Source organism: Sphingobium sp. CFD-1, from assembly GCF_024611115.1.
Classification (GTDB): domain Bacteria; phylum Pseudomonadota; class Alphaproteobacteria; order Sphingomonadales; family Sphingomonadaceae; genus Sphingobium; species Sphingobium baderi_A.
The window spans coordinates 113,846-171,516 of record NZ_CP084398.1 but is presented as its reverse complement, the minus strand read 5'-3'; the positions used below and the strand labels follow the sequence as shown (position 1 = coordinate 171,516).

Genomic DNA, 57,671 nt, shown 5'->3' with positions numbered 1-57,671 from the left:
TCCGGCTTATTCCGATGCTCGCCCACCGCGAAGCCGCCGCCGCGCCACCAGCGGTCACTTGCAACATCCACCATTGGCGGACGCGTCGCTATGATCCCTTCGACGGCGCGCAGCACCTCGACAGAAGGGCGAAGTATATCCACTCGGTTCGGTTCTGGACATACCCCTCCCCCATTGTCGCGCCTATCGGCCCGGCTTTATCTCCGGGGCACCGGTTTAAGCGGGTTGACTTCCGAACCACCTACCATGGGTCAGGTTGCTCATCTCCGGCGCGGACGGGCCGTGGGAACGGACGGTCGAGCGAGGATCATCCATGCGTGCCGGGAGCAGAACTCCAGCAAGGGATGCAAATTTCTCCGCCCTGCAATCATCAGCCCGGCAATGTCTTGATCCTGTTCTGGCCATCGACCGGCATCCGATGAACCGCCGAAAGATAGGTGGGGCGCCCGATGTGCCGGATTAAGCTGAACGCGCGAATATCAAAAAGACGGCGGATCATGGGAGATGGCATGGGCCTCGCTGAACAAGGTTGCGATCATGAGCGAAGCCGATGCCGCATCGTCAATTCATGGGGCGAGAGCGAGAGCCGGGCGGCTCTGTTCAACGGCGTGACCCGCAAGATACGCACAAGTGCTGAAACCGGCAGCTTTTAGGAGGAGAATGACGATGGGCCTGAAACAGGAAAATTATATCCGCGAATTCCACGCTGCCTGGGGCGATGGCACGGCCGAAACCAAGCCGGATGTCGAGAAAATCCTCTCCATGATGGCGGACGATGCCGAATGGCAGCTCTGGGTGCCCGGCGGCCCGGTCATCAAAGGCAAGGAGGCTCTCCGAAAGGAAATCGAGCATCAAAGCGTGATCGCCACCCATAACAAGTGCAACGAGGTGAATATCCTCTCCAGCGACACCATGGTCATGCAGGAACGCTCGGACACCGCCTACATCATGGGCAAATTCTGCCCGCATCAAATGGTCGCGGTCTATGAGCTGGACGGTGACGGGCGCATCCTCAAATGGCGCGAATATCTCGACATGGCCGATCTCACCAAAAAAATGGGCGTCACACAGGACTTCGCCGGAACAGAGGAACTCGGCGGCGCGTAACGGAAGGCGAGGCCGCCGGATGAGTCCGGCGGCCGCCAGTGCGGTGGATCAGCTAGACCGCGACGACCCGAACCGGGATCGACTTGGCAGCCGGGGTGCCGCTCATCCGATCATAATAATCGAGCGGCAGGAGTGGGTTGAGTTCCGGATAATAGCCCGCAACCGCACCGCGCGGCATCGGGTAATCGATGATGGTCAGCGCATCCACGCGCCGTCTCATCCCCTCGCCGCCGATCGTTTCGAGCGCGATTCTTGCCCCTGTTTCCAGTCCGCGAGCGATCCGATCCTCCTTGTTCATGAATAGGATCATCCGGTCGTTATATACGCCGCGATAGCGATCGTTATAGCTGTAGATCGTCGTATTGAACTGGTCGTGCGAGCGTACGGTCGCAAGTCGCAGCATCGCCGGATCATCGACCCGGTCATTCACGTCGAGGCCAGGCAGAGGCAGGAAATTGGCCTTGCCGTTTGGGGTCAGCCAGACCAGCCGCCGCGGCGCAACGTCGAGATGGAAACCTCTGGGCTCCTTGATCCGTTCGGAGAAGTCCGCATAGATCTCGGGATAGACGGCAGCGATCTTGTCGCGAATGAGGTCGTAGTCGTCGATGTAGCTCTCCCAGGGAATCTGGCTGTCCGGGAGCGCGGCCATCGCCATGCGGCAGACAATCTCGACCTCGGGTTTCAGGTCCGGGCTTGCCGGAGCAAGCACCCCGCGGGAAGCCGTGACGTTGGACATGGAATCCTCGATCGTCACGAACTGCTCGCCGCGCGCAGTCTCGATCCGTTCCGAGCGCGCGATGACGGGCAGAATGAGGGCGTCCCGCCCATGAACCAGATGGCCCCGGTTGAGCTTGGTGGCGATGCCGACGGAGAGCGAAAGCTTACGCATCGCTGCATAGGCGATATCCGTATCGGGCACGGCGCGCACGAAATTGCCGCCCATGCCGATGAAGACTTTGGCGGTGCCGTCGAGCATCGCCTCGACCGATTCCACGGTGTGATGACCATATCCGCGCGGCGGTTCGAAGCCGAACACGTCACGCACCCGGTCGAGATAGGCCTGGGTGGGCCTCTCGTCGATCCCGACGGTGCGGTCGCCCTGCACATTGGAATGGCCCCGGATCGGCGAGATGCCTGCGCCGGGCTTGCCGTAATTGCCCTTGAGCAGAAGCAGCCCCGCGACCTGCTGGAGAAGGCGCGATCCCTGCTGATGCTGGGTGAGGCCCATGCCATAGCAGATGATGGTCGCCTTCGAGCGGATGTAGATCTCCGCGCAGCGCCGGATCTGCACTTCCTCGATGCCGGACGCTGCGACGATGTCGCCCCAGTCGAGCGCCATGGCCTCGTCGCGCACCGCTTCCATGCCGGCCGTATGCTGACGGAGGAAGTCGTGATCGAGGATCGTCTCGCCCTTCTCCTCGCGCTCGAACATGACCTTCATCATGCCCTTGAGGAGCGCAAGGTCGCCGCCGATCCTGATGTGCACGAACTCGCTGGCGATCGGCGTCGATCCGAAAGTCGCCATCTGCACCAAATCCTGCGGCTCGGTGAAGCGGATCAGCGCGCGTTCCGGCATCGGATTGACCGCCACTATCGGCACGCCGCGTTTGCGGGCTTCCACCAGATTGGTCATCATGCGCGGCGCATTGGTGCCCGTATTATGGCCAATGACGAAGATCGCCTCGGCATGCTCGAAGTCCTCGAGCACGACAGTACCCTTGCCGACCCCGATCGCAGGCGGCAGGCCGCGGCTCGTGGGTTCGTGGCACATGTTCGAGCAATCCGGGAAGTTGTTGGTCCCGAACTGGCGGACGAAGATCGAATAGAGGAAGGCCGCTTCATTCGGCGTGCGGCCCGACGTATAGAACTCCGCCTCGTGCGGGGTGTCGAGCGCGCGCAGATGCTTACCGATGAGCGCGAAAGCCTCGTCCCAGGAGCAGGGAACATATGTGTCGCTCGCGGCGTCGTAGCGCATCGGCTCGGTCAGGCGCCCCTGCATTTCAAGCCAATAATCCGATTTCTCCATAAGCTCGGCAACGGTATGCCGGGCGAAGAATTCACGCGTGACGCGGAACTTGGTGGCTTCATGCGCGAGCGCCTTTGCACCATTCTCGCAGAATTCGAGGGTCTTTTTGCAGTCCGCATCCGGAAAGGCGCAACTCGGGCATTTGAAGCCGCCTGGCTGGTTCATCGCGAGGAGCGCGCGCGATCCCTTGGTGACGACGCTCTGTTCCAGAAGAACCTTCGCAGTGGCCGCAGCCGCGCCCCAGCCACCGGCCGGGTGATCATATGCCTTATAGCGGGGCTGTTTTTCGACCATTCCGGTATGCTCCAGGGGCTGGGACAGAGCGTGAAAGGCTACACCTTCCAAACCCGCTGTTCCACGGATTTTGCGGCTCGGACTCCCGTTGAAGATCGGCAATCATGGCGCGCCACCTCGCTTCGAGCGCCGTGATCATCGACCAGACGAACTGCCCAACATCCAACCGCCGGTCGACATGCTCCGCTATCGCCAGGGCTACGCACCTGGAATGAGTTGCCCCGCCTCTATCATTCGGGGGGCAAATGAGAGGCGGGACAAAAGGCTTACGCCCCATGCTGGGGATTGTTCCTCCTGGAAGCGACGCAAGCGCCCTATCTGGCGGCGGGTTCAATCCAGCGCGATATGTCGAGCAATAGACCAGCTTTCTATTTGGCGGATTTTTTGCCTTGCTATTATATGCGCCATCAGGCCGCACAGCGTTCGTATGGAAGAGGGGGGATACAGGAAATGCAATCGCAAATGGGGGAACCGGTTGACCGGTGGGTCATGGAAAGTGGCAGCATCTGGTTGTGGGGCATATTGGTTCTGGCCGCTGTGGCATTGACCCTGAAAAATCGACGCTTGCCGTTGTTCGGTCTGGTCCTGATCGCCGCGACAAGCGCCTTTTGGCAGGAATTTTTCGGTGACTGGGGTGCCTATCTGGCCTGGAACCCCGCTTTTTCCCGTCTGCCCTTCTGGGGGGACATGGCATTTACCACCCCGGTAAAACCGCTGTTCATACCGTTCAGTTGGGGTTGGTGGTTTGCGGTATCGCTGCCTCTGCTGACGTCGCTGGTTATGGTGCTGGGCCGCAGGCTCCGGTTTCTGCCCGTGCAAGCCTGGGCGATGCTCGTCGCCTTTCCCCTCTTCTTTGCCTATCAAATCTATGTCGAGGGTAGTTCCGTCGCCAACGGCTGGTGGACATATGATGCGATTGTCGGCCCGACGCTGGAAAGCGATAAAGGGCAATTGCCGCTCGTGTTCCCTGCGCTGATCGCTTTGTGGGCAGGCTGGTTCGTCGGCATATTGGCAAATCGTGGCATTGACGGTTTTATGTCGGTGGAGCGTCGCTTCGGCGTGCATGGCGTTCCCGCGGGTTGGAGGCGCGAAGCAAGGCGATTGTGGATAATGATCGGGCTTTTCCAGATCACCTTCTTTGTCGTCAATATCGCACCTGCCATGATCGGTCGCGCTCTGTTTGGGGGGCCGAGCTTACTCGTTCCGTGAACCTGCTGAGCGCGGGCCCATAGGCCCCGTCCGGCAGGGCATGCAGCAATCCTGCGGCTGGCAGAAAGCAGCGCGGGCGCGACGCGGACGCAATTTTGCCCGAATGGCTCCCAACACTCATAAGGGGGGCCATTCGCTGCTCCATATTGGCCGCCGACGGGTTTCCATGCGTCGACAATCCCATGGGAATGGCGATGCATGGAGCGGCTTTGCGGGAAAGACCTTGATCCTGCCGATGTCCTGCCGCCCTGCACTGGACAATCCGATCCCGACAAAGCATGGATGTTTTTCCAGCAGCTTTGCCAGCAACTTTGGATGCCGATTGCGATACTGACCATGCAGGCCGTGAATATTTCCGCAATCTATCCGCTGATCGTCGGGACAAGGGCCGACGATGCCCATGGGTTGCCGCGGCTCTGAAGCCGGGCAACCCCTGAAAATCATCTAACGCGAAATTTGAAGCGCGCCGGCTGCCGTCAGCCGCGTCGCGATCGTTAGGGATGGGCATGCATATCTGGACCGAAGTGGCACGAACCGGCCTTTCCGCCGGTGACGAAATCCTATTGCTGAGAAGAAATGATCTCTATGAAATCCGGTATAACGGCATGGAACTGATGAGCAGTTCCTGCCATCAATCGGAAGATTTCCTCGCGGAAAAGGCCCTGCGCCTGCTGGGCCGGCCGGCCAGGAAGGTTCTGATCGGCGGTCTGGGCCTGGGCTATACGTTGAGGATGGTGCTGAACTTCCTTGATGATGGCGCCGAAGTGGTCGTTTCGGAAATCGTGCCAGAGATCGTGCATTGGAACAGACGCTATCTCGGCCATCTTGCGGGCAATCCGCTTGACGATCCGCGCGTCGAGGTCCGCGTGGAAGATGTAAGGCATACGCTGGAAAACGGGCACGGGACTTATGATGTCGTGCTCATGGACACCGACAATGGGCCTGATCATCTGGTCCGCACGGAAAATGGCGACATCTATCGGGAATGCGGGATCAGGGCCGTCGAGCGCGCCCTCACTGCGGAAGGGATCGCCGCCTTCTGGTCCTCGAAACCGTCCCCTCCGTTCGAGAAGCGGCTGGATGCTCTGCCATGGACCTGGCGTTGCGATACGGTGGCTCTTACCGGCGGCAGGGTGGACGCTTTCCACCATGTCTATCTGGCAAGCCGGGATGCGGCGAGCCTCCAATATCCGCGCGTGGTCGGCGCCGCACCGGCTATGACGGTGATCCCGGGAAGGAACGCAACCGCACCACATCGGCTAGAGTCAGCTTCGTCTTTTCAACTTCTCTGCTGAAGCCGATCACCGCCGCGAAACGACGCAGGCTCTCGCAATCAAGCAAATTTCACTTGCCGCGATCCGATCGATCGCGCCGCGCAAACCCGGAAATTGTTTCTCTTGCAAAGGAAATGGGCAGCCCGTATAATCGAAAATATATAATATATTCAGTATATTACAGAAAATTCTAGCAGGCCGGAGACGTGAGTGAGTGGCTGAAACCAGCGGTTTGCTAAACCATCGTGCCCTGAATGGGGCACGATGGGTTCGAATCCCGGCGTCTCCGCCATCTTTCCGGCTTTGGATATGATTCGATCGCGTTTCGGCACATTTCGCGGACTGGTCCGGCTGGCGCTTTCCTATCCGCAGGCGCTGTTCCACCTCGCCGAGGAAAGACGGCCCGACCCGGCGGAGGTGCGGCGTCTGGTCTTCGTGTGTCAGGGCAATATCTGCCGCAGCGCCTTTGCCGAGGTCGCCGCCCGTTCGGCAGGCCTGCGAGCCGCGTCCTTCGGCCTTTCCGCGGCCAGCGGGCGGGGCGCGCACGGTCCGGCCATCGCCGCCGCCGCCGCCTTGGGCTATGATCTGTCGGCGCACCGGGCGCTGGACGCCGGCGATTATGTGCCGGAAAGCGGCGACCTGCTGCTTGCCATGGAAGTGCGCCAGCTTCACCGGCTGGCGGCCGACCCGCGCCTTGCGGACCGGCCACGCCTGTTGCTGGGCCGGTGGACGCGCCCGGCTTTACCGCATCTGCATGATCCCTATGGGCTGGATGATCGCTATATGGCGCAATGCCTTTGCCGCATCGAAGGCGCGGTCGATGCGCTGGTCAAGGGGTTTCCCGGCGCACGGCTTTCCTGAATATCTGCGCCATATCCCGCATCCATGGCCGCGGATCGGAGAGGGTGAAGATATAATAGCGCGTCCGCGGATCGAAAAAGGCCAGGACATAGCCGATCAGTTCCCGCACCGGGCGAATGGCGAAGAAGGGATCGCTGATCCGGCGCGGCGCCAGCAGCAGCCGGGCGAGCCGTTTCGTCTCCGGCACCATGTAGCGCGCCCGCAAATGCCCGCGCGCCGGGCTGGCCGCATCCTTTTGCCCCAACACCGTCCGGCGATAGGCTTCCCACGCGAAATGCGCGCCGCAATGCCAGGCCAGCGGCATGCTGCCCCAGAAGCGCCCGTTCACTTCCATCAGCCAGTAATGCGTGCCGTCATAGCGATATTCGACCATCGCCGGCCCTTGCCAATCGAGCGCGCGCAGCAGCTTTTCGGAGAGCGCCATCTGCGCCGCATGACGATCCATCGGCTCCGCGCGGCACAGCGTCGACACCCCGCCTTCAGGCGGCCATTCGTGCAACCGCCGGTGCTGGAAGCGCAGCGTGGCGCGCGCGCCTTCCATATGGAGCATCTGGCCAAGGCCCACCCCACCGCAATATTCCTGGATCAGCGGCCAGCGCCCCACCGGACGATAACGTTCGAGCAGCCGTCGCAATTCATCGGCGGAGCGGACATATTCCGCCTTGATCCATTCCAGTCCACATTCGCTCAGGAACGCCATCGCCTCGGGCGGATTGGCCCATTTCACGACCACCGGATAGCGAAGCGCCGCAATGCGGTCCGCGAAATCCTCCGCCGCCATAGGTTGCCATGTCCGGGGCACGCGCAGCCCCGCCGCCATCGCCGCTTCCAGCGTGCAATTCTTGTCGATCACCTTCCGCAACCGGTCGATCCGGGGAACGAGCAGATGACAATCCCCCATGCGCGCGGGCAGTTCGGCCAGTTCCAGAAGATCGGATTCCGATGTCGCCAGCAGCGCCCCTGCCCCGGTGCGCGCGATCAGGTCGGGGAGCCATGCGGCAATCGGCCCCTGCGGCCGGTCGAACGCGGCCGTGCAATAACGCGACGCGGCGGCCGTGCCGGACGCCGCCCGCCCGACGCCATATACCGGGACGCCATGGCTTCCCAATTCCCGCATGATGGTAAGGCCGATTGCGCTGTCGAGGCCCAGCACGATGGCACCGGCATGGCGCGTCACGCAGGGGCCAGCTTTCTTTCATAGCGCCAATTGGCCCAAAGCTGCTGCATCATGCGCGATGCCGTGCGCGCGCGATTGGGCCGCGCCAGCGTGAAGGCGGAGGCCCTATGGTCGGCCAGCAGGGGAGGAAGGCCGTCAAATCCTCCTGCCTCGATGCCGGGAAGCCGCTGCGCCTCCCTGCATAACCGCTCGAACCGGCGCATCACAGCGCGGTTGGGCCGCGTCCGATCGCGCGAAAGCATTTCGAAACTGTGCGTGACGACGACGAAGGCGTCATGCCGTTCATGCGCGGCATGGCGCAGGCCCGCGCGCATTTCCGCGGCGGACATGGCGCAAATCTGGGCGGGGCGGAATCGGCCCGGCCGATCCGCTATGCCCGAAACCGGCACCTCGGTAATGCCCAGCCGGTGATGCGGCCCGGCAAGGCCGCGCATGGAAATGGCGCAATCCCCGCCCAGATAGGCGGGGTTGACGCTGCTGTCCCACCGGATGCCGATTTGGGCCAGGGCGCGTAGCGTATCGTCGTTCGCACCGAAATTCCCGGCGCGAAAAGCGGTGACGGCGGGCGCCCCCGCCTCTTCCAGCAATCGCTTGCCAAGGCTCAGCAGCAACGTCTGGTCGGCAAGGGAGAAATCACCGATATTCCGGCCCTGCCGTCCGTCGACCGGCGATGTTTTCGCCCATTGCAGCCATTCGCTATGGATATGGAGCTGAATGTCATGGCCTCGCCCGACAACCGCATCGACAATGGGCCTCAGAAAATCGGGGCCGTAAAGCAGCGCGGGCAGGGGATCGAGGAAAAAGACGCCCTTGATGCCGTGCCGCTCCATCAGCGTCATCTGCCACCCTATGCCATAGGGCTGACCGTCCACCTCGCCCCAGATGGAGCGGCGCAGATTCTCCTCCAACCCCGCCCCGCGCTGGTAAAGCGCGGCGGACAATTCCGTATCGACGGTGATGAGCAGCATGGTCATGGGCAGTCCGGTCCGGGGCGTGACGCAGGATTTTAGCAGCCAGATATTAAGGACATGTAATATTGCGGCCCGATGTCTGTTTTCCTACGGATTGGTCAGGCGGGTCGGCGGAAGGGCATCCCTTAATCCGTCAGCGCGATCATGGAAATCTGGCGGCCATAATCCGCTTCGCCGCGATGGCAGGAACGGCGATAGCTGAAAAAGCGGTCGGGCTGGCCATAGGTGTCCTCATCCAGCATCCCGATCATGCGAATGCCCGAATCGGCAAGCCGCGACGCCACATAGGCGGCGATGTCGAACTGGCAGTGCCCCTCGCGCCCCGGCGTAAAGAATCGCGCATTGGCCCGCTCTTCCTGTTCGAACCGCGCGGCGAAATCCGCCGTCACTTCATAGGACGCTCGGCCGATGCAGGGACCGATGGCGCAGGCTATATTGGCCCGCGTCGCGCCCAGCGCCTCCATCGCGCTGATGGCATTGTCCGTGACGCCCGCAATGGCGCCCTTCCATCCGGCATGGGCCGCGCCGATCACGCGGGCCTTCCTGTCCGCGAACAGAACCGGCACGCAATCGGCCGTCAATATTCCCAATATGATGCCGGGCCTGTCCGTCACCATGGCGTCGGCGGATGGGCGCGCCTCTTCCGCAATCGGGCCGGTGACCGTCACGACGTCGGGCGAATGAACCTGCCGCACCGTGACCAGCGTTCCTCCCGGCAACAGCGCGTCGCGCGCCAGATCGCGGTTTTGCAACACCGCTTCCCGCTCGTCTTCGGACCCCAGCCCCACATTCAGGCCGCTATGCACCCCCGTCGAAACGCCACCCTTTCTGCCCGCGAAACCATGCGTCACGCCTGCCAGGCTCTGTGCCCGCAGCAATTCTATCATCCTGTTTTCCCTCGCGGCCCGTTGAAAATCCGTGTCCCGGATACGCAACATACTTGCGCGGGACAGATTAGGCGATAGTTTCCGTGTCAATGCCACTTCGGCAAAAGTGGCCTTGCGCCGCTTCTGGGGACAAGATGATCAAGGGGCTTCAACCATGATTTTCGGGCGTATCAAGCCTCTGGACGCCATATTGGCCACGGCGGAGAAAAAATCTCTCGCCCGGACCTTGGGACCGATCCAACTGACGCTTCTGGGTGTCGGGGCCATCATCGGCACCGGCATTTTCGTTTTAACCGCCGCCGCCGCGCAAAAAGCCGGGCCGGGCATGATGTGGAGCTTCGTGATCGCGGGGCTGGTCTGCGCCTTCGCGGCGCTCTGCTATTCCGAACTGGCTTCGATGGTGCCGGTTTCAGGGTCCGCTTATACCTACACCTATGCGGTGGTGGGCGAATTGCTCGCCTGGATGGTGGGCTGGGCGCTCATCCTGGAATATGCGGTCGCGGCCAGCGCCGTTTCGGTGGGCTGGTCGGGCTATTTCATGGGTCTTTTGAAAAGCGTGACGGGGCTGGAACTGCCACAGGCCTTATCCGCCGGTCCCGTATGGACCATGAACGGCCTGATCCCGCATGCAGACTTCACCCATGGCTTCATCAACATTCCGGCTATCGTGATCGCATTGGCGGTGACGGCGCTGCTGGTGATCGGCACGACCGAAAGCGCGCGCGTCAACGCCGTGCTCGTCGCGATCAAGGTGGCGGCGCTCACCGCCTTCGTCGCCCTGACGTTGCCGGTAATCGACACCGGCAATTTCTCGCCCTTCGCGCCCAATGGCTGGTTCGGGCCTCCCGGAACCAGCGGCATGGGCATCGTCGGCGCGGCCGCCTCCATCTTCTTCGCCTATGTCGGCTTCGACGCGGTTTCGACCGCGGCTGAGGAAACCAAGAATCCGCAGCGCAACGTGCCCATCGGCCTGATCGGCAGCCTCGCGATCTGCACCGTCTTCTACCTCTTCGTCGCCGCTGGCGCGATCGGCGCGATCGGCGCGCAGCCGGTGCTCGGCCCTGACGGCCTTGCCGTGGCCCCCGGCTCGCACGGTTTTGCGGCCACCTGCGCCACCGCCGCCCATGCGGGCGATCTGGTCTGCTCCAACGAAGCGCTGGCCCATGTGCTGCGCGCGATCAACTGGACCGTTGTAGGAAATGCGCTGGGCCTCGCCGCCAACCTGGCTTTGCCCTCCGTCATCCTGATGATGATGTTCGGCCAGACCCGCATCTTCTTCGTCATGGCCCGCGACGGCCTGCTGCCGGAAAAACTCGCCAGCATCCATCCGCGCTTTCGGACGCCCCATGTCGTGACCATGGTCACCGGCGTCTTCGTCGCGATAGGAGCCGCGCTGCTCCCGGTCGGCCAGCTTGCCGACATTTCAAACTCCGGAACATTGTTTGCTTTCTTCATGGTTTCGATCGCCGTACTCGTGCTCCGCGTAAAAGACGCAGGCCGCCACCGGCCTTTCCGCACGCCGCTAGTCTGGGTGATCGCGCCGGCCGCCGCCATCGGCTGCGTGTTCCTCTTCCTCAATCTGCCCTTCGACGCGCAACTGGTGCTGCCTGTCTGGGGCGGTCTCGGTCTGGTGCTCTATTTCCTCTATGGCTATCGCAAGAGCCATGTCGGGCGCGGCATTATAGACATCCATGAAGATGACGCCGACGCGCCGCCTCTGCCGGTGCCGCCTATGCCCGGCGCACATACGCCCGGCGGCAAGGACGCCTGATCCAGAAGGGCGGGATAGCATTAGCGGCCCGCCCTTTTTCCCGTCAGCCCGTCCGGCGCCAACTGGCGCTCTGCGCGTCCTTGACGAAGGGCAGGACATTGGCGATGGCCCGCTCGACATAGGCCGCCTTCTCTCCCACCGGCGCGACATAGTGCAGCGCCGCTTCCGCCTCCGCGCGTCCCGCCAGACGCAGAATCAGCCACGCCGCCAGATACTGACTGGCGAGGCAGCCGCCCGCCGTCGCCACATTGCCATGTGCAATGAAGGGCGCGTCGATCACTTCCACACCCGCTTCCTCGACCCAGGGCCTGCTGGTGAGGTCAGTGCAGGCAGGGAGTTTTCCGATGAGGCCGAGCTTGGCGAGCAGCAGCGCCCCGGAACATTGCGCGCCAATCAACTGGCGCGCCGGGTCCAGCCGGATGCGGCGCAACATGTCGACGTCCGTCGCGATCCGGCGTGTGTTGACGCCACTGCCGATAAGGACCGCATCGGCCTCCGCCGCATAGTCCAGTGACTGTTGCCGGACGATCGTGACGCCATTCATGGATGTCACCCGTTCGGTGGGAGAGGTGATGCCGATCTCCCACCTTTGCGGGCGCATCCGGCCTAGAATCCCGGCCGCTATGAAGGAATCGAGTTCATTGAACCCCTCGAACGTCAATATCGCTATCCGCATTGCCAGCCCGCCTGTCTGAATCCCCGGCTTTCGGGGCAGCAGCCTGCCATCCGCCGCCCAGCGCCTTGAACAGGTCTATGCGGGCCGATCCCAGCGCCTGCATAGAGCCAGTCAGCGCAATGCGGCCCTGAACCAACTGCCGTTGCGCGTCGAGCAGGTCGAGGAACGAAATCGCCCCCGCCCTGTAGCGCCTTTCAGCTAGGCGATGCGCCGTTTCCGCCCTTGTCACGGATTCGGCAAGCGCATCGCGACGCCCCTGCTGCGCGGCATAAGCGGCCAGCGCCTGCTCTACCTCCTTGAACGCGCCGAGCACGACTCCGTCAAATGTCGCCAACGACGCCTGCGCGCCCGCTTCGGCCTGCGCCACCCGTGCCCGGGCCGCAGCGATATTGGGGAAACTCCACGAAAGCAGCGGACCTACTGAAAAGCTGAAGGCATCGCTCCCCCTGACTTGATCGTTGCGGAAGAAATTGCCCGAAGCGCCCAGCGAAATGCGGGGATAGAGATCCGCTGTCGCTATGCCGATACGCGCCGTGTCAGCGGCAAGGCGCCTCTCCGCTTCCCGCACATCCGGCCGCCGCGCCAGCAGGCCAACGCCATCGCCAACGGGAATGGAAGCAACCGGCGCGGGCGAACGAATGCAATCCCGCGCTTCCACCGGGATGTCGGCAGGCATGCCTCCGACAAGGGCGGCCAGTTCGAACAGGCGCGCCTGCCGCTGGCCGACCAGCGGAGGCAACGCAGCCCGTGCATCCGCCAATGCTCCAGCCGCACGCTCGACGTCGAAGGTCGCGGCCGAACCTGCCGCAAACCTTGCCTGGGTCAGCGCCAGTCCCTGCTGGGCAATGCGGATCGACTGACGCACAATAGCTTCGCTTTCGCCCAGGGTGCAGGCGTCGGCATAGGCCCGCGCCGTTTCCGCCACCACGACGACAACGACGCGATCCCGGGCGGCAGCAATAGTCGCGGCGTCGGCGCGCGCAGCTTCGATCGAGCGGCGCACGCGACCAAACAGGTCGGCTTCCCATGCGACGGCCAAGCTGCCGGATTGTGACCATTGCTGCTCGCTGCCCGCGAACTGCGCGCCCGCATTGGGACCGAAGCCATCGCCATAGCTGACACCACCGTTCAAGTCGGTGGACGGCAGGCGCGCCATTCGGGATTCCTGCAAAACGGCCTGCGCCCGGCGAAGATTCGCGGCCGCCACACGCAGGTCGGTATTGGTGACCAGTGCCTGTTCGATCAGGTGATCGAGGACAGGATCGTCATAGAGGCGCCACCATCTGTCCTGGCCCTCCCCCGATTGCGTCCCCGGCGCAGACGTGATGAAGGCCCCCGCAACGGTGGGCAGCGGCGCGGGCGGCTGATAGTCCCGCCCGGCGGCGCAACCGCTCGCGAACAGCGTCAATGCGAGCGTCGCGGCCTTGGCGCTATGCATGGGTCGCCTCCATCTCCGCGATCTGCCGGGCACGAGGACCGCCCGCCGCCGCGCGATGATCGCGCGCCACGAAGCTGTAGATGGTCGGCAGCACGAACAGGGTGAAGAGCGTTCCGATCAACATGCCCATGACGACGACGATGCCGATCGCGAAGCGGCTTGCCGCCCCCGCCCCGCTGGCGAAGAGCAGCGGGACAAGACCCGCCACCATCGCCGCTGTCGTCATCAGCACCGGCCGCATGCGGATTGCCGCGGCTTTGCGGATCGCGGCGATACGGTCCAGCCCTTCGTTTTGCTGTATCTCATTGGCGAAGGACACCATTAATATGCCATGCTTGGAAATAAGGCCGATCAGCGTAACCAGCCCGATCTGCGTGTATATGTTGAGCGTGGTGAAGCCGAGGTAGAGCGGCACCAGCGCCCCGCACACCGCCAGCGGCACCGTCACCAGAATCACCAGCGGATCGCGGAAGCTCTCGAACTGCGCCGCCAGCACCAGAAAGATCACCACCAACGCAAAACCGAAGGAGAAGGTCAGCCTGTCCCCTTCCGTCACATATTGGCGGCTGTCCGACAGCCAGTCCACGGTCATGCCTGCCGGCAAGGGTTGCCCCTTCAGGAAATCGACCGCCTGCCCCATGGTGACACCAGGGGCCAGCACGGCGGACAGGGTGGCTGCGTTCATCTGGTTGAATTGGGGTAGGCGGTTCGCCTGCGGATGCATGTCGATCCGCACGACCGTGGAGAGCGGCACCAATATTCCCGATGCTGCCTTTACATAAAATTGTCCCAGCTTGTCCGGCGTTAGCCGCCGTTCGCGCGGCACCTGGACGATCACATCATAGGACCGCTCATGCCAGTTGAAGCGATTGATGTAATTCTCTCCCACCAGCGTCGCCAACGTAGAAGCGATGGCATCCATGCTCACCCCCATCTCGCCTGCCTTGGCCCTGTCGATCACCATGCGGGCTTCCGGGCTGTCAAAAGCCAGATCGCTGTCGACAAAAGCGAAAAGCCCACTCGACCATGCCGCGCCCTTCAGCTTTTCCATGCTGGTGAACAGGGCTGGAAAATCCTCGGACGAGCGAATCACCATCTGCACGGGCAACCCACCGCTGCCCGCAGGCAAGGGCGGCGGCTGAAAGGCCGTGGCGAAAACGCCGGTGATCGCGCTGCCCTTGGCGTTGAGTTCCGCCTGGATCGCATCGGCGCCCCGTGGTCGTTCGTTCCATTCCTTGAGGATGATGCCGCTGAAGCTGCTGTTCATCCCATCCATACCCATCGTGATGAAGGTGGAGACATATTCGGGGAATTGGCGAAACATCCGCTCCACATCCTGCGCGAAGCGGGCCGTGTAGTCGATGTTCGCATATTGCGGTCCCTTCGTCTGGACGAGGACGAAGCCCTGATCCTCCTGCGGCGCGAGTTCGCGCTGCGCGCCGCTGAACAGGATCACAATGCCCACCAGCATAGCGACACCCATCGCCAGCACAGCACTCCGCGCGGCGAGCGTGCGGCCCAGCAACCGGTCATAGCCTGCGATCAGCCGCGCCATGCCATGTTCGATCCGCTGGGCGAATTTTCCTTCCGCGACCTTGTCGTTCAGCAGATAGCTGCTCATCATCGGCGACAGGGTGAGCGCGATCACGCCTGAAACGATGACGGACGATGCCAGCGTGAAGGCGAACTCCCTGAACAACGCGCCGGTAAGACCACCCATCAGGCCGATAGGCGTATAAACCGCCGCTAGCGTAATCGTCATCGCGATTACGGGGTTGACGATCTCCCGCGCGCCGATCAGCGCGGCCCGCACGGGGGTCAGACCTTCCTCGATATGGCGATGGATATTCTCCACGACCACGATGGCGTCATCCACGACTAACCCGATCGCCAGCACCATCGCCAGCAAAGTCAGCAGATTGATCGAAAAGCCGAAGGCCAGCATCAAGGCGGCCGTGCCAACCAGCGAAAGCGGAATGGTGAGCACGGGAATCAGCACCGCCCGCAGCGATCCCAGGAACAGGAAGATCACGATCACGACGATCAGAATCGCCTCCACCAAGGTGCGGAGCACTTCGTCGATAGAGGCATGGACGAAATGCGCCACGTCGAACTGGTTGAAGACTTCAAGGCCCGGCGGCGTCACGCGCTGTATACCGGGCAGGAGATCCTGCACGCCTTTGACGATATCCAGCGGATTACCGTCGGGGGTAGGAGAAATCGCAATGAATATGGCCCTGCTGCCATTGGCCAGCGCCATCGTGTCGTAATTCTGCCCGCCGATCTCCACAGTCGCGATATCACGCAAGCGGACAACGCCGTCCGCTCCGGACTTCACCACCATGTCTCGGAAATCGTCCAGCCCGCGCAGGTCTGTCAGAGCCGTGATGTTGATGGCAGTGTCCGCGCCTTTGAGCTGGCCCGGCGCGGCCTGCACATTATTGGCCCGGAGCGCCGCAGCGATATCGCCCGCAGACAATCCCCTCGCAGCCAGTTTGTCGGGATCGACCCATATCCGCATCGCCAAGGTCTGCCCGCCATAGATATCCGCCGCCGCTACACCAGGCACCGCAGTGATGAGCGGTTGCGCGACCCGCGTGGCGAAGTCCGTGATCTGCGGGACGGTCAGCGTATCACTGACGAAGGAGATATACTGGATGGCAGAAGCGCCATCGGTGATCTTGGTGATGACGGGATCGGTCGCGCCGGGAGGCAGGCGATATTTCACCTGCTGCACTTTCGCGAGCACCTCGGTCATCGAACGATCAGCGTTGGCGTTGAGCACAAGCTTCGCCTTCACCTGGCTCTTGCCCTGGGTGGAGGTCGATGTGAGATATTCGATGCCGTTCGCCGTCGCGATCGCCTGCGCGATCGGCGTGGTGACGAAACCCTGCATCACATCCTGCGTCGCGCCCGGATAACTGGTATCGACCACGATGGTCGCGCTTTCCATCTTCGGATATTCCCGCAGCTGCAGCAGGAAGAAGGATATGCCCCCCACCAGCAGGATCAGCAGGCTAACGACGATGGAAAGTATCGGGCGGCGTATGAAGATATCCGTGAACCGCATGGCCTTCAGCGCTCCGTCGCGGGAACAAGGCGCGTGACGCGCACGTCAGCGCCCGGTTGGATGCGAAGCTGTCCTTCGCTCACCACAACATCGCCGGCCTTAAGTCCCCGGGTCACCACCACATTGTTGCCGATACGGCGCCCGGTGATAACGGATACGGCCTCGGCCTTACCCTGTCGCCGCGCATTGCTTCCCCGAATGACGATGACGCTGTCGCCCGACGCCGATGTTTGGATCGCCGTTGTCGGAACGATCAGCGCCCCTCTTTGCACCGGCAATTCCAGCGCAGCGTTCACATACATTCCGGGACGAAGCGCACGGTCGAGATTGGCAACCATAGCCTGTACCATGATGTTACGACTGTCCGTGCCGATCCGTGGCTCTATGGTGGTGATCCGGCCGGCAAAGCTGCGTCCGGGCCAGGCGTCCGACGTCAGGCGCACCGGTCCGCCGACCTTGATGCGCGACAGATCCTGCTGCGGCACCGTGAAATCGGCATAGAGCCGGTCCAGCGCCGTCAGGCTGACGATCGGGTCGCCCGGATTAAGATATTGGCCAAGGTTGATGCGGCGCACACCCAGTTCGCCGGGGAAAGGCGCAACGATCCGTTTCTGGGTGATGCGGGCGTCCAGCTGCCGGACCGAAGCCAGCGCCTGATCGTGCTCGGCTCGCCTTTGGTCGAGCATTTCGCGCGACTCCGCGCCGCCCGGCACCAATTCGCGAGAGCGTGCCAGTTGTGCGTCCGCAAATCGCGCCTTCGCTGCGGCCGCCGCACGATCCGCCCGCTCTGGCGCATCATATAGCTGCACCAGCGGCGCGCCCGCCTTCACCCGCGCGCCGGGCTGGAACAGGATGGCGGTGACGCGTCCCGCCACTTCGGGCGCCAGCATCACTTCCTCTACGGCGCGTAACGACCCTACCGCTTCCAGCGAAACCGGCGCGTCCACCGGCCGTATCAGCGTGGCGGCAACGGCGGTGGGTGGCGGACCGGCAGCGGCAGGAGCCGCATTGCGCCAGCTTCTCCAGGCGAAAAGCAACAGGAAGATGAGGGCTATAATACCCACGGCTATTGCCATGTTGCGCCATGACGCGATCGCTCGCTGGTCCGTCTGGCGTTCTGCCGTTTCCAAAATCTGCCCCCATGTTTGAACTCAGGAGCGCCTCCATAGAACATCAACTATTATTGAGGTAAAGCGGTTTTTCGCTCCACCTGAAAAAAGGCGCCATGGCAAGCCTATGAGTTTGAAGGAACAGGGTCCAGAACTTAGCGTCGGTGAGGTAGCCCGGCGAGCGGGCGTTCCGGTCTCCACCCTGCATTTTTATGAGGCGCAGGGTCTGATCGAAAGCTGGCGGACGCGCGGCAATCAGCGCCGTTATCCGCGTTCCGTCCTGCGGTTGATCGCCATCATCAGGATCGCGCAACGCGTCGGCATTCCGCTTGCGGTCATCAGGGAGCGGCTCGCGGCCTTGCCCGCCGGGCGGCCCGTGACGGCTCAGGATTGGTCTGCGCTGTCCGCGAACTGGAGGAGCGATCTCGATCGGCGCATCGCCTTGCTGACCCGTTTGCGCGACCAACTCGACGGTTGCATCGGATGCGGCTGCCTTTCGATAGCCGACTGCCCCTTACGCAATCCAGATGATCGGGCCGCGACGATAGGACCCGGAGCGCGAATCGCGGATATATGAGCTTCAGTGAAACTCTGTCGGCAGGATTATGGGCCATTGCTCGACCAGCGGAGACCGCTCTTGGGCTGGAGCTGCTTCCACAATGGAAGGCGCTTCGGGCTTCCACGTGAAACCCTGCTGCACGGCCCAGATGGCGGCCTGCGTCCGGTTCGTCAGGTGCAGTTTTCGCAGAATAGCCTTCACATGCACCTTCACGGTCGCTTCGGCGATGTTGAGTACGCGAGCGATGCGTTTGTTCGCGTGACCATGAGCCAGACAGGACAGGATTTCGATCTCCCGCATCGACAGCGGATTTTGGCTGGGCGGTTCCTGGCCGATGGAGTTTTCCGCGATATTCGTCAGCTTTTCATCACCGAGACAATCGAGCAGGGATTTCAAGGAAGCAGGGAGCGCCGAAGGAGCAGGAAGGCAATCGGACGTCTCAGGCGATTCTTGCGGATAATCATATATCAATAATAACCGGGGGCCTGAGAGACGCTGCATCAATAATCGGCAGGCCATAAGGGCGGACCGTTCGTCGGTCATGATCAAGATGACAATCTGGTCGGGATTGTCCTCGACATCCATCAATAGTTCCAAAAGCTGCGGAAAGGTCCAGACCCGGATCTGAAATGCGCTGCCTGTCAGACATGACTGAAGGCTTTTACATCCTTTTTCCGGCCCGATTACCGAAAGCTTGAAGTGACTGCCGCAACGCATATTGCTCCCTTCAGCATCACGTCGCTTTGATAAAGCAATATCGAATGGAAACAATAAAGAAACAAATAAAATTATTTGTTCCAATTGTTAATATCGGGACCGATTGCCAGATTCATTGACAATTTCCCAGGACATTCATCCGGTTAGCATCGACTCCTTGTAGCGGACGAGTCTGGCATCGAGATGCGTGGCGATATAATCGTCGAGAAAGGCGCAGTCCCGGGAAGAAAGGACTTCCCGATAGCCGCCGATCTTACCGCTCCGCACTTTGTAGGACTGAGGATCGTCGACATTGGCGGGACGCAGGCGGACATGCTGAACGGCGCCCGCGCGTTCCATCCGGCGCATGGCTTCGAAGGAAGACAGGCGGATCGCCTCCGCGATATTTTCATCGCTGACATCATGGGCACCTATGAAATCCAGCGCGGTGCGGACTGCGGTATGAGGCTGCCTGTGCAAATCTTCGTAGGTCAGAAGGAGCGAGGCACGGACGCGGTGTAAATTGCGTATCCAGCTGTTGAGGAATGCCACGAGAGAGGCAATTCCTCCCGCGTCCTGTCGGATGAACGCATCGATCGGACCGTCATAGGCCCCCACCCTCTTCGTCATCTCGAAATAGAGTGACACGATGGTGTCGCGGGGATCACGCACCAGAAGAATGGTCTTCTTGCTGCGGTATCTGTGTCCGTCCCAGCTTATGCTATCCACATGGTTGAGATGGGCGTTCACGTCATGCGTGAACAATAGCCTCGGCACATTGGGATCGAACATCCACATCAGGTGGACGGACGTCGGATCGACCGTCCGCGTTCCGAACTGAAGCTGCAATGCAGTGCCCAGCATCGTGCGGAACCAGGTCCGCCCGCTTTTGGGAAAGGAAACGACATAGGCATCGGTCGTCCAGTGCCTGTATCTTTCCACGACCCATTCGGGCGCAAGCCGGCCAATGCTTTTGCCGAATGATCGGTGGAGCGATCGGATGCTGTTTGCCGGCACCTGCTGGTCTCCCTGTCCGCCTGGCATTTCAATGATATTGCACTGTTGCCTTTGCAGGCTAGCCAAGGGTTCTCCCCATCGCGAGCGCGCCGACGGGCTACCTCCTTTGCACAAATGGGTTTCGTACGGGCGGGATCATTTGGCTCCAAGCAGCAGCGTCATGTTGGAAGGACCCGGATCGTCGATCGGCAACGATGCGTCATCGGCCTGAATGACGCGATGCAAGGTCGGCGCGATGCCATAGGCGCTCTTCGCCGCCGAACCGGGAAAGACCACGATGTCATCCTGGTTGATGGGCAGCAGCACCCATTGTCCGTCGACGAAAACCTCCGTTCGAAGGTTGTGGCGAGACCCGCACAGGGCGGAAAAATAGCGCGTGTCCACATGGGGTTTGACGATCAGCCTGTATCCCTCCGGCACCATGCTGCGCTTGTCCAGATGTGCCGCCGCGCCATTCAATCCGTCGATCGGAAACCGCAGCAGAGGGATCAGCGAAAAAAGCGCCAGGGCATCGCATATCCCCCGCCGACCCAGCGGTCCGCGCATTTCCTCCCTACGCTGGTCGAGCCGATATCCGATGCGCCCCCATGACCCCAGCGAATTGTGCATCATCTGGAACAGCGCGTCATGCCCGGCGACTGATTCATGATATTTTAGCTGCTGCACGACCGCGCGAAAGGGACCATGGCTTCCCCTGGCAGGGGCGATCGCTTCCATGATCGCAGCGGAAAACCGCCAACATTCTTCCCGAAGCTCCGCGCCCATGGTCCAGTTGCCGTGACGACCATGAAATGTCGTGGGACGGGCGACCAGTTCCTGCCCTTCCACGCAGATCTCGATCTTGCGGGCGATATAGGCATGGCGGCCAGGCTTGAAATAGAAGACGTCGCCCAGCGTTTCGGTCAGATCGTCATGGGCCTGCAGATTGACCGACAATTCATACAGAGGCGCCGTCCAGGGCATGTCGGCATTCTGCGTCGTAAGCCCATGCCAGAGAGAGGCCACGGCCGCGCTGCCCTCTATCACCACGGCCACCGCGCCGTCGTGAAAACACTGGCCCAAGGTTCCGGGCGCAAGGTCCGCAACCTTCACATGTGCGATGGGCGGCATTTTCGCCGGAACCCGATCCGCAAGATGCATATAGCCTAGCCTTCCGCTGCGCTGGGCGCTCTTCTATCTGTATCCGCTTCCCTCGCGACCTGCGTATCGGAAGCGCGCCCTCGATAGATTTTCTGCCCGAACGCCCAGCGATAAGGCATCATCTCCACCGTCTTGTGCACGAAGTGCGTCGCGATCAGTGTGACCGGCGTGGTCACCGCGAAGAAAAGCGTCATGGAAGCAAGTTGATGTTCGGTGAAAAGGCCCAGCCGATCGAACGCCATCCGGCAAAGATAATAGGTATAGGGATGCACCAGATAGAGGCTGTAGCTGACCGTTCCTATATAGAGCGTCTGGCTTGAACGCAGGCATAGCGTGGTCAGGCTCGTCGGCAGAACCGCCAGATAGAAATAGATCAGGCTAGACGAAAGGATCATCAGCGCGATCGGGTTGGCGAAGTCGGCCGGGACATAGGCGAACCAGGACATGGACGCGTAAAGCGCGAAGCAGATGAGCGCGATCACCTCGAGGAAGGGCGCCATCCCGGCTGGTGGCGTGATCCCCCGGTCATGGAGCAGCCGAACCGCGATACCGCCTAAAAAGAAGCAGGCGATGGGAAATACCAGCAGGAAACAGAGGCAGACCGCGCCGCTGACGATCATGCCCGCGCGGCTGGGCCGATGAAGGGTAAAAAAAACCGTAGCGCATGTCAGCGCGTAGAACATGACTTCGAAACTGAGGCTCCAGGCATTGGGCGTCAGTTGCTCTGTCCCCACGAAGATATTAGTGAAGCTGAGTGCCGCCGCTATCGTCTTCGCGTCGTTCAGATGAGGGTATGCGTTGGTGGCAAGGTTCAGGCCCATGAACAGCAGCGTCAGGGCGAGAAACAGCGGATAGAGCCGCATGAACCGGCGCAAGGCGAACTGGCCGGGCGAATAACGGACCACGCTGGGCCATATCACAAAGCCGCTGATGACGAAGAACAGGACGACACCGGCCGTTCCCAGATGCCACATAGCTTCCACGGTCCGCGCATAGGATGGGTCGCTGTCGTAGATATGCCGCGCGGTCCCGCCCAGCAAATGGCCCCAGAACACCATCAGCGCCGCGATCCCGCGCAGGCCATGCGCGGCGATATTGAAGTCGGAACGACCAGCCTTCGCGCGGGATGCGTTCCCGGTGGCACGCGTCAGATCGCCCGTATTTTCCGACGCCCACGCGGCTGCGTTTCCTTCGGCCATGATTGATCCTCCCGCCAGGGATGCCCGCGCAAGCGCATAGCTGGCCGCTTTCGTCTAGAACATTACTCCGCTGGCGCGAGCTTGCAGGCGCTATTTCGGTGGAAGCCATCGGTGCGTTCGGTGGGCGCGGCCTGCAACCGAGTGGGTAATCCCAACGGAGGAACGCACAGTTCGCGATAGAGTTGGATCATGCGTTCGACGCAGGCGCTCCATTCATATTGCCGCTGCACCCGTTGCCGTCCCGCTTCGCCCATGCGCTGACGCAAAGGCGCGTCGAGCGCGAGACGGACGATCGCCCGTGCCAGATCGGACGGGGAGTCGCGGGGAATCACCAGCCCGGTCGATTCATGATCGACAACCTCGGGCAGCCCACCAGCGTCGGATACGATGACGGGTAATCCACAAGCGCTCGCTTCTATAATGGCGACGCCAAAGCTTTCGCTGTCGTCGCGACTCACCGCCACATAAATGTGGAACTGGCGCAGCATATCGGGGACATTGCCATGGTCGATATGGCCTTCGAAGCGAACCCGGTTCTGGCCTATGGCGCGCGCAAGGCTTTCATATTCGGCGCGCGCTTCTCCCTCCCCCGCGATGCGAAGAATAGGGTTCAGCGCCGCAAAGGCCGGATCGGCCAGGGCGGCCGTGAAACCGCGGATCAGCGTATCTATGCCATATTTGCGTTGAAGCGATTTTACCGTGCCGATGACGAAGGGATCGTCTCCCTGCGCTTCCGGTCGGGTCCGGAATGCGCTGGTATCCACGCCGAACGGAATGACATCGATCTGTTCAGTGATGCCCAGCCGACGGACTTCATCGGCCATGACATGACTTGTCGAGGATATTCTGAGCGCGCCCCGCAGGGCGCCGAGCACCAGCCTGCGATGCAGAAAGCTGCGATGGGGAACATCATAGACGTCGCCGCCCCAAACGGAAACGAGCCTTCGCCTGATCCCGGAAAGCCAGGCCATCGCTCCATAGCCGCCCGCATAATGGACATGGAGCAGGTCCGCGCCCGAACGATCAAAGGCATATCGCAGGATCGGGGCGTTGAGCGCGTAGGCAAGAGCACCCCGGAAGGGTAATATCCGAAAGACGACGGCCGGATGATAATCGCTTGACCGCGGAGGCTGCTGGGTGATGAGGAGCACATCGACGCCCCGTTCCGCCAGCGCATTGGCCCATCGGATCGTATGGATATTCGTCGCAACGGCCAGCACCGCGATTTTCATCAATCCATCCTCCAAGCCGCCCACGCAGAATGGATGACGAATGGGAAGGATGGCAATGAAACAGGCCGCTATACCCCTAAATAGTGAGCCCGTTGCGCGGCCTGGGGACCTGCGACGATTGATTTGGATCAGGAGGGGATATTTGCCATTACCGTCGCCCTGAACCGGGGCGTATCCGGATCGCGGCCTCCGCCGGACCGGGAGATGCCGCTGCCGCCATTCGGCCGCGCGTCATTCAGAGATAGGACTGCCCCAGCACTCTTTGATATTGCGGGCGGGCGGGGATGCCGAAGCTCACCCAATTGTCACCCACATCGCGGTCTACATAGGCCTTTCCGCCGATGACACAGTTCCGGCCGATCCGTATGCCATGCCGGACGCTCGCGCCGATCCCGATATGGCTAAGGCTGCCGATCTGGACGTCGCCGCCTGTAGACACGCCCGGACCGGTCGAGGCGAAATCATCCATGCTGTTGTCATGGTCGATGATGGTGCCTGTATTGATCAGCACATGCCGACCCAGGCTACTGCCGCAATTGACGATCGATCCGGCGACAATGACCGTACCCGGCCCGATTTCTATATGGACGGAAAGAATCGCCGTGGGATGGACGATGCGTGCCCATGTCACCCCCGGCGCAAGGCTTTGCGCCCGTTCCGCCACGCGGCGGCGGGACATATTGTCTCCGATCGCGATGACCGCCGCCGCGTGCGGATAATCGCGCAGAAGAACGGGAAGATCGTCCAATCCTCCCAGCACGGGTTCGCCTTTGCCCGAAGGCCGGTCGGACGGCCGATCGTCCAGATATCCCATGAACTGAAAATGGCGATCGTCCACGCAGTCGCGCACTACGCCGCCATGTGCGCCCGCGCCGAGAATCAGCAGAGGTTGCCTTTCCCCCATGTCATCAGGCGCGGGACAGGCCGATAGTGCGAAGCCCCTGTTGGACCAGCGCCGGATTGACCAGCTTCAGCCCGTCGGAAAATTTCAGGCATCGGCCGGTATTGTTGAGTTCCAGAACGGAAAAGAGGGCGATCATCCGTTTCTTGTCGCGGATGGACCCTTCGAACCGCGCATTCACATTGACCGTGTCTATGCCGAAGTCATTGTCGAAGATGAAAGCTAGCGATTCTGAATGAATCTCGATCGCGTGGAGGGATGGAGCGCCCAGCAATTGCAGCCCTCCGATCCAGTCGAACGACACCGCCTGACCGCTGTCCGTCAGATGAAATTCAAGGCGGCGGGTGATGCCCAGCCGCTGCAAGGCCGTGACGATCGCATAATTGTTGCGCTGCCTGACGCGGCGCATGGCACCGTCAGCTTTCAGGCACAGGTCCATGAACGGCACGCTTTTGCCCGGCATGGTCTTTTCACGCGACAGCGCCTGCGAATATTGTTTCGCCCACCATTCCAGCGCCGGCCCGTTGTCCTTGGGCGTGAGGCCGTCCCACCGCTCGTCGGGAATGAGCAGCACCGGGTCCGCATCGCAATGGTCGGCGACGAAGTTGACCACATCGACCGGCATGTTGATGTCGGCGTTCATGAACTCATTTTCGACATGGCTGAAATAGCAGAAGCTGGCGAAGGGAACGATGAAGCGAGGATGGAACATTTCGCTTTGCAATGCGATCCGGCGCAGCTTTTCCTGAGCCAGGTCCTGCCGGGCCTTGCGATTGTCGCGGCTGTCCTGCCAGTTGGCGTAGGAAAATTGCGTGAACAATATATCGCATCGGTCGACATGCGGTTGAATCAGTTTGAGGCGCGCCGGGCTTTCCAGGATGCAGTCATTGGTGTTGAGTATCCGATAGTCGGGCGTTTCGATGTAGAGCCAGCTATCGTAAAAGGGTATCTTGCCGCAGACGATCCGAATGCCGCCGCCCAGATCCTCTTCCCTGGCATGGGTCAGTTCCTTCACAGCGAAGCCCATTTGACGGCAGAAGGACGCCACGCGCCCGTCAGGCATCGTCTGATAGAGAATGGTGATCTGCGGACGGCGATGTTCCGGAATGGAGCGCAGGAACGAGATCGAGAAATGGTCGGGATGTTCGTGGCTGAACCAGATATAGTCCACCTCATCCAGTCCCGCATGGTCCTGTTCGGCGATCAGGCTCCAGCCCTGGTGAAATACCGTTCCCGATATCCATGGATCGCACAGCAGCGACACGCCGCCCGATTCCACGACAAAAGATGCATGGTTGACAAAACGGATCATGATGTCGCCTCGCTCTTCAAGCCCAGGGGCTTGATGGATGGGGATGAGGGGCCGGATCGGTCGGCGGCGTTGGGAAGCGGGATGCGTAGCATTTCGTCGTAGACGGCCATGATCCGCTCGGCGTGGCTTCTGTCCCCGAAGCGCGACTTGGCGCTGGCCATGGCGGCGGAGGCGAGGGCCTGCGCCGTTTCAGGGCGTTTGATGAGAGCCTGTGCGCCATTGGCCAGCGCCGCGGCATCTTCGGGCGGAACCAGAATCCCGGTCGCTCCTTCGCACAGCGCCTCGATATTGCCACCGGAGGCCGTGGCAACCACCGGCGTTCCCACCAGCATCGCCTCTATCAGCGTACGTCCGAAGGGTTCGCCATGCGCCGAAACCAACAGCATGTCGCAAGCCGCCAGCCAGTGCGGACCGGGTGTGCGGAATCCCATCTGCCGCACGATGTTCCCCATACCGCGTTGCCGGCCATGATCTTTCAGTTCCCGCTCTGTCCGGCCTCCATCATAGGCTTCCCCGAACATCAGGCCCATCACGGGGCGCGGCAGATCGCGTCCGGCCAGTTCGGCAATCGCATCCATGAACAATTTAGGCCGCTTGCGCGGAATGAAGGCGCCGAAGAAGCCGATGAACACGGTCCGGGGATCGCATCCCAGTTCGTGGATAAGCTGCGTGCGCGCGCTGGCGCGATCCTCCTGCACATCGGTCGCGAAGGCGCTGTGGACGACCTGAGCCTTGCGCGCGGCGGACCAGAGGCCCGGTCTTGGCGACGCGAATTGCGACACGGCCACGACCTGATTGGCCAACAATGGCGCGGCCAGCCGCAGGCCCAGGGCGCCGGGGTCGCCACGCTGGTGCCAGAGCAATCTTGCACCCGAAAGGCGGGCCGCCAGCGCCCAGGTGGCGTGGGTCCGCCCGTCATTGGTATGGACGACAGGATAGCGGCGGGAGCGCAGATACCGGATCTGGGACGGTATGTCCTTGGCGACCTGCGCGATCTTCCATGGACTGACGTTGCGATCATAGGGCAGTTCGGTCCAGTGCATGGGCGTTTCCGTCCTGATGCCATGGTCGCGGAACAGCTTCGCCACGGCGCCATCGGGGAACTGCGGCACGATCACCGGGACATAGCGGGACGGATCGAGATTTTCGACAAGGCCCAGCACGGAAAAATGGCTGCCACCAACGACATCGCCGGTGAACGGGAAGCAGACGGGCCGCGCCGTCAGATTGGCGGGCCGATCGTTCGCCATTCCTTTCATGCCGCCCTCCTGAGCGTATTGGCGGCTTTTTCCGCCGCTATGCGCCGGCCAATGTCATAGCTCACGGGCGCGATGACCAGCGTCGAGGAAGAAAGATAGCGCCCGATCATGAAGCCGAGCCAATCCACCCCCGGAAGACGCGAACGCCGGTAACGGCCAAGCGGACGCAGCTTCAGCATGCCGCGAAGCTTGGCGATGAACAGGCCCTTGGTAAGGCCGCTCGATGCCGCCAGACTGGTCCGGCTGCATTGATCTGCGATGGCATTGAAGGTGCGGTAATGCGTCCAGCACTGGATATATTTCGCGGTTTCCACCGCATGTTGCCTGGGCGTGTCATGCCCCAGCACCTTGCGATGACGCCTATAGGCGCCGACGCCCATGCGGCTGAGCAGGGCAATCCAGTTCACCCGCCGATCGAAATCGCGAATCCAATGGGCGAAGGGCGTCTGGCAATGCGCTTCCACGATGCTTTGCGCGAGGGGGAAAAGGTGCAGGGACATGCCCGCCGGGGCGAGGCAGCGATGCAATTCGGCCAAGAAGGCCGCCAAATCCGCGACATGTTCCAACACCTGATTGGAAAGCGCTATGTCGAAATAGCCGGACGGATAGCGCCATGCTTCCGCATCGGAAATCATGCTGATGCGATCCGCCCATGCGATGCCGGGGTGGCGCGCGGCCAGCATCTGCGTGGCGGTATGGAACTGGCCGCCGTCATTATATCCCTGTTCCCCGATGTCGAAACCGTGCAGCTCGATCGCCAGATCAGGAAATGTTCGAGTCAGGCGATCATGCAGAAAATCGATGAGCTGGCCATCGCCGCAGCCAATATCCAATATACGCAGCCGCCCCTGCGACGGCCGAACGCGGCCATCGGCCAACAATGTGCCGATAGCCGTCAGCAAATGCTGATGGGTAACCGATACGGGACCCTTTCGATCTGTGGGAACGACCTGCATCGGCTCCTCCGGGCAAGAATATGCGCCATGCAGGCTAGAAGAAGAGGCCTGCCGCCAAAATACACCAGAAGGACGAGACATGTGGGCTTATGGACAGCATTGGCGCGAGCAGGGGCCACCCACCTATCCTAAGGTATCAACCTTAAAGAACCGGCGGCACTCCCCAGGGCGACGATGTAGCATCGCCTTATGCATGGATTTGCCGATCGCGCGGGGCGACCGCCTGCTGCCCGCCGGGTCTGCTTCGTGACCGAGGCGCTGGGGCCGGGCGGGGCGGAGCGCGTCATCAGCCTGCTGGCGTCGCGATGGGCGAAAGCGGGCTGGGATGTCGCGATCTGCACTTTCGACGATCCGGGGGACAGAATCTATCATGCGCTCGATCCCCGCGTCCGGCTGTCGCGGCTTGGCGAGGGAAAGTCGGAGCAAGGCCGACTGTCACGGTTCGCGGCCCTGATCCGCCGCGTGATCCGGCTGCGGGGAGTGCTGCGACGGGAACAGCCCGACGCGGTTCTGAGCTTTTTGACCAAGATCAATGCGCTGACGCTGGCGGCGGGCATCGGAATGCATCTTAAGATCGCGGTGAGCGAACGGAACAATCCGGTCCAGCAGCAGGCCAATCCGCTGTGGAATCTGCTGCTGAAAATGCTGATCCGGCGCGCCGACGCCATCGTCCTCCAGACGAAGCGCGTTGCCGGCCACGTCCCGCCGTCCGTCCGTGGCCGGACGCGCGTGATTCCCAACCCTATCGAGCTACCGCCCGGACGGCCTGCACCCTACGACGTGGAAGGGCCGCTCCAATGCGTGGCGGTCGGCCGCCTGACCCGGCAAAAAGGATTCGATCTGCTGATCGACGCCTTCGCAAGGGTAGCACCCGGCAATCCCCGCTGGTCGCTTAGCATCTGGGGGGAAGGTGCGGACCATGCCGCGCTGGCCGAAAGGATTGGGGCTTTGGCCATGGCCGACCGCATCTTCCTTCGAGGCGTGAGCGGGATTCAGGGCGCATGGACGGAAGGCGCCTCCGCCTTCGTGCTGTCGTCGCGCTACGAAGGATTCCCCAACGCATTGGGCGAGGCGATGGCGTGCGGCCTGCCCGTCCTTGCCTTCGATTGTCCCTATGGCCCGCGCGAGATGATCCAGACCGGCCATGACGGCCTCCTTGTCGCCAATGGCAATGTCGTCGCCCTTGCACGAGCGCTCGATCATTTGATGAAGGACGCCGCGACCCGCCGCGCGCTGGGGGAAAATGCCGCCATATCGGCCCGCCGCTTCAGACTGGACGAAATCGCCCGGCAATGGGAGACGATGATAGGGGCGCTGGCATGTCGCGCTCCTCTTCATGAGGCACCTACGGCAAAGGCCGCCGCGCGATGAGCGTGAAGGATATTTCCTCCATCCCAAGCGAGGGGTTGCTGCCGCGCTTCGAGGAGGAAAGCACCGCGCCGCCGTCCGCCGGGCAGGCTCCTGGCCTATCCGCGACCGGGACGCAATATCGACCGGAGATCGATGGGCTACGCGCCGTCGCGGTCGTGCTCGTCCTGTTCTATCATGCGCGGTTCCGGATCGGCGGGACCGATCCTTTCGCCGGCGGCTTCATCGGCGTCGACATCTTTCTCGTCATCAGCGGCTATCTGATCGGATCGATCCTGCTACGGGAAATGGGCGAAGGACGGTTCAGCCTGCTACGCTTTTATGAGCGTCGCGCGCGCCGGATACTGCCCGCGCTCTATGCCGTGCTGCTAGCCACGATACCGGCCGCCTGGTTTTTTATGCTGCCCGAAGCCATGAAGAATTACGGCGCGGCGCTGACGAGCGCGGTGGTTTCCGCGTCCAACATCTTCTTCTGGCATGAGGTCAGCTATGACGCGAGCGACAACCTCACCAACCCGCTGATCCATACATGGAGCCTTGGGCTGGAAGAACAATTCTATCTGCTGTTTCCCGCGATCCTGTGGGCGGCGCACCGCTATGCTCCGCGATGGCTGCCGCATCTGCTCTGCGGTCTTTGCGTCCTTTCCCTTCTTCTGGCGGAAGTCCTGACCGCTAAGGCGCCCGATGCGTCCTTCTTCCTGCTGCCCTCGCGCATGTGGGAACTGGGCGCTGGCGCCTTGCTGGCCCTGGACGAATTGAGGGGCAGGGGCGCGGCCAGGCCGTCGTCCATTTTCATGCCATTCATGGGTATGGGCGCGATCCTCTGTTCCGTTCCCTTCATGGCGGTCCATCTGCATCACCCCGGTCTGGCGACGGCCATCCCGGTGCTGGGGACAGCCATCGTCATCCGCTATTCGGGACGGGGTGATCCTGTCGGACGCTGGCTTTCTTCCCGGCCGATGGCGGCGATCGGGCTGATCTCCTATTCGCTTTATCTGTGGCATCAGCCGGTGTTCGCCTTCGGCCGCCTCATCCGCGCCGATGAGCCGACTCTGTCGGTCAAGATAGGATGGATCGCGCTTTCGATCCTGTTGGCCATTGGCACGTTCCTGCTAGTCGAGCGGCCGACGCGCAACCGGCGGCAGGTGTCCAGCGGCACCATCTGGATGATCGCCCTGAGCGGAGCTGTGCTTCTGGCAGGCGCGGGTATCGCAATTTTTATGGGCAAGGGCATGCCGGGGCGCTTCCCCCCACCGCTCGATGCCATCGCAAAGGCGGAGCGCATAGAGGAAGCCTCCATTTTTCAGAGCGGGAAAGGATGTCTCAACTATGTTCCCGAAATAGGACCATGCCGGTTCCAAGGCGTGAACCCGGCTGGCTATAACCTTATAGTCGCAGGCGATTCCCATGCCCGCACGCTGAGCAACGCGCTAATCGACCGATTGCCCAGCGCCGCGGATCTGGCCAGCCTCACCCTGCTCAACCGGGGCGGATGCCTGTTGCTGCCCGGCCTTACCCGTGTCGACGCCATGCAACCCAGTTGCCCTGACAGCTATAATGCGATCCGGATGCGTTATCTGACGCGGCAGCCCCGCGCCATCGCCGTCCTGATGATGCGCCTGCCCGTAGTGGTGGAAAGAAGTCGGTTCGACAATGGCGTCGGCGGCGTCGAATCGGGCGAGCCTCCGCATATTTCCAGAACCACCGGCCCCTATGACCGGGCCGTCGATGACGCGACCGTCCAGTCAGCACTGACGGCCATGATACATCGCCTGCTCGACAGCGGTGTGAAGGTCGTGCTGGTCTATCCCGTGCCGGAGATGGGCTGGAACATTCCGCGCAAACTGCTGGAAATTGCCCGCGCGCAGCCTTCTGACGTCTGGCAGCTATCCGATCAGGCGTCCGTGTCCCGGCAGCAGTTCCGCGATCGCAGCCGCCGGACTTATGCCCTGCTCGATTCCCTCGGCGAGAATCCCGGCCTTGCCCGCATCTATCCGGAACAAAGCCTATGCCGGAGCGAACGCTGCCTCAGCCATGACGGCACGGCCATTTTCTATCGCGACGACAATCATCTGACGCGCGAAGGCGCCGCGCATATAGCGGAGGCGATCGACAGGACGATCGCGGCGCGCTGGGGCGGGCGCTGAGGGAAAGGATCAATCGGTCGACGCGACCAACCGTCTGTGGGCATCGTCCAGATACTCATCCAGATTGAGCACCCCGTCGCGATCGGCATCCTGCCAGGGATCGCTGACCCCCGCCTGCGTGCCATGGGCGCGTTCCCATGTATCGGGCATACCATCGCCATCGCTGTCCGCTTCCGTCTCGCCCAGCGCTATGGACGGAATGGCGCCCGGCTGCTTGCGGATATGACCGGTGCGATCGCGGATTTCCGCCACGATCCGTCGATCGATGGCGTCGCGGGGAAAAGCGCCTGCCTGTTGCAGGATGGCGCCATAAGCGGCCTGTGGCGTCATGGGCTTGATCGACAGGGGACAGACCGGGCTGTCGACGACGATCTCGGAGAGGGATGGAGCCAATTGGATAAAAGTCCCTTCGAACAGGTTGTCCTGAAGAAACAGGCGCCCGGCGCCGCGGCTGCCGATCTGCTGGCGGTCTATGCCGATAGCCTGGGGTGACGTGCTTGGCCCGGCGCGAAAGATATTGCCCACAATATTCGCCCAAGTGCCGCCATAGCTTTCCCATAGTTCGGCGAACTGGGAGCCGGCATCATAGAATATGTTGTTGATGATATCGATGCAGGATTTCGGCGTGAAGTTCATGTCCGGGTTGCGATCACCATTATGCGCGCAGACATTGTAAATGAAGCTCATGCGTTGCGGTTTGGTCGGGTCGCTGCCCAGCAGCGCGCATTTGTCGTGCTTTGGTATACCCTCGGCAAAGATCGACCAGCTTATCGTCACATTGTCATTGTCGCCCTGCCCATTGATATTCTCATCCAGCGCCCAGCTGCCGCTCACATGGTCGAGAATGATGTTGCGGCTGTTTTCGAAGGTGATGGCATCGTTCCCGCCGCGCACGTCGCCTCGCATGTCCGGCCTGACCCGGATGTCCCGGATCACCACGTCGTTGGTATCCTTGATAAGCAGCGGCGTGACGCCCCAGGGTCCGCCGCCATGTGCCAAGGTGATGCCGCCGCCCGGCGCGGTCTGGCCCGCGATCGTGATGAAGGGGTTGGTGATGATGGGCGGGCGCTGCGTGAAGCGGATGACGCCCGCCACGCGGAACACGCAGACGCGAGGGCCTTGATGATCGATGCAAGCCCGCAGCGATCCGGAGCCACTGTCGGCAAGGGTCGTGACGGCGATGACCCGTCCGCCGCGCCCGCCCACCGCCATCGCGCCATAGCCTTCCGCGCCGGGGAATGCCGTTTTCAGCGTGTCGGACTTTTGGCTCATGCGCTCCACACCCGCCGTCGACAAAAGCGCAGCTACCGGGAGAGCGCCTCCGGCGATCAGGGTCAGCAGGGTGGCCTTGCCCATCATCGCCCTTTCAATACCGCATCCGCAGGGCGATGCCGATGCGGCTCCGCTCGAACCGATCCATGTCGTTTCCGCCCGTCCGTTTCACCAATTGCCCCGTCAGTGCGAGCGACAGGTGCCGATTGAGGAGATATTCGATATCCACATCGCCGCCGATCGTGTTCAGCCTGCTGTCGATGCCGCGATAGCGGGTCTGGCGATAGCGAAAAGCCGCGCTGGCGATCAGGTTATGGCGGATTTCCTGCTGCACGGTCAGGCGCGCGCTACGGTCGATGCGGCCGCTGGCGCCGTTACGCACGGTGGCGACGTCGCCGCTGAAGACATCGAGGATCAACGCCGTGCGCTGCCGCGGCGAATAGATCAGCGATCCTTCGAGCGCAAAGCCGGAAAAGCTTTCGAAAAAAGCGGATTCAGGTTTGTAGCGAAAAACGCCCGCACCGATGTCGCCGCGCAGCTTGCCACTGGGATTGACCTGCACGCCAACCAGGCCGCCGATGGTGCGCCCATCGCGGCTCGCGCCCGATCCGATATCCGCGCGCCGGAAATTACGCTGGTTGACATAGCCTTGCACATAGCCGTCGAACATCGGCGACAATCGGTAGAACAGCCTTGCCGTGCCGCGGTAGCTGGTGAAATCCCGATCGTCATTGGCGCGGGCGACGAAATCATATTTTTCCGCCTGCCCCTTCAGGGAAAATCCCAGTCGGCTGCCTTCGACGCGCATCTGAAGCTCGCCGTTCAGCACGTCGAACAGCGGCGGCCCCAGCGTGGGGTTCTGTCGCACTTCGGGGTCCGCACGATTTTCGACCGCCCGCCGATAACCCGCCGTTCCTGTAACCGTCAATTGCTGGCTGAGAAGCGCCGCAAACGTCCCGACAGCGCCATAGCTTTCGCTATTTTCACGGCCGTTCGAAGCATAGCGGCGCAGTTCGCCAGACAGTTCGCCATGCCATTGGAACCGGCCCTCGTCCTCTTCGATGGTCAACCGCGGCTGGATGCGCGTGACGAAATCGTCCCGCCGGTCTACATGCGCGGCATAGATATTGCTGTTGTAGGTCACGCCGACATCCAGCTCCGGCGACAGTAGGACATTGCCCAGTTTTATTCGGCGCGGTTCATATCCGGGGCGTTCCAGATCGAGCACGGACTGATGCTGCTGGGCGTCTTCCTCTATGGTCTGCGCCTGGACGCCCTGCGCCATGCCCAGCACCAGCAGGGCGGCGCCATAATAAGGACGGCGCCGCCCCTTTCCAGGCGGCTGTGTCGACCGGCGCACGGCTTAGAACCAGCTTTCATAAACCCGGATCGTATCACCGGGCTGGATATATGCCTTTTCCGTGGCGGCGGCGGTGATGCTCCCGTTACCGTCGCGCCTTGTTATGGAGAATTTGGACGTGTTCGCCCGGAAGGTATAGCCGCCAGCCATGGCGATCGCGGTCAGCACGGACGTGCCCGGCCGGAACGCATATTCGCCTGGCTTCTTGACCTCTCCGATGATGAAGAAGGGGCGATATTGATTGACCTGAACATTGACGATCGGATTGTTAACGATCTGCTTGGCGACCAACGCCTCGACAATGGATTGCTTTATCTGGTCGGCGGTCTTGTCGCTTGCCGCCACGTCACCGATGAAGGGAAGCGAGATCACGCCCGCATCGGTAATCACGTAATTGTTCGCCAACCCGTCCAGTCCATAGACGCTCACCCGCAATTCATCTCCCGCGCCCAGCGCATATTCGCTGGATGGCGCCGGCGGCAGATCCGTCAGGCCCGATGTGGGGGAGCAGGCCGCCAACGCCATGCAGGCGAGAAGCCCCAGTCCGTGATGCCGCTTGTCTTTAGTCATCATCGCCTCCGCGGAACTTGATTGCGCTGGATTTTATTCCATGCAGCGCGCGGAGGGGTTACGCTTTGGGAGGAACGACCTGCCCAAAAGGGGGATGCGTCCGCCGCTTTCAGGACAGTGCCCAGGGACAGCAGCACAGGAACCATCCACAGGCGGGCATACATGTGCGGACTGGCCATGGTGAACACCTGGAACACGACGATGACCGCCAGTGAAAGCGAAGCTTCGAGTCGATGCTGCCGCAACCTGGTAAACGGGATCAAAGTCAGGCTGAGGACGACGCCGAACCAGCCCATCAGCGCGACGATGCCGCCTTCCGCCAATTCAAGCATATACATGTTGTGGACTGGCTGCCCCGAAGGGCTGAATTCCCGGAACTGGTCGACGCCCATCCCGATAATCACGGTATTTTCGGCATTACCCCATGCTTCCGCAATCAGTTCGGCGCGGTCGTCATAGGTGCCGGCTTCCTCTATGTCGCCGCTCTGGAAAGCGGGAGCCACCCGCTTGGCGAAGATGTCGGGCATCTGATAGCCCGACGCAAAGAGGCCCACGGCCAATATTCCGGCCAGCAGCAATATCTTCGGCGAAGGGCGCAAACGGCCGAGGAAGGCCATCACACCTACAGCCAGCAGCGCGGCGGAAAAGCCCGTGAAGGACGCCGCGAGCATCAATGCCCACATCAGCATCGTGGCGCAGGCCAGCGCGGCTGCAGCAGGGATCAACCGCCTGACGCCCGCATAGATCACGAAGGGAAGGGTCATGGCGATGACGGCGGAATTCCAGTTCGCATCCCCCACCATCGCGCCCAGCCGCCTGCCGCCGGTGATGAAATCCGGGCCGAATATCGCATTGACCTGCGTGAACCCGTCCATCGTGTAGTAAACGAGCACGCCCAGACTTTCCATGGCGGTCATGCCGATGATGAGCGTGACGATCAGCCTGTTTATCGTGCCGATGTCCCGGATCAGCACCATGGGCAGCAGCATGTAGCTGAACAGATATTGCCCCGCGACGATGATCCAGCGCTGCAAGTCGCCGTTGACATAGCTTCCGACGAAAAGACCCGAAAGCATGAGGACGAGACTGGCCAGCCAAATCGGCGTCAGCGTCCCGAACGGCGTTCCGTTAAGGCGCCCCAGCCCCAATTCGATCAGGACGACGCCCATGAACAGCGCGTCGCTCAGCGTGATGTTCACATTGCCGATGCGCCAGAGGTGAAAGCAAAAGAAGAGCACAGCGATAGTCAGGAGAGGCGTGACCATGGCCTTGCCCGCGTCGCGGACGCCGCCATCCTGATCCGGCGGGACGAAACCTTCGGGAAAGGTTTCGCGCGGGCCGATGCCTGCCAGAGGCGGTCTCATCCTTCTTGATGCATCGCGCATGTTCTGATCCGGTCCGCGATGCACCGCATGTCCTCAGCGGTCAGTGATGGATCGACCGGCAACATGATGCTGCTGGCGCCGACCAGCCGCGCCATGGGCAAGCGTCGCGCCGAGATGGCGGCAAAGGCCTGTTCCCGATAGATTTCCGGGCAGGAGCCCGTTCCGCACGGAATGCCCTTTTTCTGAAGAGCGCGCACCAATGCGTCCCGCGCAGCGCCCTCGTCGGACGTACCGGTTCGCAGGAAACAATAATATTTATAATAAGCATGGCGGATATGGGACGGCGGACGCGCCAGTCGCAGGGATGGAATGTCGCCTAGCGTGTCATCGAGAATGGCCGCGTTACGCTGCCGCGCCGCCAGCCACGCGGGCAGTTTTCCAAGCTGTATGGACCCGATCGCCGCCTGCATTTCGGTAAGGCGATAATTGCTTCCGAACCCGTCGTGCAGCCAGCGGAAACATCCGTCGGATGTCGCTGCTGCCGTCATCAACCGGGTTCGGCTCTTTCCGTGATCCTTGTAGGACCATGCCCGCTCCCAGACTTCAGAGTCCCGCAAGAGCAGCATCCCGCCTTCCCCGCCGGTGGACATGATTTTGTCGGTACAGAAGGAAAAGGCCGCGGCGTCTCCAAAAGACCCGGTCTTGCGGCCATGATAGGCGGCTCCCAGCGCCTGCGCGCAATCCTCGACCAGCTTCAATCCGTACCGATCGCAGATCGCCATGATCGGGTCCATATCGCAGGGCCATCCGGCAAGGTGGACGCAAAGCACGGCACGGGTCCGAGAAGTCACGGCATGGGCTATACTGTCGGGGTCGATATTCTGGCTGATAGGATCGATATCCGCGAACACCGGCTTTGCGCCCACGGCCACGATCGCGCTCGCCGAGGCGAAGTAGCTGCGGGGGCTGACGATCACTTCGTCGTCAGCTCCTATGCTCAGCGCCCGCAGAGCGAGTTCGAGCGCAAGCGTGCCATTGGCCACCGCCAGGGCATGAGGCGCCCCGATATATTCGGCGAAGCGTTGCTCGAAGCGTTGCCGATGGTCACCATGCACCAGCGCATTGACCCGCCCCGACCGCAATATGTCCGCGACGGCCGCAATCTCATCCTCACCATGGAAAGGCCAGCGCGATCGTATCGCGTCCTCCTCCGGTGGCAGCGCGATACGGTGGGCCAGTGGCGCCACCTGCGTTGCGGAGCCAGTCACAGCCGCGCCGTCCGCAGGTTCGGCGATACGGCGGCAACTGGCCCGGCGACATTCGCGAGCGACTGCACGGGTTGCGGATCATCGCCATACATATGGATGACGCTGTGCATGATGAGCCTGATCGATTCGGCGTCGCCCTGATGCGCCAGCTTTTCCAGACGCTGGAAAACGGCCTGCAATTCCGGCAGCGGGATGGAAAGGGGTTCGGCTTCGAATATGCCGGGCAATGTGGAAGGCAGACGTTCCTCGCTTTCGTCGAACAGTTCTTCGAACAGTTTTTCTCCCGGACGAAGGCCGACAAAGTCGATCTTCACGTCGATGTCGGGCACCAGTCCGGCGGCGCGGATCATGCGGCGGGCGATATCGACGATCTTGATGGGATCGCCCATATCGAGCACGAAAACCCTGCCGCGCTGGATACCGCCGCGCAAAGTGGCCGCCGTGCTGTGGAGGATGAGCTGGACGGCTTCATGCACCGTCATGAAATAGCGTTCGATGTCCGGATGGGTAACAGTCAACGGCCCGCGCCGGCTGAGCTGGCGCAGGAAAAGCGGGATCAGCGATCCGCTGGACCCCAGCACATTGCCGAAGCGCACGGTCAGGAAACGGCATGTGTCGCTATCGCCCGGCACGGCAAGATCAAGCGCCTGGCAATAAAGTTCGCCCAGTCTTTTGGTCGCACCCATCATGCCCACCGGATTGACCGCCTTGTCAGTGGACACCTGGATCATGGCCTTGGCGCCGCAAGCCTGGACGGCGTCGGCCACGTTGCGCGTGCCGATGACATTGGTGAGCACGCCTGCCGACAGATTGGCCTCGACAAGGGGCACATGCTTGAGCGCGGCGGCATGGAAGACGAGGTCCGGCCGATAATGAACGAACAGCTTGATAAGCGCGTCGCGCTGGCGAACGGAACAGAGCAGCGGGGTGCCCCGGACATGGGGGAATTGCTCCCGCAGCTCCATGTCGATGGCATAGAGATTATATTCCCCATGATCGAGCAGCAGTATTTCCTCCGCTTCGAAGGAGGCGATCTGCCGGACCAGTTCGCTGCCTATGGTGCCGCCCGCGCCGGTGACGAGGATGCGCCGTCCCTTGATGGCATTGCGGACGACCGTGCCGTCCAGCCTCAGTTCAGGCCGGCCGAGCAGATCGGTAAGGTTGACGAAGCGCAGGTCCAGATTGCCATCGCCTGATCGTTGAAGGCGGCCGGGCTCCTGCGCGCGCGCGACTTCAAGGCCGAGCTGCGCCGCTCTCGTGGCGAGCTTCGCCATGCGGGGCCCGGTCAGGCAGGCGTCGCCCTGATTGACGATAATGTAGCTGGGCCGGTGCCGTCCGCGCGCCAGTTCGCCGACGATATTTTCCAGCTCGTCCATCGTACCCAATATGGGAACGCCGCGGATGCTGAGGTTGCGCTCACCATCATCGTCGTGGGTCAGGATGCCTACGGGATGAACATGGCGATTGCCGGGGCTCTGCAATGTCCTCAAAACGGATTCGGCCCAGTCCGGATCGCCCAACAGCAGGACATCCTCGCGTTCCGCGTTCCGCTCCGACGACGCACGCAATATGGGTCTGGAAGCCGGAGCGGGGCGCAGCAGTTCGCGCGCCATGCGCCGGAACACGCGCAGGCTGCCCACCATCACCAGCAGGACGAACCACTGGATGACGGGCACCGACCGGGGCAGCCATGGGGGATCGGAAAAGAACATCCATATCGCCGTGGTCGACAGGAGGACCGTGATGGTCGTCGCCTGCGCCAGGAACAGCAGTTCCTTTACCGATACGTAGCGCCATGCATGGCGATAGATGCCAAGCCCATGGAAAACCACGACGGTGATGAAGGCCGTGCAGATCGCGCTGCCAGAAGCGGCTGAGACGATCGCATCGGACAATGCGGTTTGAAGCCGAAGCTCTAGCGCCAGGAACAGGGACAATGCGGCAACGCTGGCGTCCACCAGAATGGCGGCGAGATAACGCAGCCGGATTCGGCCTGCGGACCGATGAACATAGCTCATTTCGCCTCCTGTTGAACGGGCCAAGACCGGCACGGGCGCAGTGCGCGCGCCGGATCACTGCCGCGGCGAAGCCTGCCATCGGAGGGGACGGCTTGGTAAGCTGATCGGTGGGAGACTATCCCTTAAGACCGCCAGCACTTCGAATGGGGCAGCGCCCTATCCTTTAGGGCCACGAGCGGTCCACATTGCGCCCATCCAGACGGACAGGATCGCCGTAGGATGGGCGACGGCCGCCAGGGCATCCATCTGCCGGAGCCGTGACGCGGTCACCTGCGCCCAAAGGCTATCAACCCTTTTCGTCACTCCGCATGCAGCGCGCAGTGATTAATCTGAAGCCATCGATTGAACGCATCCACCTCTCTTCCTCTTGAGGTGATCCCTCCGACAAGGGTGAGCGCACTATGTTCTTGATGGCTCCCGTTGAAGGCGTCGCCAACCGGGCGGCGGAACATCCATGAAAGTGCTGCACGTCATAACCGCCCTGAATTATGGAGGGGCCGAAGCGATGCTCGCCAAGCTGGTCGGGCAGCATGGGGCGCATTCCGCGCATCCCGACTCCATTGTCCTGTCGCTTCTGCCGCCGGGACGAGTGGGCCAGGAAATGGCCGCCAACGGCATCTGCGTCGAAACGCTGGGCCTCACGAATCTCCGCCGCCTGCCCGAAGCGATGGCGCGCCTGACGCGAATCGTGAGGCGTTATGAGCCCGATCTGATCCAGGGCTGGATGTATCATGGCAATATCGCTGCCGCCTGGGCTGCCAGATCGGGGCGGCGGAACCTGCCGATGCTCTGGAACATTCGCCATTCGCTGCACGATATTCGCGCCGAAAAGCGGACCAGCCGCCTTGTCATACGATTGGGCGCGCTGCTTTCCCGGCGCCCCAAGGCGATCATCTATAATGCCGCCGCGTCCGTACGGCAGCATGTGGCCAATGGCTACGCGCCCGAAGGGGCCATCGTCATTCCCAATGGGTTCGACCCGCAATGTTTCAGGCCCGACGAAGCCGATGGCCATGGCCGCGTCAGGCTGCGGGAGCGGTTCGGGATCGAGCCTGATCCAATTTTGGTGGCGGTGATCGCGCGGCGTCATCCCATGAAGGATCATGCCACCGCGATCGAAGCGGCGGGGAGGGCTCGGCGGATGGGGCATGACGTGCATCTGCTGCTGGCGGGTGCCGGGACTGACGTGCTTCCTACCGATCTGCAAGGCGCCTGCGAGCATTGGCTGCCCCGGAACCGGCTCAGCCTTCTGGGGGACCGGCCCGACGTGGCGGAATGGCTGCCGGGATGCGACATCGTGGCGCTCTCCTCCGCTTGGGGGGAAAGCTTCCCCAACATATTGGGCGAGGCAATGGCGTGCGGCGTGTCCTGCATCGCCACCGATGTGGGCGACAGCCGCATCATCATGGGAGAAGGCGGCGTTTGCGTGCCGCCCGGCGATCCGGCGGCGATAGCGAACGCCATCGCGCTGCTCAGCGGGATGGGCGCGCAGGGACGCCGCCGGAAAGGTGAATTGGGACGCGCGCGCGTCATCAAGGAGTTTTCGTTGGCTGCCGTCGCGGCCCGCTATGCCGAGCTTTACGAGACGGTCCTTCGTCAGCCGCCCACCATAGCGAATAACGCGGGGATGCCACGATGTGTGGGATAAGCGGCCTGATCGCCCACCGTTCGTCCGATGCGCTGCTAACCACGGCCCGCCGGATGAACGACAGCCTGCGCCATCGCGGGCCGGACATGGCGGATGAATGGATCGACGCGGACGCAGGAATCGCGCTGGCGCACCGGCGCCTGTCGATCCTCGACCTGTCGCCGCAGGGGCGTCAGCCGATGATCTCGGCGAGCGAGCGCTATGTCATCTGCTTCAATGGGGAAATCTACAATTACCGCGCCCTGCGCGAGGATATGATCGCGCGCGGCTACCACTTCGCGGGCGGCAGCGATACCGAAGTGCTGCTGGCCACGATCGAGCAATATGGCATAGTGAGAGCAGCGCAGGGCTGTGCGGGCATGTTCGCTTTCGCCTTGTGGGACCGGACCAAGCGCGTGCTTCACCTGGTTCGCGACAGGATCGGCAAAAAGCCGCTTTATTATGGTTGGAACGGCAAGGCTTTCCTGTTCGCATCCGAACTGAAGGCGATCATGGCCGTTTGCGAGACGGGAGTGGAGGTCGACCGCGAAGCGCTGACCGCCTATCTGCGGCATCAATATGTCCCCGCGCCGCACTCCATCATGCGCGGCATTTCAAAACTTCCGGCGGGCACCCATGTCATGGTCACGGCAGATGGCGCGACCGATCCGTGCCCTTATTGGTCGATCGAGGAAACGGCGGTTGCAGGTCAGGATGATCCCTTTGTCGCGAATGATGGAGCCATGCTTGACCGGGTGGAGGATGTGCTGCGCCGGGCAGTACGGGAACGGATGGTGGCGGATGTGCCGGTGGGCGCTTTCCTGTCGGGAGGCATCGATTCGTCACTGACCAGTGCGATCATGCAACAGGAATCGCGTGAACCCATCAGCACGTTCACCATTGGCTTCGAGGAGCCGGAATATGATGAATCGCCCCATGCCGAACAGGTGGCGAAGGCGATCGGCTCCCATCATCACATGATCCGGATGAGCGCGGCGGCGTTTCTGGACACGGTGCCGCAACTGCCCGAAATCTATGACGAACCTTTCGCGGACCCATCCGCCATTCCGATGTTCCACATTGCCCGTTTCGCGCGGGAAAAAGTGATCGTGTGCCTTTCGGGCGACGGAGGCGACGAAAGCTTCGGCGGCTATGGCCGGTATCAGATCGCGGGCAAGCTGGGCCGCGGCATCACTGTTCTTCCGCCATGGCTGCGCGGATCGATAGCCGGCGGCATCGACGCGCTGTCCCCGGCGGCATGGGACAGGATATTCCGCTACATGCCGGTCAGCGCGGGCAGCGCGCTGCGCGGCGACATGTCCGGCGACCGTCTGCATAAGCTGGCGACGCTGTTTCGAAGCGAAAATGTGGAGGCGCTCTACAGCAACCTCACCAGCGTCCATCCCGATCCCGAAGCCTTGGTGATCGAGGGGGCTGAACCGCAAATGTCGATTCAGGCGGCGCTGAACGATCCGTTGCGCCAGATGATGCTGATCGACAGCGCCCGCTATCTGCCCGACGACATATTGGTGAAGGTCGACCGCGCGACCATGGCCGTGGGGCTGGAGGCGCGCGCGCCCTTGCTGGATCACAGGCTGATCGAACTGGCATGGCGCCTTCCCACCGGCGCGCTGCTACGGGATGGAAAGGGAAAATGGCCGCTCCACGCACTGTTTCAGCGGCATCTTCCCCCCGCTCTGGCCGACCGGCCCAAGCGCGGCTTTTCCGTGCCGATCGAGCAATGGCTGCGCGGGCCGCTCCGCCGCTGGGCGGGGGCGTTGCTGGACCCCGATCTTATCCGTTCGCAGGGGCTGATCGCGCCCGAGCCGGTCAGCCGTATGTGGGCAGAGCATCTGTCGGGCAACCGGAACTGGTCGTTCCAGCTCTGGACGCTGCTGATGTTCCAGAACTGGCTGCGGCACTGGCAGCCCGCCTTTTCTTCCAGCGATGCGAGTCTGGTCGAATGAAAATTCTTATCCTGTCGAGTTTCGCCTTTTCGCTGGTCAATTTTCGTGGCCGGTTGATCGAAGCGATGGTGCGCGAAGGGCATCAGGTCATCACTTGCGCGCCGGACGACGATCCCGCTGTCCAAAGGCAGCTTACGGCACTAGGCGCGGGCTATCGTCGGATCGCCATGGCGCGCACGGGCAGCAATCCGCTGGCAGACCTGCTGTTGCTGTTGCGTTATGTCCGGCTGATCGCGCGAGAGCGACCGGATGTCGTGCTGGCCTATACGCAAAAGCCGATCATCTATGGCGGCATGGCCGCCCGCCTGTTCCCCAAGGCGCGCTTTTATGCGCTGATGAGCGGGCTTGGCTATGTCTTCAGTCCGGCGGCGGAACATCGCCGCCTGTTGCGCGCCATTGTGGGATGGCTTTACCGTCTGGGAGTCGCCAGGGCGCGGGCCATATTCGTGTTCAATCGCGACGATCGCGACGAACTGATCGCGCAGGACATCGTCGATGCGGCCGCGCTGGTGGTCGAGGTGCCTGGTTCGGGCGTAGACCTTGCCCATTTCGCACCCATGCCCCTGCCGGAAGGGCCGCCGCGTTTCCTGATGATCTCCCGCCTGATGCGCGACAAGGGCGTGTTCGAATATGCCGAGGCCGCCCGCCACCTGAAGGCGCGCTATCCCGAGGCGCGATTCCAGCTTCTGGGGCGGCTGGACAAGGATAATCCCACCGGCTTGTCGGAAGCGGAACTGGATCTGTGGGTCCGGCACGGGATCATTGATTATGTGCCGGAGACGCGGGATGTGCGTCCTTTGCTGGCGCAATCGAGCGTGTTCGTCCTGCCCTCCTATTACCGGGAAGGATTGCCGCGCACCCTACTGGAGGCGATGTCGGTGGGACGTCCGCTCATCACCACCGATCTGCCGGGATGCCGGGAGCCGGTCCTGTCGGGCGTCAACGGCTTCCTGGTGCCGCCCCGCGATGTCGAGGCGCTGGGCGTGGCGATGGAACGGTTCCTGACTGACCCCGCCCTCGCCGCCGCCATGGGCGCGCGGTCGCGTGCTTATGCCGAGGATCGGTTCGACGTGAACAAAGTCAACCGACAACTGATGCGCGTGATGCATATCGGTGGCGTAGAGCCCCAGGATGCTCTCGACATGCCAGCGGCGATGTCGTGGAGCGCGGGCTGATGGGGCGGGGCGTCAATTGCGCGGTCGCCTTTGCCGCCCTCATGCTGATGGCCTTGCCCATGATGCTGATCGGGTTGGCCGTACTCGCCTTTCTGGGACGACCGGTGCTGTTCCGGCAAAGACGCATCGGCCTTGGCGGACGAGCGTTCGAGTTGGTCAAGTTCCGCTCCATGCGCGATGCGCGCGACGCGGCAGGCCAGCCGCTGCCCGATGAGGCCCGCACGCCCCCGATGGGCCGCCTGCTCCGCCAGTCGCGATTGGATGAACTCCCCGAACTGTGGAACATCCTGCGCGGAGACATGGCGCTTGTCGGGCCAAGGCCCCTGCTTCCGCCAACCATAGCCGCGCTTGGCCGGGCGGGCGCCACCCGGTCATCCGTGCGGCCGGGCATCACCGGCCTTGCTCAGGTCAGCGGCAATACCTTGCTCAGCATGGAGGAGAAGCTGGCGCTGGACCTGCTTTACGTCCAGCAGCGCGGGATGGGCCTCGACCTGTGGATCATGGTCCAGACGCCACTGATGATGATCCGGGGCGAGAAGATCGATTCCGTTCTGCTGGAGAAAGCCCATGCGGGCGGTCATAATCGGTAGCGTCGACAGCAGCAGGGTCGCGATCGAAGCCGTGGCGCGCGCGCCGGGCTGGTCTCTCCCCCTTGTCGTCACGCTGCCCGCCAGCTTGTCGCATCGTCATTCCGACTATGTCGACCTGCGCCCCGCCGCCGACGCCGCCGGCGCCCGGTTGATCGAAGCACGCGACGTGAACGCGCCCGAAATCTGCGCGGCGATCACGGCGGCGTCCCCGGACAATGTATTCGTCATCGGCTGGTCGCAAATCTGCCGGGAACCGTTCATGCGGGCGGCGGGAGACGGGCTGATCGGCTATCATCCGGCCCCGCTGCCCCGGATGCGGGGCCGGGCGGTGATACCCTGGACGATCCTCAATCAGGAACCGATCACCGGCGGCACGCTATTCTGGATCGACGCGGGGGTGGACAGCGGCCCCATCCTTGAACAGCGCTTCATCCATGTCGCGCCCGATGAAACGGCCGGTTCGCTCTACCACCGCCACATGCAATTGCTTGAGCGGATGCTGGACGATGCCTTGCAGGCGCTCGTAGCCGGAACTGCGCGGCGCGAGCCGCAGGACGAACGCTTCGCGACATGGGCGGCGGGGCGGACGGTGGAGAGCGGGCGAATCGATTGGTCGGCCTCCGCGCGGGACGTGGAGCGGCTGATCCGCGCGGCAGGCCGTCCCTATCCAGGAGCCCGCACCCTGGCTCCCTCCTCCGACGATGATCTCATCTTGTGGCAGGCCCGACTTGCGTCCGAATTGGGCCATCACCTCGCCATGCCGGGACAGATAGTCGGCCGATCCGAACGAGGCTTTACCGTCTTTTGCGGGGACGGTGCGGCGATCGAAGTCACCGAATGGGAAGGTGGCGGCGGAACCATCCCGAAAATGCACGCCCGCCTCGGAGGATAAACCATGGGTTCGATGCTGGACTGCATCTCGCGCGCGCTGATCATTGCGCCGCATCCAGACGACGAGGTGCTGGGATGCGGCGGCACGATGATGCGGCTGGCGCAGCAAGGCACACAGGTGCATGTCGCCATCGTGACCAAGGCGGGCACGAACCGTTTTGGGCCCGACGTCGCCCGCATCGGACGGAGCGAGGCCCACGAGGCTCATGCCCTGCTACAGGTCGCGCGCACGCATTTCATCGACCTCCCCGCCGCCGAACTTGACCGCGTGGCCCATGCGGACATGAATGCCGCGCTGGGCGCGCTGGTGACGGAAGTGGCACCCGACACGCTGTTCGTGCCTTTCATCGGCGACGTGCATCTGGATCACCAATTGACATTCCTGTCGGCGATGGTCGCCGCCCGCCCCCGAGGCGGAAAAGGGCCACAGCGGATCTACTGCTATGAAACATTGTCGGAAACGAACTGGTATGCGCCGGGCATCACGCCCGCTTTCGTACCCAATGTCTATGTCGATATAAGCGACGCTCTGGAAGCCAAGGTTCAGGCATTCAACTGCTATCGGTCGCAAGTGAAGCAGGCGCCTGACGAAAGATCACCGGAAGTGATCAGGGCATTGGCGTGTTTCCGGGGCGCTACCGTTCATCGCCCAGCCGCCGAAACCTTCATGCTGATTCGCCAGATCGAATGAGATTTATGGGCATGGCATTAACCTAGATTGATAAACGGATCGAAAGGATTGCCGAATCCGTTCTTTCTACCACTTATTTGCTATAGCCAAATGCCTACTCTGCGCGCACATTGACCGCCCTAAAGAGCTAACTCCTGCTTGAAAAGAATTGGGTCGCACCGGTCTTGGATCGCACATAATGATCCATGAAACCCAAGTCCTGACGAAAGGGAGATACAATGATTCAAAGTATCAAAGTGGTTCTTCTGAGTAAGAATGGGATACTCCGGGAGGGACTCAATCACATATTACTGGATCACGGGTTTACAGTAACCTGCGCGGTAAGTGACCCCTGCCAGATAAAATCAACCCTATCAGATGACGAAATAAACGACATTGTAATGATTGATGATGGTCATGCGGGCGAAGGGATAGCCTTTTGCGAGCAGGTCAAGATGATGTATCCTCACGCCAAGATCGTCCTGCTCGCCGATCATTTCGACTTCGACACAGTCGTTCAGGCATTTCGCTGGGGTGTCGATGGCTATATGATCAAGGAAATATCGACGGAACCGCTGGTTGGCGCGTTGCGACTGGTCGCATCGGGCGAAAAAGTTCTGCCTTCGGAAATGGCCACCAGCCTGGGGCAACGCCCCTATCCGATGGGATGGTCGGTCAATCTTTCGGACGTCAATCTCTCGGACCGGGAAGTGGAGGTTCTTCAGCTCCTCATTTCCGGCGCCGCCAACAAGGTCATCGGCCGCCGCCTTGGCATATGCGAGGCCACTGTGAAGGTGCATGTGAAAGCCGCGTTGCGGAAGCTGCGCGTATCCAATCGCACACAGGCCGCGATCTGGGCGGTGCAACGCGGACTGGTCGCCTATGATGACGACAAGATGTTGTCCATGCCCCGTGACACTTCTCAAGCCATTGCTCGCGCCGCTCCGCCTCTGCCGCGCATCGCGGCTTGTGCCTGAAAATCAGGCCAGGCGGTAATTTTCAGCGTCACTGGGGGAATCTCCCAAGATGGACGACGAAACGCGTGTGCAATCCGCCAACCATATCGGAAGCCGGAAGCGGGGCCGGCTTCAGCTATGGAAAGATGCCACGCTCCTGCGACGTTTCATTAATATCGGACATCTGCTTTCGGGCAACGGCGTCAACGGCGCGATCGCCCTTGTCGGCGTTGCGCTAACGGCGCGATCGCTGGGGCCGATCGAATATGGTATCCTGGCCCTTGTCATCAGCTATGTCCGCGTTTTCGACCGCCTGATGCGGTTTGAAAGCTGGCAGCCCCTCATCAAATATGCCGCGCAGGTGGCAAAGGACGGTCAGGAACGGCTGACGCATTTGCGGGCGCTGTTCGCATTCGGGCTGTGGCTGGATGTTGGAGCCTGTCTGGCCGCCGCGCTGCTGGCCAGTCTGGTCGCGATCCTCTTCGCGCCCCTCCTCGGCATGAATCACACCCATGTCCTGCTGGTGTGCATCAACGCCGTCACATTGCTGTTCAATATTAGCGGGATGCCGACCGCCGTGCTGCGTCTGGCCGGACGTTTCCGAACCATCGCCTATGTGCAGGTGACCGGCAGCATCGTCCGCATCCTATTGTGCGCCATCGGATTGTGGATGCATGGCGGACTGATCTTCTTCATCTGCGCCTGGACGATCAGCCAGATCGTCAGCTCGCTGCTTTTCCTTGCCTTTAGCCTGTTCGAATTGAAGCGGCAGGGCGTGATTGCGCTGCATCGTATGCCGATGCGCGGAATAACGCAGCGTTTTCCCGGCATCATGGGCTTTGCATGGTCGTCCAGCCTGTCGACCAGCATCCGCACAAGCTCAATGGAGTTGGACGTGCTGATTGTCGGCGCGCTTTCAGACCCACGTTCCGCCGGACTTTACTTCGTGGCGAAGCAGGTGGCGAAGGTGGTGCAGCAGGTCTGCGCCCAGGTGCAGGCGGTGCTCTATCCCGATGTAGCGCGACTATGGGCGGAAGGAGCAAGGAGCCTGTTCCGCCGCGCCATAGTGCAGGTGCAGATCATTCTCGATGTCTTCGCGCTCGGCGCCATCGCCGTGCTGGTGATGGGCGGACGGTGGCTGATCGAACTGACCGTCGGCCATGCCTTCGCCGAAACCTATCCTTTGCTGCTCGTCCAGATGGTGGCGCTGGCTTTCACCATGCACGCCGCGCCCCTGCGTTCCGCACTGCTGGCCATGGGCGAGCAACGGTCCGTTCTCCACATCGTCCTGTGGTCGACCCTTGTCTTTCAGGTCATTGCGCTGCTGCTCGTGCCGCGCATCGGGGCGATGGGCGCGAATGTGGCGCATGTCGTGCTGGCGGTCAGCAGCGCGATCGCGATGGAGCGGACGTTACGCCGCCGCTTCGGCCGCGCCGTTTCCGACGAACGTCCCGCCGCTTCGGCCTGAACAGAATGTCAGGCGGCGCGGGGCCGGCGGATCTTTTCCTTCAGCTTGTCGAGGAAGCTGGCCTGAATCAGTTCGTCGTCGCGTTCATAATAAGCACCCGCGCGATTGAAATACTGCACCAGATCACCATAGTGCCCGCGCGCATGGCGAGGATAGTCGACCGCATTCAGCACGACACCATCCACCGGAGAACGTAGCGCCACCAAGCTGTCGGCCGCCTCCTCCACGGTGGTATGGCCCCAGCGCACCACGAGCAGGTTCACATCCGCGAAACAGGCCATGTTGGACGCGTCGCGCACCCCCAGAACGGGGGGCGCATCGATCACGACCAGATCCATGCGCGCGCGCAGATCCTCGAACAGGGAAGCAAGCTGGGACGAGGAAATAACGGTACTGGGATCGCGCGTCTGTTCATGGGACGCAAAGACCGTGAGGGCATTTTGCGTCGGGCTGGAAGCCTGGGTGAGCAGTCCGCGCACGCGCGATTCACCCTGCAGATAAGCGATGAGGTCGATGGTCTCATGCTCGTCATTCGCAGCGGGCGCGCGTTGCCACAGGTCCAATTCCACGACGGCCGCCCGGCTACCCGCCGCGATGGCGGCCGCGCCCAGACTATAGGCGACCGAGGTTTTGCCATCCCCTGGCAGCGGCGACGTGACCAGCACCACCTGTGCGCCATTGCCCCGGCGTTGCCGCATCACTTCGGTCAGCATCATCCTGGCGGATTCGACGAACAGGGAGCTTGGCCGTTCGGCTATGAGTTTTGCCGCCGTGTCCTTTTCCACGCCGGATCGCAGCATCGGGATCATGGCAAAGCTTTCCAGACCGAACAGCCGCCAGATTTGCTCCGCACTGCGTAGCCGCCTGTCGGTCAGTTCCAGCACGAACGCGCAGCCAAAGGCCAATATGGTCGATCCCATCAATGCGGCCATCATCGTCTTGCGCGGGGTCGGGCTGATCGGGTTTTGGGGAATGGGCGCGGTCGATTGCAGAACCAGGCCGGTTCCCGACACCAGCGCCGCCCCCAATTGCTTGAGACGCCCGGACAACCCCAGATAGAGGCCGCGTTGGGTTTCCGCGGCGCGCTCCAGTTCAGCGAGCTTAACGCCCGCCTCATTATTCTGATAGGCCTTGGTGGTAAGCGCGGCCAGATTGCTCTGAAGCACCGATTCACGGGCCGCCGCGCCCTGCGCGTCGCTGCGCGCGAGCGTGCTTTCATGAGAGGCTTCGATCGCCGCGTCGGCGGCTGCCCGTTGCCGGACCCGCACCCGTTCAGCCTCCATCGTGCGCTTCACCTCGTCGATCTGTGCCAGCACATTGGCAAGGGCGGGATGGCCCGATCCGTAAAAGCCGGACAGTTCCGCCTTGCGCTGCATCAGATCGGCATAGCGCTGTTGTTGCGCGGACAGCAGGGGAGAGGTGGCGCTTTCCGGCCCCGGTCGCATCGCGGCCGCGGCACTGACGCCAGCCGCCTTTGCCGCGGCTGCGGCGCGCGCACTGGCGGCGGACACTGTTTCGGCCGCCAACTGGGTGATGCCGGCCAGCGCGTTCGTGCTGTCGCCTCCACCCAGCATGCGATGCTCATTGCGATAGTCCGCAACGGCCTGTTCCGCGTGACGCAGTTCCTCACCTGCCTTGTTCGTCCGCTCTGCCAGCGCCGCGACGATGCCTTCCTGTCTCTGCAGACGATCCACCATGCTGTTCATCTGACGCACATGCACATAGCGGTTGGCGATCATGGCGGCGAATTTGGGATGGGGCGACCGGACGGTCACGGTGATGAGCTGGGTATGGGGAATCCGCTGGACGGTCACCATCGACAGAAGCTGTTCCGCGGCATTGTCTATGCGGAACTGGGACGCACGGGCGGTGCGTCTCTTGCTCATCTTCCGGCCGGAAAAGGCAGGATTGTCGAGCAGTTCCAGATCCCGGACCATGGCGGCCGCCAGATCATGCGACGACAAGGCGCGGATTTCCGTTTCGATCTGCATTTCGCTTTCCGCGCTCTGCTGGACGCGGTCGCTGCCGTCGGCCGCGACCGGAACGTCCATCCGCAGCGTGGCTTTCGCTTCATATATCGGCGTTTGCGTGAAGACGATAAGCGCCGTGGACGCCAGCACGACCGCGACGATACCCAATATCAGGATGCGTCTTCGGCGGAAGACATTGGCGATTTGCTCCAGCCCCATAAGCGGTCCGCCAGAGGGTATACGTGCGCCCGGATGGACATCGGGCGAAGGCAAGGCAAGCGTCATGTCTGCTCTGGAGTTCACGATGGTCTATCCCTGGTCTGACGGATGGGGCGCAATGATTGCGGTGCATATTGTGGGCCGGGACAGGAGCGGCTTCAAAAGCAATTGGGGCCGACGTCCGGGCGCATAGGGGCTACGTCCTTGGCATTATGATGCTGCATGCAAAGGGACATATGCTGCGGGGTGGAGGACGCGGGCGGCCGCTGCCGCTCTTTGCGGCTCTCGGCAAATTGTCTGTCATTCGGGGTAATGCCGAAGTCTGCTCACGACGAACCGATGCGTGGGCTAGTCTTTTGGCACCATCAACCCAGAGCGGTCCTGATATATAAAGATGCCAATCCAGCCACCAGACGCTGTTTCCCGACGACGTTCGTCATGAACGGCGCGCTTCACATTTCCATTTGGGGTCGCAACGAAATCGACAGTTTCGGTTTGCGTCATATCCTGATGGAGGCGGATTTCGTTATCGAGCGCGTTCTGTCCGGCCATGTGGAAACGCATTTCCCGGACTGGAGGGACGGCCCCGATCAGATGGTCCTTATCGACAGTCCCTCCGTGCCCCCCATCCTGCCCCGTTGCGGCGCGCTGCGAGCCGCTTTGCCGACCGCGCGCATTGTCCTGTTGTGCGATGCTTGTGACATCGACACTGCAAAGCAGGCATTTGCCATTGGCATAGACGGCCTGCTGTCCACCCATATGGCGGCGGAACCTTTATTGTGCGCGGTCCGGCTGATCGCGACAGGGATGAAGGTCATGCCCTCCGAAATCATCCAGCATCTGGCCGCTGACGCCCCACCATCGACTCTTCAGGACATGCATGCCCGCGACGCGAGGCCCGACCTGTCCGAACGGGAAATCCAGATTCTCCATTGCCTTGCCGCAGGGGAAGCCAACAAGGATATCGCAAGCAGGCTGGCCGTGGCGGAAGCGACGGTGAAAGCGCATGTCAAGGCCATCCTGCGTAAGCTTCAGGTCGACAACCGTACGCAGGCGGCGATCTGGGCCATCAATCAGGGCAAGCTTCCCGAACGCGAGGAGTCCTCCGCGCCAACACCCGATTAGCCGAAGCATGGCATTGCCGCAGAACTGCCGTCATGGCGGAATTAGGCGATCCGTAGATCCATCCTCAAACGCCCTCAGTGATAGGCCTGCATATAGCCACCATCGACAACGATATACTGGCCGGTAATATAGCCCGCATCCTGAGAACACAGGAAAGCGACCAGCGCACCCACTTCTTCCGGCCGGCCGAAGCGATTGGCGGGAATGCGGCGCATGAAATCCTTCATGAACACATCATATTCCATACCCGCATCGGCGGCGCATTTCTGGAAGAACGCCTCATAGGCATCGCCGGTGTCGATAAAGCCGGGGGGCACCGTGTTGACCGTGATCCCATAGGGACCAAGCTCGTCCGCCAGACTGCGGCTCAGGCCGAGACCGGCAGGACGCACGACATTGGCAAGGATATAGTCGAAGTTGAGGATCGAGGCGCGCGCAGGCGACTTTGCTGCTCCCGAGCCGATCGTGACAATGCGGCCCCAGCGCTTTTCCTTCATCGCAGGCGTCACCGCGCGCGCGAAATGCGCGAAAGCCTTCACGATATTGGCATAGGCCGCATCGAAATCCTCATCGCCAAAGGCGTCGAAACCACCCGACGGAGGCGCAACAGGCGTGAAGATGGCAATGTCGGGAGCGCCAAAGGCCTTTTTGGCTTTTTCCACCATATAGTCGAAGGACGCCAAATCGGTAAGATCGGCGGAAACGCCGATGGCCGCACCGCCGCGCGACTGAATGGTCGCGACCGTATCGTCCAGTCCTGCCTGGCCCCGCGCCACCACAACGACCTGCGCGCCATTTTCACCGAGCCGTTCGGCGACAACGCGGCCCATGCCATGCGTGCCGCCGGTCACCAGCGCAACTTTTCCGGTTATGCCAAGATCCATTTCATTCCTCCCGGTGACGGCAATGTGCCGCGATACGATGTGGGCAACAAGTGTCATAGGCAGCGGAGGCGGACCACGCGGAGCAAGTGCCCCCGACTGCTTCCCGACCGCCTGACCCTCTATCAATCCTTGCGATCGATTGTTTCGGCGAAAAGGTCGAGCATGGCTTGCCAGGATCGCTGTGCATTGGCGGGGTGATAGGCGATGCCGGGCATATCGATCTTGTCGGCATTTTCAATGGTAAAGGCGTGCTGGGTTCCGCCGTACAGGATCATGCGCCAGTCGATACCAGCAGCATCCATGACCTTTTCAAAGGCGATACGGGAGTCAATTGAGACATAGGGGTCCATGGTCGCGTTGCAGACGAGCACATGGCCCTTGATGTTCGCCGCATCCTCGTCCCGTTGTGACGGCAGCAGCGCGTGAAACCCCACGGTGCTCGCCAACCTGGCTCCGCCACGCGCCAGTTCCAGCGCGCCGAATCCGCCGAAACAATAGCCGATGGCGGCGACACGATCCGCCATGACATCCGGCTCGCTCACCAGACGAGCCAGCGCCGCCCCCAATATCCTTCGCATGGGAGCCGGATCGGCAGTGAACATCTCCATGCGGGCGCCCAATGCCTCGCCCCCCAGGATTGCGCCGTCACCATGATAGTCCGCCGCCAACGCGACATAGCCCAAGCCCGCAAGACGGTCGGCGATATCGCGCTCATGATCATCCAGGCCCGGCGCATTGTGCGCGATCAGGACTCCTGCGCCATTGGGTTTGGCCGGCCGCGCCAGATAGCCCGTAAACGCCACACCTTCGCTGTCAGTATAGCTGACCGAAGTTCCGCTCATGGATGCATCCTCCTGTTATTGATGGCGCACATCAGATCGACGCCGATAAAGGGTCACACCTGTATTTGGACAGGCGGGGCCGCTTGCGGCTTTGGCACATGCATCGGCCGTATCATGGCATGACATCCTAGTTGACGAGTATCCGCCCGGTCCGTCCGATCAACGCGCCGATAGCCCCGGCCGCCAGCAGCGCGGCGATCGCGACGAAGCTGCCCGGCAGCCCGAATTGAAACGACAATGCGCCAAAGGGGAGCGGGAAGAGAAATCCACCCAGGAACAGGGCGGACGACAGGAGCGCCAGCCCGCGCGCACGCAGTTCCGGCGGCGCGACCATCGCAACGGCAAACCAAAAATAGGCCGTAAACAGCCCGACGCTCACGCCCGCCACGAACATGCCGGCCCCGATGACGAGCGATGTTGAACCGATACCGATGAGCAGGCATCCGGCAGCCCCCACCGCTAATCCCAGCGCAAAGGTACGGCGCGCGCCGATAGCGGCCTGAAGCCGCCCGAAAGCGGCGCCCGATGTCATGCTGCCAACGCTCGTCATGGCCACCACGATGGATACGACCAGCGGGTCGACGATCGTGCGGATCTTGAGCAGGAACGGCAGTTCCGCGCCGATACCGATCGGCACCATGAAGATTAGTGCAGCCACCAGATAGATAGGCCATAGCAGCGCGATCGTCGCACCCGCGCCCGGGCCGCCATCCGGCTGCCGTTCGGTGCGGATAGCGGGCACGGTTACGATCGCAATCAGCAGAAAAGGCAATATCGAGAGCGGATAGAGCAGGAAGCTCAGATGCCAGTCGGCATGCGCCACCACGGCGCCCGCCGCGATCAGGGCGGTCAGTCCCACGGCGGAACCTGTCGACACCTGATAACCGATAAGGCGGCTGCGCGCCGGCCCGAAATAGACCGTGGTCAACAGCAGCGTCGCGGTGGTTGACATGATCCCGGTCGCGAAACCGAGCAGCAGCCGGGAAGCAAGCAATGGCACCGGCGCAACGGTAAGGACCGGCAGAGCGCCGGTTATGGCGAAACATGCCAACGCCGCAACGATAGTCAGGCGCGGGCCGAAACGATCGATGATGATGCCAGCGGCAAAGCCGGACAATATCAGGCCCAGCGACGCCAGCGCGAAGGTGAACTGGGCAATGGAGGGGCCGCTCGGTCCCAATTCGGCCGCGAGCGGCGGCAGGGCTGGAACCAGCACTGAAAAAAGCAGGGATTGTCCCGCCATGCCGCACATCAGAACCAGCGGAAAGCCTGCGCGAGGGGTGGGGCCGGTATAGATGCCGTCCTGCACCGAATTTGCACCTGAATGGATAAGCCCCTCCTGAAGGTTATTGTTTTTGCATCAACTGGCCTAAAGGGCTCGCGACATTTGAGCATTCGGCGCGAACGCCTCGCGCCAACCCTGCCAAAGGAGGGGGCCGCCCCCTTTCTTCCCCATATGACCTCAAATTCGCCTATGCGCCCTAGTCAGAAACAATCCGACCCGATAAGCATTGCCGGAATGTAACAAGGCAAAAGGGTCGCTTTTGAACGATAGGGCGGAATCATCTGAATATCAGTTCGCGCCGCACGAGCGGCCAATGATGCCTGGTTCGCCGGCGACGCCGGACCATCCCACATCCCGGCGCATAGGTTATTTCCTGATAGGCGCGTTGCTGGGGCTGACGGGCGGCTTCGTCAATGGCCTGCTGACCGCCAACCTGCCGCAGATCCAGGGCGCCCTGGGGCTTACGACTGTAGAGGGGGGCTGGCTGACCGCCGTCTATTCAATGACGAACGTGTGCATGAGCCTGCTGCTCATCAAGTTTCGCCAGCAGTTCGGCATCCAGCGCTTCACCCGCATCGTTCTCATTGCCTTCCTTGTTCTCAATTTTTCTCAGATTTTCGTGCACAGCTACGGCTTTGAGCTGGTGGTGCGCGGCGCCGGTGGCATTGTGGCCAGCGGGCTTTCCACCCTCGCCCTGTTCTATATCATGCAATCCATGCCCGCCTCGGCGCGGCTGGGCGGCCTGGTGCTGGGCGTGGGCATTTCACAGATCGCGCTGCCGCTGGCCCGCGTGATCTCGCCAGCGCTTCTGATCCATGGCAACGTGCAGAACCTCTTCATCTTCGAACTGGGGCTGACGCTGCTGTGCCTGGCCTGCGTCTCGATCCTGCGCCTGCCGCCCAGCGAGCGGATCGAAGCGTTCGAGCCGCTCGATTTTCTGACTTTCTTCCTGTTCGCCCCCGGCATCGCGCTACTGTGCGCCGTATTGGCGCAAGGACGCATCCAGTGGTGGACGACGCCTTGGCTCGGCTATGCGCTGGCCGGCTCCATCGTGCTGGTGGGTCTGGCGGTGATCGTTGAGCATAACCGCGCCAATCCCCTACTCAACACCCGGTGGATGGGCAGCGCCGCGATCATCCGCTTTGCCGTCGTCGCCGCATCGATGCGCGTGCTGCTGTCGGAACAGAATTTCGGCGCAAGCGGGCTGCTCAACGTTGTCGGCATGGGGCAGGACCAACTTGTCGGCTTCTATATGATGGTCACGGCGGCCACGATTGCCGGACTGATCGTCAGCCTGGTGACGCTCAATCCCAAGGATCTGTTGCTTCCGATCATGATAAGCTGTGCGCTGATCGCGGCAGCAGCCTTCCTCGACATTGATGCGAGCAACCTGACACGCCCGCGCCAGCTGTATCTGACACAGGCAATGATCGCATTTGCCGCGATCTATTTCATGGGGCCGACGATGATGGGCGGCGTCCTTCAGGCGCTGGCCAAGGGACCGAGCCATATCGTCAGCTTCTCCGCCACTTTCGGCATATCCCAGCAATTGGGCGGCATCGGCGGCGCGGCGCTGCTGGGTAGCTTCCAGCTCGTGCGCGAGCGCTTCCACTCCGAAGTTCTCGTCCAGAATATGCAGGCGATCGATCCGCAGGTCGCGCTACGGCTCCAACAATTGGGCGGGGCATATGCCCGGACGCTCGGCGATCCCGCGCTCCTTCAGGCCGAAGGCGGCATTCTGCTCGCCCAGCAGGTCTCGCGCGAGGCGAACATCATGGCATTCAACGACGTCTTCCTGCTGATCGGTGTGCTGGCTTCGATGGCCTTTGCTTATCTGCTGGCGCGCTGGTGCTATTATAAATGGACGGGGACATCTCCCCTCGCCAATGAACTGGCCGCCATGGCCGCCATGAGGAACAAGGCCGCACAATGACCGAGACGCCACGCCCGAACGAAGGGCAGGATCGCCTGCAAGACCCGGTCGAAGTCCAGGATCAAACGTCCGCCGGACCGGAGCCAAAGCGCGGATGGGCGCCTCCCAAGGCTGGGCGCACGGTGACGATCCTGACCGTCCTCTTCATCGTCGCCGGGGTGGCACTGGTGCTCTACGCCTGGGGTCTCGGGCCTTTTTCCTCCGTCGTGCAGACGACCGACAACGCCTATGTCCGCGGCCAGACTACAGTGATCGCACCACAGGTGAACGGTTACGTCGTCGCAGTGACGGTTCAGGACTACGAGCAGGTGCGTCGGGGCCAGATACTCGCTCGCATCGACGATCGAATCTATCGCCAGCGGGTCGATCAGGCCAAGGCCCAATTGGCCGCCCAGATCGCCAATCTCGACAACAGTGAGCAGAGCCAGCGCTCAAGCGAAGCCCAGCTCGGCGGACAGGTCGCCAGCGTGGCCAGCGCCCGAGCGCAGCTCGCCCGAGCGGAGGCGGACATGCGGCGAGTCGATGAACTTGTCGGCGAAGGCTCGGTTTCGGTGCGCGAGCGCGACCAGACGCTGGCTGCGCTCAAACAGGCACAGGCAG

Annotated in this window: 50 protein-coding genes and 1 tRNA gene (2 of these 51 running past the window's edge); 22 read left to right on the top strand and 29 right to left on the bottom strand. The window is 62.0% G+C overall.

The features are described from left to right. Both LDB26_RS00810 and LDB26_RS00805 read right to left on the bottom strand, forming a co-directional pair. Positions 1 to 58 carry the 5' end (the start) of a membrane-bound PQQ-dependent dehydrogenase, glucose/quinate/shikimate family gene (locus tag LDB26_RS00810; protein ID WP_257539801.1) on the bottom strand. The gene continues 2,291 nt to the left of window position 1, outside the view, so 58 of the gene's 2,349 nt are visible here — the first part of the coding sequence; the start codon lies at positions 56 to 58; the stop codon falls past the left edge of the window. Positions 59 to 370: 312 nt separating this feature from the next. Beyond that, entirely contained in the window at positions 371 to 499 is a 129-nt protein-coding gene (locus LDB26_RS00805) for a hypothetical protein (RefSeq protein ID WP_257539799.1), read from the bottom strand. Positions 500 to 509: 10 nt separating this feature from the next. On the opposite strand from LDB26_RS00805, the gene LDB26_RS00800 reads away from it, so the two are divergent. Then, positions 510 to 653, top strand: a complete 144-nt coding sequence (locus tag LDB26_RS00800) for a hypothetical protein (RefSeq protein ID WP_156415229.1) — start codon at positions 510 to 512, stop codon at positions 651 to 653. Between the two features lie 13 nt (positions 654 to 666). Further along, entirely contained in the window at positions 667 to 1,107 is a 441-nt protein-coding gene (locus LDB26_RS00795) for a limonene-1,2-epoxide hydrolase family protein (protein WP_062063043.1), read from the top strand. Positions 1,108 to 1,159: 52 nt separating this feature from the next. On the opposite strand, the gene LDB26_RS00790 is transcribed toward LDB26_RS00795, so the two are convergent. Next, positions 1,160 to 3,427: an FdhF/YdeP family oxidoreductase gene (locus LDB26_RS00790; protein ID WP_257539797.1), complete on the bottom strand. Its 2,268-nt coding sequence runs from the start codon at positions 3,425 to 3,427 to the stop codon at positions 1,160 to 1,162. Positions 3,428 to 3,889: 462 nt separating this feature from the next. Between LDB26_RS00790 and LDB26_RS00785 the strand changes: the two genes are divergently transcribed. The 5 genes from LDB26_RS00785 to LDB26_RS00765 all read left to right on the top strand — a co-directional run bounded on the left by LDB26_RS00785 (position 3,890) and on the right by LDB26_RS00765 (position 6,771). Beyond that, a complete protein-coding gene (locus tag LDB26_RS00785) occupies positions 3,890 to 4,636 on the top strand; it encodes a hypothetical protein (RefSeq protein ID WP_156415228.1) in 747 nt (248 codons plus the stop codon). 198 nt (positions 4,637 to 4,834) lie between these two features. Then, entirely contained in the window at positions 4,835 to 5,056 is a 222-nt protein-coding gene (locus tag LDB26_RS00780) for a hypothetical protein (protein ID WP_062063036.1), read from the top strand. Positions 5,057 to 5,142: 86 nt separating this feature from the next. Continuing rightward, positions 5,143 to 5,931: a spermidine synthase gene (locus LDB26_RS00775; RefSeq protein WP_257539795.1), complete on the top strand. Its 789-nt coding sequence runs from the start codon at positions 5,143 to 5,145 to the stop codon at positions 5,929 to 5,931. 179 nt (positions 5,932 to 6,110) lie between these two features. Beyond that, positions 6,111 to 6,202: transfer RNA gene (locus LDB26_RS00770), tRNA-Ser, on the top strand. 17 nt (positions 6,203 to 6,219) lie between these two features. After that, positions 6,220 to 6,771: a phosphotyrosine protein phosphatase gene (locus LDB26_RS00765; RefSeq protein WP_306812072.1), complete on the top strand. Its 552-nt coding sequence runs from the start codon at positions 6,220 to 6,222 to the stop codon at positions 6,769 to 6,771. Here LDB26_RS00765 and LDB26_RS00760 read toward each other — a convergent pair. From LDB26_RS00760 to pgeF, 3 genes are all read right to left on the bottom strand, one after another. Continuing rightward, on the bottom strand, positions 6,740 to 7,948 hold the full coding sequence (locus LDB26_RS00760) for a carboxylate--amine ligase (RefSeq protein WP_062063033.1): 1,209 nt from the start codon (positions 7,946 to 7,948) through the stop codon (positions 6,740 to 6,742). The two genes, LDB26_RS00765 and LDB26_RS00760, sit on opposite strands and share 32 nt — an antisense overlap. Continuing rightward, complete coding sequence (locus LDB26_RS00755) at positions 7,945 to 8,922, bottom strand: hypothetical protein (RefSeq protein ID WP_257539791.1); 978 nt, start codon at positions 8,920 to 8,922, stop codon at positions 7,945 to 7,947. Before LDB26_RS00755 ends, LDB26_RS00760 begins: the two co-directional genes overlap by 4 nt. Before the next feature lie 122 nt (positions 8,923 to 9,044). Beyond that, positions 9,045 to 9,806 (bottom strand): peptidoglycan editing factor PgeF, encoded by a 762-nt coding sequence (pgeF, locus tag LDB26_RS00750; protein WP_257539789.1) that lies wholly within the window; start codon positions 9,804 to 9,806, stop codon positions 9,045 to 9,047. Positions 9,807 to 9,960: 154 nt separating this feature from the next. Here pgeF and LDB26_RS00745 point away from each other — a divergent pair, with 154 nt between their 5' ends. Then, positions 9,961 to 11,577 (top strand): amino acid permease, encoded by a 1,617-nt coding sequence (locus LDB26_RS00745; RefSeq protein ID WP_062063029.1) that lies wholly within the window; start codon positions 9,961 to 9,963, stop codon positions 11,575 to 11,577. A 43-nt stretch (positions 11,578 to 11,620) separates the two neighbouring features. Here LDB26_RS00745 and LDB26_RS00740 read toward each other — a convergent pair whose 3' ends face one another. The 4 genes from LDB26_RS00740 to LDB26_RS00725 are packed head-to-tail and all read right to left on the bottom strand — an operon-like array spanning position 11,621 to position 17,837. After that, positions 11,621 to 12,253 carry a DJ-1/PfpI family protein gene (locus LDB26_RS00740; protein WP_257539787.1) on the bottom strand — a complete coding sequence of 211 codons (633 nt, stop codon included), beginning with the start codon at positions 12,251 to 12,253 and terminating at the stop codon, positions 11,621 to 11,623. Continuing rightward, complete coding sequence (locus tag LDB26_RS00735; protein ID WP_257539785.1) at positions 12,216 to 13,691, bottom strand: efflux transporter outer membrane subunit; 1,476 nt, start codon at positions 13,689 to 13,691, stop codon at positions 12,216 to 12,218. Before LDB26_RS00735 ends, LDB26_RS00740 begins: the two co-directional genes overlap by 38 nt. Continuing rightward, the gene (locus LDB26_RS00730) at positions 13,684 to 16,761 is read right to left on the bottom strand and encodes an efflux RND transporter permease subunit (protein ID WP_257539783.1); all 3,078 of its coding nucleotides are present in this window, start codon (positions 16,759 to 16,761) and stop codon (positions 13,684 to 13,686) included. Before LDB26_RS00730 ends, LDB26_RS00735 begins: the two co-directional genes overlap by 8 nt. Before the next feature lie 5 nt (positions 16,762 to 16,766). Beyond that, positions 16,767 to 17,837, bottom strand: a complete 1,071-nt coding sequence (locus LDB26_RS00725; protein ID WP_257539781.1) for an efflux RND transporter periplasmic adaptor subunit — start codon at positions 17,835 to 17,837, stop codon at positions 16,767 to 16,769. A gap of 160 nt (positions 17,838 to 17,997) precedes the next feature. Here LDB26_RS00725 and soxR point away from each other — a divergent pair, with 160 nt between their 5' ends. Further along, the gene (soxR, locus tag LDB26_RS00720; protein WP_062063022.1) at positions 17,998 to 18,447 is read left to right on the top strand and encodes a redox-sensitive transcriptional activator SoxR; all 450 of its coding nucleotides are present in this window, start codon (positions 17,998 to 18,000) and stop codon (positions 18,445 to 18,447) included. Positions 18,448 to 18,450: 3 nt separating this feature from the next. Here the strand turns inward: soxR and LDB26_RS00715 are convergent, their stop codons facing one another. From LDB26_RS00715 to LDB26_RS00675, 9 genes are all read right to left on the bottom strand, one after another. After that, positions 18,451 to 19,230: a response regulator transcription factor gene (locus tag LDB26_RS00715; RefSeq protein WP_257539779.1), complete on the bottom strand. Its 780-nt coding sequence runs from the start codon at positions 19,228 to 19,230 to the stop codon at positions 18,451 to 18,453. A gap of 51 nt (positions 19,231 to 19,281) precedes the next feature. Beyond that, entirely contained in the window at positions 19,282 to 20,142 is an 861-nt protein-coding gene (locus LDB26_RS00710; protein ID WP_197413673.1) for a sulfotransferase domain-containing protein, read from the bottom strand. Positions 20,143 to 20,277: 135 nt separating this feature from the next. Next, on the bottom strand, positions 20,278 to 21,282 hold the full coding sequence (locus LDB26_RS00705) for a hypothetical protein (RefSeq protein ID WP_257539777.1): 1,005 nt from the start codon (positions 21,280 to 21,282) through the stop codon (positions 20,278 to 20,280). Positions 21,283 to 21,287: 5 nt separating this feature from the next. Continuing rightward, entirely contained in the window at positions 21,288 to 22,481 is a 1,194-nt protein-coding gene (locus tag LDB26_RS00700; protein ID WP_257539775.1) for an acyltransferase, read from the bottom strand. 62 nt (positions 22,482 to 22,543) lie between these two features. Further along, a complete protein-coding gene (locus tag LDB26_RS00695; RefSeq protein WP_257539771.1) occupies positions 22,544 to 23,713 on the bottom strand; it encodes a glycosyltransferase in 1,170 nt (389 codons plus the stop codon). A gap of 235 nt (positions 23,714 to 23,948) precedes the next feature. Continuing rightward, entirely contained in the window at positions 23,949 to 24,617 is a 669-nt protein-coding gene (locus tag LDB26_RS00690; RefSeq protein ID WP_062063006.1) for an acetyltransferase, read from the bottom strand. Between the two features lie 4 nt (positions 24,618 to 24,621). After that, complete coding sequence (locus LDB26_RS00685; RefSeq protein ID WP_062063004.1) at positions 24,622 to 25,926, bottom strand: MBL fold metallo-hydrolase; 1,305 nt, start codon at positions 25,924 to 25,926, stop codon at positions 24,622 to 24,624. Then, positions 25,923 to 27,185 (bottom strand): glycosyltransferase, encoded by a 1,263-nt coding sequence (locus LDB26_RS00680; protein ID WP_257539769.1) that lies wholly within the window; start codon positions 27,183 to 27,185, stop codon positions 25,923 to 25,925. Before LDB26_RS00680 ends, LDB26_RS00685 begins: the two co-directional genes overlap by 4 nt. Then, on the bottom strand, positions 27,182 to 28,141 hold the full coding sequence (locus LDB26_RS00675; RefSeq protein ID WP_257539767.1) for a class I SAM-dependent methyltransferase: 960 nt from the start codon (positions 28,139 to 28,141) through the stop codon (positions 27,182 to 27,184). The genes LDB26_RS00680 and LDB26_RS00675 overlap by 4 nt, the downstream gene beginning before the upstream one ends. A 189-nt stretch (positions 28,142 to 28,330) precedes the next feature. Here LDB26_RS00675 and LDB26_RS00670 point away from each other — a divergent pair, with 189 nt between their 5' ends. After that, a complete protein-coding gene (locus LDB26_RS00670; protein ID WP_257539765.1) occupies positions 28,331 to 29,512 on the top strand; it encodes a glycosyltransferase family 4 protein in 1,182 nt (393 codons plus the stop codon). Beyond that, positions 29,509 to 31,656, top strand: a complete 2,148-nt coding sequence (locus tag LDB26_RS00665; RefSeq protein WP_062062999.1) for an acyltransferase family protein — start codon at positions 29,509 to 29,511, stop codon at positions 31,654 to 31,656. The genes LDB26_RS00670 and LDB26_RS00665 overlap by 4 nt, the downstream gene beginning before the upstream one ends. A 9-nt stretch (positions 31,657 to 31,665) precedes the next feature. Here LDB26_RS00665 and LDB26_RS00660 read toward each other — a convergent pair whose 3' ends face one another. From LDB26_RS00660 to LDB26_RS00635, 6 genes are read right to left on the bottom strand one after another with little or no spacing between them, the layout of a single operon-like run. Then, the gene (locus tag LDB26_RS00660) at positions 31,666 to 33,015 is read right to left on the bottom strand and encodes a polysaccharide lyase family 1 protein (protein ID WP_156415225.1); all 1,350 of its coding nucleotides are present in this window, start codon (positions 33,013 to 33,015) and stop codon (positions 31,666 to 31,668) included. A 7-nt stretch (positions 33,016 to 33,022) separates the two neighbouring features. Then, positions 33,023 to 34,288, bottom strand: coding sequence for an outer membrane beta-barrel protein (locus tag LDB26_RS00655; protein ID WP_062062995.1), 1,266 nt, complete (start codon positions 34,286 to 34,288; stop codon positions 33,023 to 33,025). Positions 34,289 to 34,291: 3 nt separating this feature from the next. Further along, positions 34,292 to 34,861: a polysaccharide biosynthesis/export family protein gene (locus LDB26_RS00650; RefSeq protein WP_062062992.1), complete on the bottom strand. Its 570-nt coding sequence runs from the start codon at positions 34,859 to 34,861 to the stop codon at positions 34,292 to 34,294. Continuing rightward, a complete protein-coding gene (locus tag LDB26_RS00645) occupies positions 34,858 to 36,222 on the bottom strand; it encodes an O-antigen ligase (RefSeq protein ID WP_257539762.1) in 1,365 nt (454 codons plus the stop codon). Before LDB26_RS00645 ends, LDB26_RS00650 begins: the two co-directional genes overlap by 4 nt. Continuing rightward, entirely contained in the window at positions 36,219 to 37,451 is a 1,233-nt protein-coding gene (locus tag LDB26_RS00640; protein ID WP_257539759.1) for a DegT/DnrJ/EryC1/StrS aminotransferase family protein, read from the bottom strand. The genes LDB26_RS00645 and LDB26_RS00640 overlap by 4 nt, the downstream gene beginning before the upstream one ends. After that, a complete protein-coding gene (locus tag LDB26_RS00635) occupies positions 37,448 to 39,469 on the bottom strand; it encodes a nucleoside-diphosphate sugar epimerase/dehydratase (RefSeq protein WP_257539757.1) in 2,022 nt (673 codons plus the stop codon). The genes LDB26_RS00640 and LDB26_RS00635 overlap by 4 nt, the downstream gene beginning before the upstream one ends. Positions 39,470 to 39,923: 454 nt before the next feature. On the opposite strand from LDB26_RS00635, the gene LDB26_RS00630 reads away from it, so the two are divergent. From LDB26_RS00630 to LDB26_RS00595, 8 genes are all read left to right on the top strand, one after another. Further along, positions 39,924 to 41,117 (top strand): glycosyltransferase, encoded by a 1,194-nt coding sequence (locus tag LDB26_RS00630; RefSeq protein WP_257539755.1) that lies wholly within the window; start codon positions 39,924 to 39,926, stop codon positions 41,115 to 41,117. Then, positions 41,105 to 43,063, top strand: coding sequence for an asparagine synthase (glutamine-hydrolyzing) (gene asnB, locus LDB26_RS00625; RefSeq protein WP_257539753.1), 1,959 nt, complete (start codon positions 41,105 to 41,107; stop codon positions 43,061 to 43,063). The genes LDB26_RS00630 and asnB overlap by 13 nt, the downstream gene beginning before the upstream one ends. Further along, on the top strand, positions 43,060 to 44,238 hold the full coding sequence (locus LDB26_RS00620) for a glycosyltransferase family 4 protein (RefSeq protein ID WP_257539750.1): 1,179 nt from the start codon (positions 43,060 to 43,062) through the stop codon (positions 44,236 to 44,238). The genes asnB and LDB26_RS00620 overlap by 4 nt, the downstream gene beginning before the upstream one ends. Then, complete coding sequence (locus LDB26_RS00615; RefSeq protein ID WP_257539748.1) at positions 44,223 to 44,828, top strand: sugar transferase; 606 nt, start codon at positions 44,223 to 44,225, stop codon at positions 44,826 to 44,828. Before LDB26_RS00620 ends, LDB26_RS00615 begins: the two co-directional genes overlap by 16 nt. Next, positions 44,806 to 45,720 (top strand): methionyl-tRNA formyltransferase, encoded by a 915-nt coding sequence (locus tag LDB26_RS00610; RefSeq protein WP_257539746.1) that lies wholly within the window; start codon positions 44,806 to 44,808, stop codon positions 45,718 to 45,720. Before LDB26_RS00615 ends, LDB26_RS00610 begins: the two co-directional genes overlap by 23 nt. A gap of 3 nt (positions 45,721 to 45,723) precedes the next feature. After that, a complete protein-coding gene (locus LDB26_RS00605) occupies positions 45,724 to 46,410 on the top strand; it encodes a PIG-L deacetylase family protein (RefSeq protein WP_062062975.1) in 687 nt (228 codons plus the stop codon). Between the two features lie 434 nt (positions 46,411 to 46,844). Continuing rightward, a complete protein-coding gene (locus tag LDB26_RS00600; RefSeq protein ID WP_257539744.1) occupies positions 46,845 to 47,366 on the top strand; it encodes a response regulator transcription factor in 522 nt (173 codons plus the stop codon). A gap of 49 nt (positions 47,367 to 47,415) precedes the next feature. Continuing rightward, positions 47,416 to 48,813, top strand: a complete 1,398-nt coding sequence (locus LDB26_RS00595; RefSeq protein WP_257539742.1) for a lipopolysaccharide biosynthesis protein — start codon at positions 47,416 to 47,418, stop codon at positions 48,811 to 48,813. An 8-nt stretch (positions 48,814 to 48,821) separates the two neighbouring features. Here LDB26_RS00595 and LDB26_RS00590 read toward each other — a convergent pair whose 3' ends face one another. Beyond that, the gene (locus LDB26_RS00590) at positions 48,822 to 51,086 is read right to left on the bottom strand and encodes a Wzz/FepE/Etk N-terminal domain-containing protein (protein WP_257539740.1); all 2,265 of its coding nucleotides are present in this window, start codon (positions 51,084 to 51,086) and stop codon (positions 48,822 to 48,824) included. Between the two features lie 354 nt (positions 51,087 to 51,440). On the opposite strand from LDB26_RS00590, the gene LDB26_RS00585 reads away from it, so the two are divergent. Next, entirely contained in the window at positions 51,441 to 52,127 is a 687-nt protein-coding gene (locus LDB26_RS00585; RefSeq protein ID WP_062062965.1) for a response regulator transcription factor, read from the top strand. A 74-nt stretch (positions 52,128 to 52,201) separates the two neighbouring features. Here LDB26_RS00585 and LDB26_RS00580 read toward each other — a convergent pair whose 3' ends face one another. The 3 genes from LDB26_RS00580 to LDB26_RS00570 all read right to left on the bottom strand — a co-directional run bounded on the left by LDB26_RS00580 (position 52,202) and on the right by LDB26_RS00570 (position 55,162). After that, entirely contained in the window at positions 52,202 to 53,011 is an 810-nt protein-coding gene (locus tag LDB26_RS00580; protein ID WP_257539737.1) for an SDR family oxidoreductase, read from the bottom strand. A gap of 122 nt (positions 53,012 to 53,133) precedes the next feature. After that, entirely contained in the window at positions 53,134 to 53,853 is a 720-nt protein-coding gene (locus LDB26_RS00575; protein WP_257539735.1) for a dienelactone hydrolase family protein, read from the bottom strand. Between the two features lie 127 nt (positions 53,854 to 53,980). After that, positions 53,981 to 55,162 carry an MFS transporter gene (locus tag LDB26_RS00570; RefSeq protein ID WP_257539732.1) on the bottom strand — a complete coding sequence of 394 codons (1,182 nt, stop codon included), beginning with the start codon at positions 55,160 to 55,162 and terminating at the stop codon, positions 53,981 to 53,983. Between the two features lie 289 nt (positions 55,163 to 55,451). Between LDB26_RS00570 and LDB26_RS00565 the strand changes: the two genes are divergently transcribed. Together LDB26_RS00565 and LDB26_RS00560 are read left to right on the top strand one after the other, a co-directional pair. Beyond that, positions 55,452 to 57,071 carry an MFS transporter gene (locus LDB26_RS00565; protein WP_257539730.1) on the top strand — a complete coding sequence of 540 codons (1,620 nt, stop codon included), beginning with the start codon at positions 55,452 to 55,454 and terminating at the stop codon, positions 57,069 to 57,071. Beyond that, on the top strand, positions 57,068 to 57,671 hold the 5' portion of the coding sequence (locus LDB26_RS00560) for an HlyD family secretion protein (RefSeq protein WP_257539728.1). It continues 557 nt past the right edge of the window; only the first 604 of its 1,161 coding nucleotides appear in the window; the start codon lies at positions 57,068 to 57,070; the stop codon falls past the right edge of the window. Before LDB26_RS00565 ends, LDB26_RS00560 begins: the two co-directional genes overlap by 4 nt.

What these genes read in the sequence shown, in the direction of transcription:
- LDB26_RS00805 (WP_257539799.1), bottom strand. Translation starts at nt 499, where the DNA reads ATGATCCGCCGTCTTTTTGATATTCGCGCGTTCAGCTTAATCCGGCAC.
- LDB26_RS00800 (WP_156415229.1), top strand. Translation starts at nt 510, where the DNA reads ATGGGCCTCGCTGAACAAGGTTGCGATCATGAGCGAAGCCGATGCCGC.
- LDB26_RS00795 (WP_062063043.1), top strand. Translation starts at nt 667, where the DNA reads ATGGGCCTGAAACAGGAAAATTATATCCGCGAATTCCACGCTGCCTGG.
- LDB26_RS00790 (WP_257539797.1), bottom strand. Translation starts at nt 3,427, where the DNA reads ATGGTCGAAAAACAGCCCCGCTATAAGGCATATGATCACCCGGCCGGT.
- LDB26_RS00785 (WP_156415228.1), top strand. Translation starts at nt 3,890, where the DNA reads ATGGGGGAACCGGTTGACCGGTGGGTCATGGAAAGTGGCAGCATCTGG.
- LDB26_RS00780 (WP_062063036.1), top strand. Translation starts at nt 4,835, where the DNA reads ATGGAGCGGCTTTGCGGGAAAGACCTTGATCCTGCCGATGTCCTGCCG.
- LDB26_RS00775 (WP_257539795.1), top strand. Translation starts at nt 5,143, where the DNA reads ATGCATATCTGGACCGAAGTGGCACGAACCGGCCTTTCCGCCGGTGAC.
- LDB26_RS00765 (WP_306812072.1), top strand. Translation starts at nt 6,220, where the DNA reads ATGATTCGATCGCGTTTCGGCACATTTCGCGGACTGGTCCGGCTGGCG.
- LDB26_RS00755 (WP_257539791.1), bottom strand. Translation starts at nt 8,922, where the DNA reads ATGACCATGCTGCTCATCACCGTCGATACGGAATTGTCCGCCGCGCTT.
- pgeF (WP_257539789.1), bottom strand. Translation starts at nt 9,806, where the DNA reads ATGATAGAATTGCTGCGGGCACAGAGCCTGGCAGGCGTGACGCATGGT.
- LDB26_RS00745 (WP_062063029.1), top strand. Translation starts at nt 9,961, where the DNA reads ATGATTTTCGGGCGTATCAAGCCTCTGGACGCCATATTGGCCACGGCG.
- LDB26_RS00740 (WP_257539787.1), bottom strand. Translation starts at nt 12,253, where the DNA reads ATGCGGATAGCGATATTGACGTTCGAGGGGTTCAATGAACTCGATTCC.
- LDB26_RS00735 (WP_257539785.1), bottom strand. Translation starts at nt 13,691, where the DNA reads ATGCATAGCGCCAAGGCCGCGACGCTCGCATTGACGCTGTTCGCGAGC.
- LDB26_RS00730 (WP_257539783.1), bottom strand. Translation starts at nt 16,761, where the DNA reads ATGCGGTTCACGGATATCTTCATACGCCGCCCGATACTTTCCATCGTC.
- LDB26_RS00725 (WP_257539781.1), bottom strand. Translation starts at nt 17,837, where the DNA reads ATGGCAATAGCCGTGGGTATTATAGCCCTCATCTTCCTGTTGCTTTTC.
- soxR (WP_062063022.1), top strand. Translation starts at nt 17,998, where the DNA reads ATGAGTTTGAAGGAACAGGGTCCAGAACTTAGCGTCGGTGAGGTAGCC.
- LDB26_RS00705 (WP_257539777.1), bottom strand. Translation starts at nt 21,282, where the DNA reads ATGCATCTTGCGGATCGGGTTCCGGCGAAAATGCCGCCCATCGCACAT.
- LDB26_RS00700 (WP_257539775.1), bottom strand. Translation starts at nt 22,481, where the DNA reads ATGGCCGAAGGAAACGCAGCCGCGTGGGCGTCGGAAAATACGGGCGAT.
- LDB26_RS00695 (WP_257539771.1), bottom strand. Translation starts at nt 23,713, where the DNA reads ATGAAAATCGCGGTGCTGGCCGTTGCGACGAATATCCATACGATCCGA.
- LDB26_RS00690 (WP_062063006.1), bottom strand. Translation starts at nt 24,617, where the DNA reads ATGGGGGAAAGGCAACCTCTGCTGATTCTCGGCGCGGGCGCACATGGC.
- LDB26_RS00685 (WP_062063004.1), bottom strand. Translation starts at nt 25,926, where the DNA reads ATGATCCGTTTTGTCAACCATGCATCTTTTGTCGTGGAATCGGGCGGC.
- LDB26_RS00680 (WP_257539769.1), bottom strand. Translation starts at nt 27,185, where the DNA reads ATGAAAGGAATGGCGAACGATCGGCCCGCCAATCTGACGGCGCGGCCC.
- LDB26_RS00675 (WP_257539767.1), bottom strand. Translation starts at nt 28,141, where the DNA reads ATGCAGGTCGTTCCCACAGATCGAAAGGGTCCCGTATCGGTTACCCAT.
- LDB26_RS00670 (WP_257539765.1), top strand. Translation starts at nt 28,331, where the DNA reads ATGCATGGATTTGCCGATCGCGCGGGGCGACCGCCTGCTGCCCGCCGG.
- LDB26_RS00665 (WP_062062999.1), top strand. Translation starts at nt 29,509, where the DNA reads ATGAGCGTGAAGGATATTTCCTCCATCCCAAGCGAGGGGTTGCTGCCG.
- LDB26_RS00660 (WP_156415225.1), bottom strand. Translation starts at nt 33,015, where the DNA reads ATGATGGGCAAGGCCACCCTGCTGACCCTGATCGCCGGAGGCGCTCTC.
- LDB26_RS00650 (WP_062062992.1), bottom strand. Translation starts at nt 34,861, where the DNA reads ATGATGACTAAAGACAAGCGGCATCACGGACTGGGGCTTCTCGCCTGC.
- LDB26_RS00645 (WP_257539762.1), bottom strand. Translation starts at nt 36,222, where the DNA reads ATGAGACCGCCTCTGGCAGGCATCGGCCCGCGCGAAACCTTTCCCGAA.
- LDB26_RS00635 (WP_257539757.1), bottom strand. Translation starts at nt 39,469, where the DNA reads ATGAGCTATGTTCATCGGTCCGCAGGCCGAATCCGGCTGCGTTATCTC.
- LDB26_RS00630 (WP_257539755.1), top strand. Translation starts at nt 39,924, where the DNA reads ATGAAAGTGCTGCACGTCATAACCGCCCTGAATTATGGAGGGGCCGAA.
- asnB (WP_257539753.1), top strand. Translation starts at nt 41,105, where the DNA reads ATGTGTGGGATAAGCGGCCTGATCGCCCACCGTTCGTCCGATGCGCTG.
- LDB26_RS00620 (WP_257539750.1), top strand. Translation starts at nt 43,060, where the DNA reads ATGAAAATTCTTATCCTGTCGAGTTTCGCCTTTTCGCTGGTCAATTTT.
- LDB26_RS00610 (WP_257539746.1), top strand. Translation starts at nt 44,806, where the DNA reads ATGCGGGCGGTCATAATCGGTAGCGTCGACAGCAGCAGGGTCGCGATC.
- LDB26_RS00605 (WP_062062975.1), top strand. Translation starts at nt 45,724, where the DNA reads ATGGGTTCGATGCTGGACTGCATCTCGCGCGCGCTGATCATTGCGCCG.
- LDB26_RS00600 (WP_257539744.1), top strand. Translation starts at nt 46,845, where the DNA reads ATGATGTATCCTCACGCCAAGATCGTCCTGCTCGCCGATCATTTCGAC.
- LDB26_RS00595 (WP_257539742.1), top strand. Translation starts at nt 47,416, where the DNA reads ATGGACGACGAAACGCGTGTGCAATCCGCCAACCATATCGGAAGCCGG.
- LDB26_RS00585 (WP_062062965.1), top strand. Translation starts at nt 51,441, where the DNA reads ATGAACGGCGCGCTTCACATTTCCATTTGGGGTCGCAACGAAATCGAC.
- LDB26_RS00580 (WP_257539737.1), bottom strand. Translation starts at nt 53,011, where the DNA reads ATGGATCTTGGCATAACCGGAAAAGTTGCGCTGGTGACCGGCGGCACG.
- LDB26_RS00575 (WP_257539735.1), bottom strand. Translation starts at nt 53,853, where the DNA reads ATGAGCGGAACTTCGGTCAGCTATACTGACAGCGAAGGTGTGGCGTTT.
- LDB26_RS00565 (WP_257539730.1), top strand. Translation starts at nt 55,452, where the DNA reads ATGATGCCTGGTTCGCCGGCGACGCCGGACCATCCCACATCCCGGCGC.